Source organism: Mucilaginibacter arboris, assembly GCF_009754915.1.
Lineage (GTDB): Bacteria > Bacteroidota > Bacteroidia > Sphingobacteriales > Sphingobacteriaceae > Mucilaginibacter_A > Mucilaginibacter_A arboris.
The window spans coordinates 1-56399 of sequence record NZ_WPIK01000007.1 but is presented as its reverse complement, the minus strand read 5'-3'; the positions used below and the strand labels follow the sequence as shown (position 1 = coordinate 56399).

Annotated in this window: 68 protein-coding genes and 1 tRNA gene (1 of these 69 running past the window's edge); 17 read left to right on the top strand and 52 right to left on the bottom strand. The window is 37.9% G+C overall.

All coding sequences use genetic code 11. The annotated features are described in order from the left end of the window. Positions 1–1941, bottom strand: the 5' portion of a protein-coding gene (locus GO621_RS09045; protein WP_198170193.1) for a S8 family serine peptidase. The gene continues 1749 nt to the left of window position 1, outside the view; only the first 1941 of its 3690 coding nucleotides appear in the window; it begins with the start codon at positions 1939–1941; its stop codon lies off the left edge, out of view. A 124-nt stretch (positions 1942–2065) separates the two neighbouring features. Between GO621_RS09045 and GO621_RS09040 the strand changes: the two genes are divergently transcribed. The 5 genes from GO621_RS09040 (at position 2066) to GO621_RS09020 (ending at position 6436) form a co-directional block, all read left to right on the top strand. After that, on the top strand, positions 2066–2509 hold the full coding sequence (locus tag GO621_RS09040) for a hypothetical protein (RefSeq protein WP_157566226.1): 444 nt from the start codon (positions 2066–2068) through the stop codon (positions 2507–2509). 112 nt (positions 2510–2621) lie between these two features. Further along, positions 2622–3563 carry a DUF5996 family protein gene (locus tag GO621_RS09035; protein ID WP_157566224.1) on the top strand — a complete coding sequence of 314 codons (942 nt, stop codon included), beginning with the start codon at positions 2622–2624 and terminating at the stop codon, positions 3561–3563. A gap of 60 nt (positions 3564–3623) precedes the next feature. Then, positions 3624–4085, top strand: coding sequence for a DinB family protein (locus GO621_RS09030; protein WP_157566222.1), 462 nt, complete (start codon positions 3624–3626; stop codon positions 4083–4085). 444 nt (positions 4086–4529) lie between these two features. Continuing rightward, positions 4530–5081 carry an RNA polymerase sigma factor gene (locus GO621_RS09025; protein ID WP_157566220.1) on the top strand — a complete coding sequence of 184 codons (552 nt, stop codon included), beginning with the start codon at positions 4530–4532 and terminating at the stop codon, positions 5079–5081. After that, positions 5078–6436 (top strand): outer membrane beta-barrel protein, encoded by a 1359-nt coding sequence (locus GO621_RS09020; protein ID WP_157566218.1) that lies wholly within the window; start codon positions 5078–5080, stop codon positions 6434–6436. The genes GO621_RS09025 and GO621_RS09020 overlap by 4 nt, the downstream gene beginning before the upstream one ends. A 60-nt stretch (positions 6437–6496) precedes the next feature. Here the strand turns inward: GO621_RS09020 and GO621_RS09015 are convergent, their stop codons facing one another. The 11 genes from GO621_RS09015 to GO621_RS08965 form a co-directional block, all read right to left on the bottom strand. Beyond that, positions 6497–7858 (bottom strand): pyridoxal-phosphate dependent enzyme, encoded by a 1362-nt coding sequence (locus GO621_RS09015; RefSeq protein WP_157566216.1) that lies wholly within the window; start codon positions 7856–7858, stop codon positions 6497–6499. A gap of 120 nt (positions 7859–7978) precedes the next feature. Further along, positions 7979–8842 (bottom strand): AMP nucleosidase, encoded by an 864-nt coding sequence (locus tag GO621_RS09010; protein ID WP_157566215.1) that lies wholly within the window; start codon positions 8840–8842, stop codon positions 7979–7981. 73 nt (positions 8843–8915) lie between these two features. Further along, on the bottom strand, positions 8916–10160 hold the full coding sequence (gene clpX, locus GO621_RS09005) for an ATP-dependent Clp protease ATP-binding subunit ClpX (protein ID WP_157566214.1): 1245 nt from the start codon (positions 10158–10160) through the stop codon (positions 8916–8918). Between the two features lie 12 nt (positions 10161–10172). Beyond that, positions 10173–10874: an ATP-dependent Clp endopeptidase proteolytic subunit ClpP gene (gene clpP / locus GO621_RS09000; RefSeq protein ID WP_157566213.1), complete on the bottom strand. Its 702-nt coding sequence runs from the start codon at positions 10872–10874 to the stop codon at positions 10173–10175. An 80-nt stretch (positions 10875–10954) separates the two neighbouring features. Further along, positions 10955–12301 carry a trigger factor gene (tig, locus tag GO621_RS08995; protein ID WP_157566212.1) on the bottom strand — a complete coding sequence of 449 codons (1347 nt, stop codon included), beginning with the start codon at positions 12299–12301 and terminating at the stop codon, positions 10955–10957. Positions 12302–12368: 67 nt separating this feature from the next. After that, a tRNA-Leu gene (locus GO621_RS08990) sits at positions 12369–12450 on the bottom strand. Positions 12451–12646: 196 nt separating this feature from the next. Beyond that, positions 12647–13786 (bottom strand): N-acetyl-alpha-D-glucosaminyl L-malate synthase BshA, encoded by a 1140-nt coding sequence (gene bshA, locus GO621_RS08985; protein ID WP_157566211.1) that lies wholly within the window; start codon positions 13784–13786, stop codon positions 12647–12649. 61 nt (positions 13787–13847) lie between these two features. After that, positions 13848–14402 (bottom strand): hypothetical protein, encoded by a 555-nt coding sequence (locus tag GO621_RS08980; RefSeq protein WP_157566210.1) that lies wholly within the window; start codon positions 14400–14402, stop codon positions 13848–13850. Positions 14403–14452: 50 nt separating this feature from the next. Next, positions 14453–14836, bottom strand: coding sequence for a VOC family protein (locus GO621_RS08975; RefSeq protein ID WP_157566209.1), 384 nt, complete (start codon positions 14834–14836; stop codon positions 14453–14455). 88 nt (positions 14837–14924) lie between these two features. Further along, positions 14925–16757 (bottom strand): serine hydrolase domain-containing protein, encoded by a 1833-nt coding sequence (locus GO621_RS08970; protein ID WP_157566207.1) that lies wholly within the window; start codon positions 16755–16757, stop codon positions 14925–14927. Next, on the bottom strand, positions 16738–18414 hold the full coding sequence (locus GO621_RS08965; RefSeq protein WP_232335617.1) for an amidohydrolase: 1677 nt from the start codon (positions 18412–18414) through the stop codon (positions 16738–16740). The genes GO621_RS08970 and GO621_RS08965 overlap by 20 nt, the downstream gene beginning before the upstream one ends. Positions 18415–18596: 182 nt before the next feature. Here GO621_RS08965 and mutL point away from each other — a divergent pair, with 182 nt between their 5' ends. The 6 genes from mutL (at position 18597) to GO621_RS08935 (ending at position 25737) form a co-directional block, all read left to right on the top strand. Next, the gene (gene mutL / locus GO621_RS08960) at positions 18597–20456 is read left to right on the top strand and encodes a DNA mismatch repair endonuclease MutL (RefSeq protein WP_157566205.1); all 1860 of its coding nucleotides are present in this window, start codon (positions 18597–18599) and stop codon (positions 20454–20456) included. Between the two features lie 30 nt (positions 20457–20486). Then, positions 20487–21200, top strand: coding sequence for a rhomboid family intramembrane serine protease (locus GO621_RS08955; RefSeq protein ID WP_157566203.1), 714 nt, complete (start codon positions 20487–20489; stop codon positions 21198–21200). Between the two features lie 43 nt (positions 21201–21243). After that, positions 21244–22089, top strand: coding sequence for a rhomboid family protein (locus GO621_RS08950; protein WP_157566202.1), 846 nt, complete (start codon positions 21244–21246; stop codon positions 22087–22089). Beyond that, on the top strand, positions 22073–23194 hold the full coding sequence (locus GO621_RS08945) for an endonuclease/exonuclease/phosphatase family protein (protein ID WP_157566201.1): 1122 nt from the start codon (positions 22073–22075) through the stop codon (positions 23192–23194). Before GO621_RS08950 ends, GO621_RS08945 begins: the two co-directional genes overlap by 17 nt. A gap of 32 nt (positions 23195–23226) precedes the next feature. Beyond that, entirely contained in the window at positions 23227–24687 is a 1461-nt protein-coding gene (gene cysS, locus GO621_RS08940) for a cysteine--tRNA ligase (RefSeq protein ID WP_157566200.1), read from the top strand. Between the two features lie 192 nt (positions 24688–24879). Continuing rightward, positions 24880–25737 carry a Cif family virulence factor gene (locus tag GO621_RS08935; protein WP_157566199.1) on the top strand — a complete coding sequence of 286 codons (858 nt, stop codon included), beginning with the start codon at positions 24880–24882 and terminating at the stop codon, positions 25735–25737. A gap of 77 nt (positions 25738–25814) precedes the next feature. On the opposite strand, the gene GO621_RS08930 is transcribed toward GO621_RS08935, so the two are convergent. Then, the gene (locus GO621_RS08930) at positions 25815–26777 is read right to left on the bottom strand and encodes an AAA family ATPase (RefSeq protein WP_157566198.1); all 963 of its coding nucleotides are present in this window, start codon (positions 26775–26777) and stop codon (positions 25815–25817) included. A gap of 3 nt (positions 26778–26780) precedes the next feature. Then, positions 26781–28148 (bottom strand): peptidylprolyl isomerase, encoded by a 1368-nt coding sequence (locus GO621_RS08925; RefSeq protein ID WP_157566197.1) that lies wholly within the window; start codon positions 28146–28148, stop codon positions 26781–26783. 180 nt (positions 28149–28328) lie between these two features. On the opposite strand from GO621_RS08925, the gene GO621_RS08920 reads away from it, so the two are divergent. Next, a complete protein-coding gene (locus GO621_RS08920; RefSeq protein ID WP_157566196.1) occupies positions 28329–28841 on the top strand; it encodes a hypothetical protein in 513 nt (170 codons plus the stop codon). Between the two features lie 2 nt (positions 28842–28843). After that, positions 28844–29422 carry an RdgB/HAM1 family non-canonical purine NTP pyrophosphatase gene (gene rdgB, locus GO621_RS08915; protein WP_157566194.1) on the top strand — a complete coding sequence of 193 codons (579 nt, stop codon included), beginning with the start codon at positions 28844–28846 and terminating at the stop codon, positions 29420–29422. Positions 29423–29506: 84 nt separating this feature from the next. Here the strand turns inward: rdgB and dnaK are convergent, their stop codons facing one another. The 31 genes from dnaK to GO621_RS08760 form a co-directional block, all read right to left on the bottom strand. After that, positions 29507–31417, bottom strand: coding sequence for a molecular chaperone DnaK (gene dnaK, locus GO621_RS08910; RefSeq protein WP_157566192.1), 1911 nt, complete (start codon positions 31415–31417; stop codon positions 29507–29509). 295 nt (positions 31418–31712) lie between these two features. After that, on the bottom strand, positions 31713–32270 hold the full coding sequence (gene rplQ / locus GO621_RS08905; RefSeq protein WP_157566191.1) for a 50S ribosomal protein L17: 558 nt from the start codon (positions 32268–32270) through the stop codon (positions 31713–31715). A 105-nt stretch (positions 32271–32375) separates the two neighbouring features. Then, complete coding sequence (locus GO621_RS08900) at positions 32376–33368, bottom strand: DNA-directed RNA polymerase subunit alpha (protein ID WP_157566190.1); 993 nt, start codon at positions 33366–33368, stop codon at positions 32376–32378. A gap of 86 nt (positions 33369–33454) precedes the next feature. Continuing rightward, entirely contained in the window at positions 33455–34063 is a 609-nt protein-coding gene (rpsD, locus tag GO621_RS08895; RefSeq protein ID WP_157566189.1) for a 30S ribosomal protein S4, read from the bottom strand. 62 nt (positions 34064–34125) lie between these two features. Further along, entirely contained in the window at positions 34126–34515 is a 390-nt protein-coding gene (rpsK, locus tag GO621_RS08890; RefSeq protein ID WP_157566188.1) for a 30S ribosomal protein S11, read from the bottom strand. Between the two features lie 67 nt (positions 34516–34582). Then, positions 34583–34960 (bottom strand): 30S ribosomal protein S13, encoded by a 378-nt coding sequence (gene rpsM / locus GO621_RS08885; protein ID WP_157566187.1) that lies wholly within the window; start codon positions 34958–34960, stop codon positions 34583–34585. A 67-nt stretch (positions 34961–35027) separates the two neighbouring features. Then, complete coding sequence (rpmJ, locus tag GO621_RS08880; protein WP_096350152.1) at positions 35028–35144, bottom strand: 50S ribosomal protein L36; 117 nt, start codon at positions 35142–35144, stop codon at positions 35028–35030. 6 nt (positions 35145–35150) lie between these two features. Beyond that, on the bottom strand, positions 35151–35369 hold the full coding sequence (gene infA / locus GO621_RS08875) for a translation initiation factor IF-1 (protein ID WP_013665023.1): 219 nt from the start codon (positions 35367–35369) through the stop codon (positions 35151–35153). A gap of 62 nt (positions 35370–35431) precedes the next feature. Then, positions 35432–36223: a type I methionyl aminopeptidase gene (gene map, locus GO621_RS08870; protein ID WP_157566186.1), complete on the bottom strand. Its 792-nt coding sequence runs from the start codon at positions 36221–36223 to the stop codon at positions 35432–35434. A 19-nt stretch (positions 36224–36242) separates the two neighbouring features. Further along, on the bottom strand, positions 36243–37586 hold the full coding sequence (secY, locus tag GO621_RS08865) for a preprotein translocase subunit SecY (RefSeq protein WP_157566185.1): 1344 nt from the start codon (positions 37584–37586) through the stop codon (positions 36243–36245). A 6-nt stretch (positions 37587–37592) separates the two neighbouring features. Then, a complete protein-coding gene (gene rplO, locus GO621_RS08860; RefSeq protein WP_157566184.1) occupies positions 37593–38039 on the bottom strand; it encodes a 50S ribosomal protein L15 in 447 nt (148 codons plus the stop codon). Positions 38040–38043: 4 nt separating this feature from the next. Further along, positions 38044–38223 (bottom strand): 50S ribosomal protein L30, encoded by a 180-nt coding sequence (rpmD, locus tag GO621_RS08855; protein ID WP_157566183.1) that lies wholly within the window; start codon positions 38221–38223, stop codon positions 38044–38046. A gap of 4 nt (positions 38224–38227) precedes the next feature. After that, the gene (gene rpsE / locus GO621_RS08850) at positions 38228–38746 is read right to left on the bottom strand and encodes a 30S ribosomal protein S5 (RefSeq protein ID WP_157566182.1); all 519 of its coding nucleotides are present in this window, start codon (positions 38744–38746) and stop codon (positions 38228–38230) included. Between the two features lie 12 nt (positions 38747–38758). After that, the gene (rplR, locus tag GO621_RS08845) at positions 38759–39109 is read right to left on the bottom strand and encodes a 50S ribosomal protein L18 (RefSeq protein WP_157566181.1); all 351 of its coding nucleotides are present in this window, start codon (positions 39107–39109) and stop codon (positions 38759–38761) included. A 5-nt stretch (positions 39110–39114) separates the two neighbouring features. Then, positions 39115–39672, bottom strand: a complete 558-nt coding sequence (gene rplF, locus GO621_RS08840) for a 50S ribosomal protein L6 (RefSeq protein ID WP_157566179.1) — start codon at positions 39670–39672, stop codon at positions 39115–39117. 15 nt (positions 39673–39687) lie between these two features. Continuing rightward, complete coding sequence (gene rpsH / locus GO621_RS08835) at positions 39688–40086, bottom strand: 30S ribosomal protein S8 (protein WP_157566177.1); 399 nt, start codon at positions 40084–40086, stop codon at positions 39688–39690. Between the two features lie 127 nt (positions 40087–40213). Then, on the bottom strand, positions 40214–40483 hold the full coding sequence (gene rpsN / locus GO621_RS08830) for a 30S ribosomal protein S14 (RefSeq protein ID WP_157566175.1): 270 nt from the start codon (positions 40481–40483) through the stop codon (positions 40214–40216). After that, complete coding sequence (rplE, locus tag GO621_RS08825) at positions 40483–41046, bottom strand: 50S ribosomal protein L5 (RefSeq protein WP_157566173.1); 564 nt, start codon at positions 41044–41046, stop codon at positions 40483–40485. The genes rpsN and rplE overlap by 1 nt, the downstream gene beginning before the upstream one ends. After that, positions 41046–41387 carry a 50S ribosomal protein L24 gene (gene rplX / locus GO621_RS08820; protein ID WP_157566171.1) on the bottom strand — a complete coding sequence of 114 codons (342 nt, stop codon included), beginning with the start codon at positions 41385–41387 and terminating at the stop codon, positions 41046–41048. The genes rplE and rplX overlap by 1 nt, the downstream gene beginning before the upstream one ends. 1 nt (position 41388) lies before the next feature. Beyond that, positions 41389–41757: a 50S ribosomal protein L14 gene (rplN, locus tag GO621_RS08815; protein ID WP_157566169.1), complete on the bottom strand. Its 369-nt coding sequence runs from the start codon at positions 41755–41757 to the stop codon at positions 41389–41391. Further along, entirely contained in the window at positions 41757–42011 is a 255-nt protein-coding gene (gene rpsQ / locus GO621_RS08810; RefSeq protein ID WP_157566166.1) for a 30S ribosomal protein S17, read from the bottom strand. Before rpsQ ends, rplN begins: the two co-directional genes overlap by 1 nt. 14 nt (positions 42012–42025) lie before the next feature. Then, positions 42026–42235: a 50S ribosomal protein L29 gene (rpmC, locus tag GO621_RS08805; RefSeq protein ID WP_157566144.1), complete on the bottom strand. Its 210-nt coding sequence runs from the start codon at positions 42233–42235 to the stop codon at positions 42026–42028. Between the two features lie 56 nt (positions 42236–42291). Then, positions 42292–42717 (bottom strand): 50S ribosomal protein L16, encoded by a 426-nt coding sequence (gene rplP, locus GO621_RS08800; protein WP_157566142.1) that lies wholly within the window; start codon positions 42715–42717, stop codon positions 42292–42294. A gap of 51 nt (positions 42718–42768) precedes the next feature. Further along, complete coding sequence (rpsC, locus tag GO621_RS08795; RefSeq protein WP_157566140.1) at positions 42769–43632, bottom strand: 30S ribosomal protein S3; 864 nt, start codon at positions 43630–43632, stop codon at positions 42769–42771. Positions 43633–43638: 6 nt separating this feature from the next. After that, positions 43639–44067 carry a 50S ribosomal protein L22 gene (gene rplV, locus GO621_RS08790; protein ID WP_157566138.1) on the bottom strand — a complete coding sequence of 143 codons (429 nt, stop codon included), beginning with the start codon at positions 44065–44067 and terminating at the stop codon, positions 43639–43641. Positions 44068–44073: 6 nt separating this feature from the next. After that, positions 44074–44340 (bottom strand): 30S ribosomal protein S19, encoded by a 267-nt coding sequence (rpsS, locus tag GO621_RS08785; RefSeq protein WP_157566136.1) that lies wholly within the window; start codon positions 44338–44340, stop codon positions 44074–44076. Next, on the bottom strand, positions 44340–45164 hold the full coding sequence (gene rplB / locus GO621_RS08780; RefSeq protein ID WP_157566134.1) for a 50S ribosomal protein L2: 825 nt from the start codon (positions 45162–45164) through the stop codon (positions 44340–44342). The genes rpsS and rplB overlap by 1 nt, the downstream gene beginning before the upstream one ends. Positions 45165–45172: 8 nt before the next feature. Further along, the gene (gene rplW / locus GO621_RS08775; protein WP_157566132.1) at positions 45173–45466 is read right to left on the bottom strand and encodes a 50S ribosomal protein L23; all 294 of its coding nucleotides are present in this window, start codon (positions 45464–45466) and stop codon (positions 45173–45175) included. 1 nt (position 45467) lies between these two features. Beyond that, on the bottom strand, positions 45468–46097 hold the full coding sequence (rplD, locus tag GO621_RS08770; protein WP_157566130.1) for a 50S ribosomal protein L4: 630 nt from the start codon (positions 46095–46097) through the stop codon (positions 45468–45470). Next, the gene (gene rplC / locus GO621_RS08765; protein WP_157566128.1) at positions 46097–46714 is read right to left on the bottom strand and encodes a 50S ribosomal protein L3; all 618 of its coding nucleotides are present in this window, start codon (positions 46712–46714) and stop codon (positions 46097–46099) included. Before rplC ends, rplD begins: the two co-directional genes overlap by 1 nt. Positions 46715–46886: 172 nt before the next feature. Then, the gene (locus GO621_RS08760) at positions 46887–48146 is read right to left on the bottom strand and encodes a prephenate dehydrogenase (RefSeq protein ID WP_157566126.1); all 1260 of its coding nucleotides are present in this window, start codon (positions 48144–48146) and stop codon (positions 46887–46889) included. Between the two features lie 128 nt (positions 48147–48274). Here GO621_RS08760 and GO621_RS08755 point away from each other — a divergent pair, with 128 nt between their 5' ends. Next, positions 48275–49000: a hypothetical protein gene (locus tag GO621_RS08755; protein WP_157566124.1), complete on the top strand. Its 726-nt coding sequence runs from the start codon at positions 48275–48277 to the stop codon at positions 48998–49000. A 48-nt stretch (positions 49001–49048) separates the two neighbouring features. Here the strand turns inward: GO621_RS08755 and GO621_RS08750 are convergent, their stop codons facing one another. The 6 genes from GO621_RS08750 to rpsL all read right to left on the bottom strand — a co-directional run bounded on the left by GO621_RS08750 (position 49049) and on the right by rpsL (position 53149). Beyond that, positions 49049–49339: a type II toxin-antitoxin system RelE/ParE family toxin gene (locus GO621_RS08750; RefSeq protein WP_157566122.1), complete on the bottom strand. Its 291-nt coding sequence runs from the start codon at positions 49337–49339 to the stop codon at positions 49049–49051. After that, positions 49336–49545, bottom strand: coding sequence for a hypothetical protein (locus GO621_RS08745; RefSeq protein ID WP_157566120.1), 210 nt, complete (start codon positions 49543–49545; stop codon positions 49336–49338). Before GO621_RS08745 ends, GO621_RS08750 begins: the two co-directional genes overlap by 4 nt. Before the next feature lie 89 nt (positions 49546–49634). Next, the gene (gene rpsJ / locus GO621_RS08740) at positions 49635–49940 is read right to left on the bottom strand and encodes a 30S ribosomal protein S10 (RefSeq protein WP_157566118.1); all 306 of its coding nucleotides are present in this window, start codon (positions 49938–49940) and stop codon (positions 49635–49637) included. Between the two features lie 90 nt (positions 49941–50030). Further along, positions 50031–52133, bottom strand: coding sequence for an elongation factor G (gene fusA, locus GO621_RS08735; RefSeq protein WP_157566116.1), 2103 nt, complete (start codon positions 52131–52133; stop codon positions 50031–50033). A gap of 99 nt (positions 52134–52232) precedes the next feature. Next, positions 52233–52700: a 30S ribosomal protein S7 gene (gene rpsG / locus GO621_RS08730; RefSeq protein WP_157566114.1), complete on the bottom strand. Its 468-nt coding sequence runs from the start codon at positions 52698–52700 to the stop codon at positions 52233–52235. Positions 52701–52720: 20 nt separating this feature from the next. Continuing rightward, complete coding sequence (gene rpsL / locus GO621_RS08725) at positions 52721–53149, bottom strand: 30S ribosomal protein S12 (RefSeq protein ID WP_157566112.1); 429 nt, start codon at positions 53147–53149, stop codon at positions 52721–52723. Positions 53150–53404: 255 nt separating this feature from the next. On the opposite strand from rpsL, the gene GO621_RS18790 reads away from it, so the two are divergent. The 3 genes from GO621_RS18790 (at position 53405) to GO621_RS08715 (ending at position 56019) form a co-directional block, all read left to right on the top strand. Continuing rightward, entirely contained in the window at positions 53405–53707 is a 303-nt protein-coding gene (locus tag GO621_RS18790; RefSeq protein ID WP_198170192.1) for a hypothetical protein, read from the top strand. A 71-nt stretch (positions 53708–53778) separates the two neighbouring features. Further along, positions 53779–54447, top strand: a complete 669-nt coding sequence (locus GO621_RS18785) for a hypothetical protein (protein ID WP_198170191.1) — start codon at positions 53779–53781, stop codon at positions 54445–54447. A 711-nt stretch (positions 54448–55158) separates the two neighbouring features. Next, entirely contained in the window at positions 55159–56019 is an 861-nt protein-coding gene (locus GO621_RS08715) for an OmpA/MotB family protein (protein WP_157566110.1), read from the top strand. A 132-nt stretch (positions 56020–56151) separates the two neighbouring features. Here the strand turns inward: GO621_RS08715 and GO621_RS08710 are convergent. After that, a partial coding sequence (locus GO621_RS08710) for an aldo/keto reductase (RefSeq protein WP_198170190.1) occupies positions 56152–56399 on the bottom strand: 248 nt, incomplete at its 5' end.

Genomic DNA, 56399 nt, shown 5'->3' with positions numbered 1-56399 from the left:
ATTCCAGTCAATAAAAACTTTGGCAATCTTATTAAAATTTCCACCACAGGTACCTAAATTTACCGAAAACGGGTAAGTTGCGCCCTGCTCTAATGTAGCGGTTAAATTGGTATTATCAGTATAAGAGGTACAACCTGTAGCAGCCGTATAATTAATATTTGATAACTGAACCTGGTTAATTTTAGAATCGGCAGTGGAAGTTGCTGCCGAAGCACAATAAGCAGTACCACCTATACCGGTTACAATAAGCGAATAAGCTTGCGGCCCGGAAGTTAATGTACCTTTATGGCCCACCGTAATGGTATAACTTTTACCGGGAACGGCATTGGCAATATAAACCTGCTCCAAATTATCGCGGATGTTATCACCGGTGGTGGCAGCAGTTGCCGGATTTGCCGGATCGAGTATCCAGGGTTTAAAAACAGTTGTTCCCTGGGTTACCCTTACATCCAGATCATTAACCAGTTTTATGGTTGGATCGTCCACCACGCCAACAGGGCCTGGTGTTCCTGCCGGGTCAGTCCATGAAATAGTAGCAACAAGCGGCCCGTTACCAGAAGCAACAACGTTAAAAGTTTGAGTTTGCCCTTGTGAAAGGCTATTCTCGTTGATCATGCTTTTTACACCTTTATCTGTAATAGCCTGTGCTGCCTTAGCTGTATTTAGCAAGCCCCAGCCGTAAATATAATCCGGGCCAATATTTCCAGCATCAAAAGCAGTATGGCAAACCAAGCCTTTTAAGGTAGCGGCACGCATAAAATTACCACTGTTTTTTTGCGAATAATATTCCTGCAATAAAAAAACAGATCCGCTAACGTTAGGCGTAGCCATAGAGGTACCAGACATGGCTACATAAGCATCCGGGGCATCAATTCCGGTAGAAATTACATTAACACCATCACCACAAATATCCGGTTTAATGCGGCCGTCATCCGTTGGGCCCCAACTGCTAAAACTGGCAATAGCAACATCCGAAGAAACCGCTGGGCCATAAGGCAGCGGGTTAACGGCACCAACAGCCAGTACATTTTTTGCCAATGCCGGCGACTGCATAATATCATAACCATCATTACTGCTGATGTTGGCTGGCCTGGCACCTTTGTTTACAATGGTTTGATCGGTACGGCTTTGGTAACCATAATACGTTTCGCCAACAGCAGGGCCGGTTTCCCCACGATTATTTCCTGCTGCAACAGCAATCAGGTAATAAGGCGCATTGTACGCAATCTTATCAAAGCTTTGTGCATAAGCACTGTAATAACCAAATTTATAATCCTCGTTATCGCCGGGCAAACCGTACCATTCCCAACGGTTCGGGGTTACAGTTGTATTATAACTCCAACCGGTAACAATGCCATAAGAATGATTGGAAACCAACAGCGAAGCAGCATTGGAAGCCATTTCGGAAGCATCATTGTTAAAATCATAAGCAATTAGTCCGCTTGCGCCAAATGCCATCCCTCGGGCAGGCGCATAAACGCCTTTTGCTATTAAAGTTCCGGCAACATGAGTGGTATGGTCGCTGATAGTTGCCGACCCATCCAGCATCGTAACTGTTTTTCCTGTAAATTCCTGGTGATTGGGATAGATCTTTCCGCCGTCCCAAATACCCAGTTTACCAGCCATGTTTGCACTCGAGCCGGAAAGCGTTAAACCAAGCGGACCGCCACTGTAAAGCGCTGTTGTTTGCGTAGTTGCTGCTGCAACAATATTATTACTGGTTTGCAGGTAGATGGGAAAGCCCAAAACATCCGTTCCTTGTAAAGATGTTGTTTTCCCGTTTTTTTCCTGGCGAAAAACCGGCCATCCTTTTTGTTTGGCTAAGGCAAAAGCTTTGTCCCGGTTGGTTTCAAAATCGGTTTTTAAGCGGGATGAAAAGCTAACCAGTTCTCGCCTTTTATCTTCTGTAACCAGTTGACTAAAGCCTGGAATTGCTTTCATCAACAGAAAAAACAGTAATATTCGGGTAGAATTTTTAATCATATCAAAACAAAATATAAAAGCAATAAACCAATAGACTTATACCAACTTTAAGCGTTTAAGATACAGACATTACTTATATATTATGAGAAATCTTTTATCGCTATTTGTATTTTTACTGATGGCCTGCTTCACCTTAAAACCTAACCAAAAAGTAAAACAGGGAATTTGCGGAACCGTACTGCTGAAACAGGGAAACCAAATGCCCGGGCCAGGACGTGCAATAGCAAACGGACAACCTGTTATACGCGAAATCGTTATTTATAAATTAACCAATATCAGCGAAGTAAAAAATAGCAATGGCATTTTTTCTGCCATAAAAACAGCATGGGTTGCTAAAACAACCAGTAATGCAAAAGGCTGGTTTGAAGTAGCTTTGCCAGCAGGACAGTACAGTGTTTTTATAATAGAAAAAGAAGGACTGTATGCCAATTATTTTAATGGTAAAGGAAGCATTAACCCGGTTGAAGTTTTGCCAGACAGTTTAACGCACAAAGATATTTACATCAGCAATAAAGCTGTTTTCTAAGGACGAAAACTAAATTTTTTTTCCGGATAGTTTCTAATACATTTACAATAGCCTATACTTTCCCTATTCATAGCGCAAAAACTTTATATGCTAATAGTTAAAGCCATAAAAAATGAAGAAAGAACAGCAGATCTGGCCCGAATTAAAATTTGAGGAGCTAAAGGAAACCGTTGCCACCGTACAACTTTGGACACAAATTGTGGGTAAAATACGATTAAGCAAAACGCCGTGGATAAACCATTCCTGGCATGTTACTTTGTATGTATCTGCAAAAGGCTTGACCACAGGCAGCATCCCTTACGAGGGCGGAATTTTTCAGATTGATTTTGATTTTATCTACCATAAACTCATCATCAATTCCAGTTGGAATGAAAGTGTAAGTTTTGATTTGAAGCCGAGATCGGTTGCTAACTTTTATCAGGAATTATTAGAGAAGTTAGAGCTGATTGGCATCCATATCAATATTTATGCTGTGCCAAACGAAGTAGAACCTGCAATTCCTTTTCAGGAGGATGAAATACATCATGCTTACAACAAAGAGCAGATGAACAAATTATGGCAGGCTTTAATAAAAACCTATAACGTTTTTACCAGATTCAGGACAGGGTTTGTGGGGAAATGCAGCCCTGTTCATTTATTTTGGGGCGCTTTTGATCTGGCCGTTACCCGTTTTTCAGGCAGAAAAGCGCCGCTGCACCCAGGAGGATCGCCAAATATACCGCTTAAAGTAATGCAGGAAGCTTATTCGCACGAAGTAAGCAGTTGCGGTTTTTGGCCGGGAAACGAAAGTTTTCCGCAACCTGTATTTTATGCTTATTGCTATCCAACCAATGCTTCTTTTAGCACACAAAAAGTAGGACCGCCAGAAGCCTTTTATAGTGAAGAAATGGGCGAATTCTTTTTGCCTTATGAAGTTGTAAGATCAGCGCCAGACCCGGAAAGTGTGTTACTCCGCTTTTTACAAACTACTTATGAAGCTGCAGCAATTACCGGAAACTGGGACCGCGAAGCTTTAGAATGCGATTTATCTTCTTTCAATAAATCATCAACCTAAAAAAACAGGTCATAAAAACAGCATGGGTTTAAAACATGTTAGTAGCATAAAGCAAAACCCATGCACCTGCAGATCCAAAAAATAAAAGCAACCAGAACTTTTTTGCTAAACCTGGTTGAAGGTTTAACCATAGAACAATTAAACCAAATTCCAGAAGGTTTCAACAACAACATCATCTGGAACCTGGCACATTTAACTGCTGCACAACAAAGCATTTGCTACAAGCGTTCCGGCTTGAAACCTGTTGTGCAGGATAAGTATTTTTCGCCTTACTTGCCTGGCACGAAACCAGACAGCTTTATTGATCAGGCTGAAGCAGGAACGATTAAAACTTTGCTCCTCTCCTCTTTAGATGAATTTGAAAGCGATTATAAAAAGGGCTTTTTTAAAACTTATACCCCTTTTGTTACGCGTTACGGCGTTGCTATAGATACTATTGATGATGCTATTAACTTTTTGCCTTACCATGAAGGATATCATACGGGTGCTATTATGGCGCTGAAAAGATTAGTGAAAGTGTGAGGAATTGTACTAAACATACCTTTGATAACCTTGAGCTTAATTCAGAAGTTGTTTAAACTTTTTTTCTGGCCCTCTTTTTTTTAGGCCGATGTTTCTTTTATCACCTAAAAATGTTGACCCTTCGCTAAAGACCTATAAGGTTTTGAAAACCTTATAGGTCTTTAGGGATTAAATGTAAACACCAATTTTACCCGGTAAAAGAAGCATCGGCACCAAACCTGGGCATGCCGGAGGACCAAATTTTAATTGGTACCAAAAAGTTTAAACAACCTCTCAATCAAAATAAATTCTTTAAAGGCTACTCCAAAATTATTTCCTGCTTCCTGTAGCGTTTCTCCAACCACAACCGTAATATTTATAATTGCAAAACAGATTATAGAAATAGCCTGATCGCAATTGTTTGAATTAATAAATATAATTTCAGCAGGGATGCACAATTAATACATGCCAAAATATCCGGCCATTGCAGAACAGGAACTCGTTCGGCAATGCAAACATGGCGATTTAAAACACCAGGAATTACTGTATAAACAGTTTTATGGCTACGCTATGGGTATTGGTTTGCGCTATTTAGCTAACCGCGATGATGCTTTGGAAGTGGTGAACGATGCTTTTATTAAAGTATTTAATACGATAAAAAGCGTTGACGAAAAACTGCCGTTTAAACCCTGGCTTCGTAAAGTGATTGTAAATACAGCTATAGACCGGCGCAGAAAAAACCTCAGGAATTTGGCAGAAGCAGACCTGGACGAAGCAGCTTTTATAGCTACGCCGGCTTTGGCAGTATCCAAATTAAACGCAAACGATATTGTAACGATGATGCAATTGCTGCCGGAATTGAACCGGCTGGTTTTTAATTTATACGAGGTTGATGGCTATAACCATGAAGAAATTGGCGTGATGTTAAACATCGCAGCAAGTTCGTCCAGGGTGTATTTGGGCAGGGCAAAAGAACGGTTACGAAAAATGATCCTTCAGCAAGAAGAAAAAGGATGATGGAAAATGAAAATTTTGACGAGGAATTAAAAAACCGGATCAAACAGGTTTTTGAGGAATACGATGACGGAACAGCCGAAGAAGGCTGGAACTTGCTGCGTGAAAAATATCCAGAAAAAAACCGCCGGAAATATTTTTTCCGGTGGTTTGGTTCTGCTGCTGCTTTAATTTTTATTGCCTTTGTTTTTTGGTTGTATCAGCCTGATATTCTTCAAAACAAGGTTTCAAAAGTAAAAAAGCAACAAGCAAAAAATTCGGTTGCTGCTTTGCCTCATCAGTATTTCTCTCCTAAAAAAGCTGTATCAGGTAAAATTCTTCCAGAAACTAACACACAAAAAACACCGGTAAAAACAGCATTGGGTTTTACAGAAAACCATTTGCGTGGCATTAACAAAATCGTAAAGCAAAGAATTGCTGCCGATACTGTAAATACGGAAAAAACACCTGTAAAAACAGTACCAGGTTTTATCCCGAAGCAAGTTTTGGCCCAAAAAGAACAGGCAGACTTATCGGTTAACAAACAGGAAGTAAGCAATCAAAACAATACTTCTTTTACCGGTATAAAAAATGTATCGGACAGTACAGCTAAACAAGCTAAAATTCAAGTTCCTGTTCCAGCAGATTCTTCCGGCAGGAAACAGTTAGTTATTGCAAAAAAAACAAATACGCCGGTTGTAAAACCTGCTGTCCTAAATAAAGCAGCAAAGGCAGAAACGGTTAAAAATCCTGTTAAAAAATCTTCGATATTTAGTTTGGAATTGTATGCAGGGCCGCATTTAAATTACGCCAGCGGCAGCAATAATCAGTTAGGTTTAGGAGCAGGTGTTTCTACAGATTTCCGCCTGGCGAAAAATTTTAAAATATCTACAGGCTTAGGACTGATGCAAAACAACCTGACTTATAACCAAAATATACCAAATGGAAGTTTACTGGCTGCCAGTAATTACGCTACCATGCCTTCTTCCAGCATTACCGTTACAAATTCAAGTTTAAGCAGTATTAATGCCAGTTTAGTTGCACTCGACATACCGGTTAATTTAACTTATACTTTTTTACCCGGTAAAAACAGTATGGCTGTTTCTGCCGGTTTCAGTTCCAATACTTTTGTAAAAGAAGCTTACGATTATCATTACAACACTTCCACCTCTACAACGCAAAACATCAAAAGCTTTAACAATTTTAATTTTGCTAAAACGCTGAATATTGCTGTTGGCTTTGCTTATCCTTTAGGTAAAAACAAATTGCAAATTGAACCTTTTTTAAAATATCCTTTAGGCGGATTGGGTTCGCAGCAATTGTTGTTTGGTTCGGCTGGTATTAATTTAAAGTTGGATTTACAACAGGTAAAAAAATAATTGCCTTAGTGTTTTAACAGTTTAAAAGGGCAATGCTTCTTTTACCGGTATAAAATTAAGTTAAGCCGAAATCGCATTGATAATATCGTATTGAGTGATTATTTTAAACCGGCCTTTTTCATCTTCTACCAAAACGGCTGTGTTTTCTTTATTGATGAGGGAAGATATTTTATCGATAGAAGTATTGAGATCAACAAACGGAAAAGGTGATGTGATAATATCTTTTACGGGATGAGATTTTAAAGCAGGATTTTCGAGCAAAGCATCCAGGATATCGCTTTCTGTAATTTTCCCTATAATCATCTCATGTTGTGTAACAGGAATCTGAGAAATATTTAATGATTTGATGATGTTGATTGCTTTTAAAATCGTTTCCTCAGCATCTATCGTAACAATTTCCTGATCAGATTCCTTACTGATAATGGTTCTTGCTGTCAGTTTCTCATCTTTTAAAAATCCACGCTCGCGCAGCCAGTCTTCGTTATACATTTTGCCTACATAACGCGAACCATGGTCCGGGAAAATGATTACTACAACATCTCCTTCTTTAAAACGATCTTTCATCTGCATTAAACCTGCAACAGCAGAACCGGATGAATTTCCTGCAAAAATGCCTTCTTTACGGGCAATTTCCCTGGTCATTAAAGCGGCATCTTTATCGCTTACTTTTTCAAAGTAATCAATAACCTCAAAGTTTACATTCTGCGGTAAAAAGTCTTCCCCAATACCTTCTGTAATATAAGGATAGATTTCATTTTTATCGAAAATACCCGTTTCCTTATATTTCTTAAAAACGGACCCATAAGTATCAATCCCTAAAACCTGTATCGCAGGATTTTTTTCCTTGAGATACTTTCCTGCACCCGAAATTGTACCGCCAGTACCCGCGCCAACAATCAGATGGGTAATTTTTCCTTCTGTTTGTTCCCAGATTTCTGGCCCGGTCTGCTCATAATTCGCTTGGGTATTTGAAGGATTATCATACTGGTTCGGCTTCCACGAATTAGGGACTTCACGCTCCAAACGCGTAGAAACCGAGTAGTAAGAACGCTGATCTTCAGGATCGACATTGGTAGGGCAAACAATTACTTCGGCACCAAAAGCACGTAATGCATCTACTTTTTCTTTTGATTGTTTATCCGTTGTGGTAAAAATACATTTGTAACCTTTAATTACTGCTGCAATGGCCAGTCCCATCCCTGTATTGCCCGAAGTACCTTCAATAATCGTTCCGCCTGGTTTTAGTTTACCGCTTTTTTCGGCATCTTCAATCATTTTTAAAGCCATACGGTCTTTAATAGAATTGCCCGGATTGGTTGTTTCTATCTTGGCCAGCACGGTTGCTTTAATATCTTTCGGAATAACGTTTAGCTTTACTAAAGGCGTATTACCAATGGTTTCGAGAATATTATTATACCACATTTTCTATCGCTGTTAAGGCTGTTTATTGCTGATGAGATGCTTCTTTTATGCACTAAAAATCAGCAGACAAATTTAGGATACTTGCCGCATGATAACTGAACAATTAAAAACAATTGCAGATTAAAAATGCAGGTGTTTAACCGTTAGGCCGTGGTTAATTAACTGCTTTAAAGAATCAATACCAACACGTAAATGCGTTTCAACAAATTTTTCGGTTACGCTTGAATCACTTTCGGCAGTTTTTACACCTTCCGGGATCATTGGTTGATCAGAAACCAGTAATAAAGCACCGGTTGGGATTTTATTGGCAAAGCCTGTGATAAAAATGGTAGCCGTTTCCATATCTACAGCCATAGAACGGAGGCTTTTGAGATACTTTTTAAACTTTTTGTCGTGTTCCCAAACCCGCCGATTGGTGGTATAAACTGTTCCTGTCCAGTAATCACGGGAATGTTCGCGAATAGTTGTTGAAATAGCTTTCTGCAAAGCAAACGCAGGCAGGGCAGGAACTTCTGAGGGCAGATAATCGTTAGATGTACCTTCGCCACGGATAGCGGCAATTGGCAGGATCAGATCACCAACGTTGTTTTTTCTTTTTAAACCACCGCATTTTCCCAAAAAAATCACCGCTTTTGGATGAATAGCACTAAGCAGGTCCATTACGGTTGCAGCCAATGCACTTCCCATACCAAAATTAATAATGGTAATGCCATCAGCAGTTACACTTTGCATGGGCTTATCCAAACCCATAATCTGTGCATCGTTATGCCATTCTGAAAATAACTGAAGATATTTAGAAAAATTAGTGAGGATAACATACTCTTTAAAATCATCCAGCGGCCTGCCGGTATAACGGGGCAGCCAGTTCGCAACAATTGCTTCTTTTGTTTTCAGGCCTGATTTAACCGGGCTTTGAACTTCTTTTACCTTGTGTGCTTGTTTAACAATTTCCGAATCCTTTTTAATGTCTTTTTCTTCATTCATAGTAATGCTTCTTTTAATGCAGAAAAATAAATATACAAAAAACCCCGGCTTTTTTTGCCGGGGCTTAATTTATTTATGCTGCTTTTAGTTTCTTGAGGTCCGATTTCTCAAATTTTTCCCTGGCATAATCAAGCGTAATATCCAGATGCTTGTGGTGTTCCTGGTTAGATGGTATCTCAAACATGGCATCGATCATAATGGCTTCGCAAATAGACCGAAGCCCTCTTGCACCAAGCTTAAATTCCATTGCTTTATCTACCACGTAATCCAGCACTTCCCTGTCAAAGTTCAGTTTTACATCCTCATACTCAAACAACTTGTTATATTGTTTGATAAGTGAATTTTTAGGTTCTGTCAGGATCATCAACATGGCATTTCGATCCAGTGGTGTAAGATATGTTAACACCGGTAAACGGCCAATCAACTCCGGAATTAAACCGAAAGCTTTTAAATCCTGCGGAGAAATGTACTTGTACAGATTTTTAAGGTCGATATCCTGATCTTCTGACTTCATTTTATAACCTACCGTTTGCGTGCGCATCCTGTTGGCTATTTTTTTCTCAATTCCATCAAAAGCACCGCCACAGATAAACAAAATATTGCTAGTGTTTACTGTAATCATTTTTTGGTCAGGATGTTTACGACCACCTTGCGGCGGTACGTTTACCATCGTTCCTTCCAGGATTTTTAACAAAGCTTGTTGCACACCTTCGCCAGATACATCACGTGTAATTGAAGGATTATCACTTTTACGTGCAATTTTATCTACTTCATCAATGTAAACAATACCTCGTTCGGCTAAAGTAACATCGTAATCCGCAGCCTGTAGCAGCCGTGTTAATATACTTTCTACGTCTTCTCCTACATAACCGGCTTCTGTTAAAACTGTCGCATCACAAATGCAGAAAGGCACGTTGAGCACTTTTGCAATTGTTTTGGCTAATAACGTTTTACCTGTCCCCGTTTCGCCAACCAAAATGATATTCGATTTCTCTATATCTACCTCATCTTTCCCAATTTTCTGGTTCAAACGTTTATAGTGATTATAAACAGCAACAGACAAAACTTTCTTGGCATCATCCTGACCGATTACGTACTGATCGAGGTGCGCTTTAATTTCTGCGGGTTTTAAAATCGTTGACGATGACTGCAGCGGCGATTTTACCTTGCGTAATTTTAATTCTTCAGCAAGAATATCATTAGCCTGGTTAACGCATTTATCACATATATGAGCGTCTAAACCTGCAATCAGCATCAATGAATCCTGTTTACCGGCGCCACAAAATGAACATTTGATATCTTTAGTGGTTTTGCTCATAATTTTATTGAACTATTTATCGGCTTTATTGCTTCTTAATATTTCATCAACCATGCCAAATTCTTTGGCTTCTTCTGATGACATCCAGTAATCGCGGTCTGATGATTTTTCTACCCAGTCATACGATTGTTCGGAGTGTTTGGATATGATTTCGTATAATTCTTTTTTCAACTTTAACATTTCTCGCAGGTTGATCTCCATATCCGAAGCCACTCCTTGCGCTCCACCAGATGGCTGATGGATCATTACCCTTGAATGTGGTAAAACAGCACGTTTGCCTTTGGTACCTGCACAAAGCAATACAGCAGCCATAGAAGCAGCCATGCCTGTACAAATGGTAGCCACATCGTTAGAGATAAACTGCATGGTATCATAAATACCTAAACCTGCATAAACAGAACCTCCGGGAGAATTGATATAAATCTGAATATCCCTTTTAGCATCTGTTGATTGCAGGAAAAGCAATTGTGCCTGGATAATGTTCGCATTCTGGTCCATTACCGCATCACCTAAAAAGATGATACGGTCCATCATCAAACGTGAAAACACGTCCATTTGGGCAACATTTAACTGGCGTTCCTCAATAATATAGGGCGTCATTCCCGTTGGCAGTTGCGTATTTTCTACACCTGCTATAAATTTATCTACATAAATACCATTAATGCGATGGTGCTTAACGGCATATTTTCTGAATTCATTTTTATCTATTTGCATATCTCTATAAAAAAACAATGGTTATCCAATTCATTGTTTATAGAACCGGATAACCATCAACTTTAACAATTGTTAGCTAATTATTCCAGTTTTTTAAACTCGCTATTCTCAATTTCCTTTTTGTCTAAAGTAATAACAGTTTTAAGGTAATCAAAAACCCTTAATGCTTTTACTTCTTCAAAAATCCGGTTTGCATTTTCTTTGTCCTGTAAAAACTGTACAGTATATTGGCCTAACTGCTCTTCAGTTAAAGCTTGCGGGCTGTACATTCTGAATTGTGCATCCAACCGTTGTTTTGCTGCCTGAAACACTTCTTCATATTTAATTTCGATGTTGTTGTCTTTAATAATTTTGTTTTCAACCAATGTCCATTTCAGGTTTTTAGCAAAATCGTTGTAGCCATCTTCAAGTTCTTGCTCGCTTAACTTTTCGTTAGTAGCTTTTAACCATCTTTTTAAAAATTCATCCGGCAGTTCGAAGTTCACTTTACTAAGAACAAACTGATACAATTCGTCCTGAAGCTTTCGTTCAGCATCTTGTGCCATCATTGCTTCCTGCTCTTCTTTTATTTTCGCTGTAAACTCTTCTTCGTTATGTACAACATCCGGCCCGAAAACTTTATCATAAAACTCCTGATTTAAATCTGATTCTTCCAAACGGTTTACATTTTTTACCGTTAAATTAAAATCCGATTTTAAATCGGATGCTGTTTCTTCATCAATTTTTAATAATGCTGCAATTTTAGCTACATCATTGTTAAATGCTTTATTAATATCGAAATTAACAACATCGCCTTTTTTAAGGCCAATCAAAGAACTTTTAACTTCTTCATCCGTAACCTGATCGATACGAACTGAAGTTGTATTGGTAATACCACCTTCAAAAACAGAACCATCGGGAGAAAGCTGCACTAATTCGGAATACAAAACATCCTCTGCTGACGATACGTCAGGGTTTGTCATCTTTCCATAGCTTTTACGGATGTTTTTAATACGTTCTTGCAGCGTTTCGTCATCAATTTTAATCACATATTGCGGGATGACATCTGCAGCAGAAAAATCTAAAGTAAAATCAGGCGCTAAGCCCAGTTCGTAATTAAACTCATAATCTTCTGTAAAATCCCAGTTAAACTGTTTTTCATCATCCGTTTTTGGCAACGGCTGACCTAAAACTTCCAGTTTGTTCTCGGTAATATAGTTATTTAAAGAATCGGAAAGCAAATGGTTAATTTCATCAACCAGAATACTTTTACCGTACATTTTTTTAATATGGGCCGGAGGGACCATTCCGGGACGAAAACCTGGCAGCTTTGCTTTTTTTGCCTGCTCTTTTATGGCTTTTTCAACTTTAGCCTGATAATCCTGCTGATTAATTTTGATGGTTAAAACAGAGTTTAAATCATCTATTTTTTCCTGTGTAATATCCATTTTTTGAACTGTTTTTATAAGATAAAAAAATTCCTCCGTCAGATGTTAAATGACGGAGGAAACCAAGTGCGGAAGAAGGGACTCGAACCCCCACGCCGTGAAGCGCCAGATCCTAAGTCTGGTGCGGCTACCAATTACGCCACTTCCGCCTGTTCAGAATTATTTTTTGCAAAACTAAAGTAAAATTGCGAATAACAAAATGTTAAAAAGGTATTTAATGTAAATTTTAAGTTTTGAACTGGAACTGTGCCAATTTTTATCCGGTAAAAGAAGCATCAGGCATTCTAAAGAAAAATGATTTTACAGTTTCATAAACAACTCATGCTTCTTTTACCGGTATAAAATTTAAACGGATACTTTAGAACGCTCAATTACTTCCTGATAATAGGATTCGTAAATAGGCAATATCAAACTTAAATCAAATTCTTTGGCACGTGCCAAAGCGTTTTCTTTAAATAGTTTTAACCGTTCTTCATCTTCTAAAATATAAACTGCTTTTTCTGCCATGGTTTCTACATCGCCAACGGCTGTTAAAAATCCGGTTACGCCGTCAACATTTAATTCCGGGATCCCGCCGGTGTTAGAACTTATTACAGGTACTTTACAAGCCATTGCTTCCAGCGCAGCCAAGCCAAAACTTTCTGATTCTGATGGCATCAGGAAAAGATCTGCCACAGACAGAATTTCTTCCACAGCTTCCTGTTTGCCTAAAAAACGTACATTTTCGCATACGCCTAAATCACGGCATAATTGCTCGCACATAGAACGTTCCGGGCCATCGCCAACCATTAATAGTTTAGACGGAATTTTTTTGTTGACGATTGCAAACAGCTTAATCACATCTTCCGTCCGTTTTACTTTGCGAAAGTTTGAAGTATGTACCAATATTTTCTCGCTAAAAGGAGCAATAGCTCTTTTAAAATGATCTTTGGCTTTTTTACTGAAACGCTTTAAATCGATAAAATTTGGAATTACCCGGATTTCGTTTTCAATATCAAAAAAGCTGAGCGTGTCTTTTTTTAAATGATGGGAAACAGCCGTTACACCATCAGACATGTTGATAGAGAAAGTAACAACAGGCTTAAACGTGCGGTCTTTACCAACCAAAGTAATATCTGTTCCATGCAGTGTTGTTACAAACGGGATATGGATACCATAAGTTTTTAAGATCTGTTTAGCCATATAAGCTGCAGAAGCATGCGGAATAGCATAATGTACATGCAACAAATCCAGGTTTTCAAAACGTACTACATCAACCATTTTACTTGCTAATGCAATTTCATAAGGTGCATAATCAAATAATGGATATTTAGATACAGCAACTTCATGATAAAAGAGGTTTTCGGAAAAAAAATCCAGCCTGGCGGGCTGATTATATGTAATAAAATGTACCTGATGGCCTATATCAGCCAAAGCTTTGCCTAATTCGGTAGCAACAACGCCGCTGCCACCGAAAGTAGGATAACAAACAATACCTATTTTCATAAACTTATTTGTATGCAAATCTATCAGTTTATAAATTGCATAACCTGTAAATTATGTAATATTATGGCTGTGCAGCAGTAGTGGGTGTTGCATTTGCAGCAGCGAGTTTGGTTTGAAGTTCTTGTTGTTGCTTCTGCTTCCTGGCAATTTCTTTATTTAAATCTTTAATCCTATTATTTAAATCTTTCACATCGCTATTAGCATCTTTTGCATCAGAAGATTTTTCTGCTGCACGTTTAGCTTTTTTCCTGGCTTTTTGTGTTTGATCATAATCACCAGAACTTGCCTTCTGCGCTTGCTCGCTACTCTGTTGCGCAGTTTGTTGCGACTCTTGGCTTAAATTCTGCGCTTTGGATTGTTCGGTTGGCAATTTGCTCTGCGCTTCCTGTAGTTTAACCTGCAAATCTGCAATATCTTTAGTTACATCTGCATATTGCTTATTTAATTTTACAGTGTCAACGTTTTTTTGCGAGAAGGCTTGTGTGGTTAAACCTAATAAAGCAACTAATAACATTAAAATAATTTTTTTCATACCAAACCTACTTTTTTGCTTTAAAATACAAAAACCATGCCTTTTAGTTATTTTACATACTTTCCCTTTGGCTTGTATCAACATTACAAAGCCTTTTAAAGGATACAATCAGCCAGGTGCGGTTTCTAAAAATTTTAAATACCAGTGGTTATCCACCAAGTGTTGCCGAAAGAATCTTTTACACCCGCACTTCTGCCATAACTTTGATCGGATGGTTCCATAATGGATGACGCTTCGTTTACCAATGCTTTTTTGTAAACTTCATCACAATCATCGACATAAATAAACATACCGGCATTTTGAGCCGGATGCCCTTCTGTGGCGTCAGCAAACATGATATAATTTCCTCCAATGTTTACTTCGCCATGCATCAAAACTTTTTCATCACGCATTTGCCGGTATTTTTCTTCCGCATCAAAAACGTTCTTAGTGAAATTAAAAAAATCAAGCGCATTATGGATGATGAGATATGGGATAATGCGTTGATAACCTTCGGGAATTCTACTTTTGTCTTTCATAATACTTATATTTATTATTATTGATTTTATTATAGTAAATATAAGTTAAAGTATTGAAAGTCAATAATGATTTGTAAATCCGATTAACTCAAATACCTTTTTCTATCGCTTCATAAACGGCATCCTGTATTCTTCTGCGGATACCCAAATCAGATAATTTGTCTGTAACTTTTGGGTTTACGCGGTTAGAAAGAAAGATATAAACAAGGTTATATTTCGGATCGACCCAAAAACAAGTTCCGGTATAACCAGTATGTCCATAAGTTTGATCTGAGGCCAGAACAGAAGGATAGCGGGTTGCACGGTTTGGATCCCAGCGGTCAAAACCTAAGCCACGGCGACTTACATCAGATTGTTTTGAAGTAAAAAGATCAACCGTTTCCGGCTTTAAATATTGAACGCCGCCATAAGTTCCCCGGTTTAAAATCATCTGATATAAAATAGCAAGATCATTGGCGCTGGCAAACAAACCAGCGTGACCAGAAACACCTCCAAGCAATCCTGCGCCCTGGTCATGCACATAACCAATCAGCAATTGATGGCGGAAACCAGAATCATTTTCTGTTGGGACAATCTGATCTTTCGGAAAGCGGTTAAGCGGCAAAAAACCTGCGGTTTGCATACCCAATGGTGAATAAAAGTTTTGCTGGACATAAACATTGAGTGGTGTAGAAGAAATAGTTTCTACAATTTCTTTCATAAAATACATGCTCAAATCGCTGTAAACATATTTTCCTCTTGTTTTAAGTGGAGATTTAAGCATATCTGGCCAGATTACATCTTTAAAATAATCTTTTTTCAGATAAAAATGATCTGCCACTTTGGTAGGAAACGCAGCAGATGAATCTGTACTACGATCAACGGCTTTTAACTTTTCCCAAGTGATAATATCCGGAACCATACCAGATTGATGCGTTAAGAACTCACGTATTTTAATATCATTTTTGTTGGTATTACGGGCAGAAGCTAAGTAAGAACCGGCTGTAGAATCGAGGTTTAACTTTCCCTGGTCGTAAAGCCGCATTACATCCATGGTGGTAGCCGATACTTTTGTAACCGATGCCAGATCAAAAATATCTGTTATCTTATCTTTTAAAGTATCGTTGTAAGTGTGGCTGCCATAAGCTTTGTTAAAAATAACTTTACCGTTTCTGGCTACCAGAACTACGGCTCCCGGCGTTGCCCTTTGGTTAATCGCTTCTGCAACAATTTTATCAATAGCCGGATTTAAATTATCAGCATTGATCCCGGCTTCCTCCGGAACAGAATAAGCTAAACGCGTTTGCGTTGTAGCAGAACCATCGCCGTTTCGATATTTTGGAGAAATACTAGCGCTTAACTTTTGGGTTGCTGCTGCGCCGCCAAAAATCATTTGTGCTGCATAATTTGCTGCAACTGCTGAATTAACAGGCGACCATAAGAGTACTCCTTTTAGCAGGTCAAATTCCGGGCGTAGTTGCAATGCACCGAAACAAGCAACAATTAAGTTTTTATGCTGATCTAACATCGATAAAAAGGGCAGCAGCGCCGGGTTCTCTAAATCCTGTTTATTCAACTGAACAATTACGGTTGTATAAAATTTTAGGTCGAATAATAATCCATCCAAAGTTCTGCTTCCGGCATAAGCCGAGGCATTAAAAGATTGGATTTTTGTGTATTTATTAAGAAGGCTATCAAAAACCGAGGCGTTTTCAAAACCGAAACGAACACTGGCAATTTTTTGCTGATCGAGGTTTTTTACCGGAACCAACTGGTCCTGGTTATTTAGCAAAACTGTAGAACTTTCGATGCTTCTTTTAGCAGCTAAAAAACCTTGGTTTTGTTGATGCGGACCTGGAACTTGTGCACAGGCAGAATTTAAAATTACAACAAGCCATAATAATGCGGCAATACAACTGCGGTTAACGCTTTTGATATACATTTTCTCCGTTGATATAAGTTTTTAACACTTTCACTTTTGGCAGTTCGCTGCCTTTTATACGCATTAAATCCTGATCGAGAATAACAAAATCAGCAAATTTTCCAGGCTCAATGCTTCCTTTTTCGTTTTCCTGAAAATTTGCTTTTGCGCCCCAGATCGTCATTCCCCTGATTGCCTGTTCACGCGTTAACGCATTTTCTTTCTGGAAACCACCTTCGGGCAACCCTTTCAGGTCTTTTCGTTCAACTGCTGCATAAAATGTATATAACGGACTAACATTTTCTACCGGAAAATCTGTTCCCAAAGGCAGCCAGCCATTTTGCTGCAATAATTGCTGATAAGCATAAGCTGTTTTTATGCGTGTTTTTCCTAAGCGCTGTATAGCCCAGTTCATATCAGAAGTAGCGTGTGTAGGTTGTACAGATGGAATAATATTATTTTCTCCGAAGTATTTAAAATCTGCCGGATCAATAATCTGGGCATGTTCTATCCGCCAGCGGCGATCATTCTTCCCTTTTAAAACACTTGCATAAATTTTAAGCATCACCCTGTTTGCTGAATCGCCAATTGCATGTGTGCACATCTGGAAACCTTTTGCGGCTAATAAATTTGCTATATCCTGAAAATGTTGCTTCGGGCTTCGTAAAAAGCCATTCCATTTTGGTTGATCGGCATAAGGTTTTAACAAACACGCACCTCTCGAACCTAAAGCGCCATCGGCATAAACCTTAACAGAGCTTACATTTAAACGAGGTGTTTTGATAGCTCCGTTTCGAAATAAAAGGTCCAGGTTTTGCTGGTTATCCGAAAGCATAACAAACAGGCGCATTTTTAAATCGCCACGGTTTTGCAACTGGCGAATGGTGTTCACCAAGCTGTAATCCAGCCCGCAATCTGCAACGGTAGTTAAACCAACGGCAAAACAATTATGCTGCGCCTGTAAAAAAGCATTATTGGTTTGATCGTCTGTTAAAACCGGAATTTTATGTGTTACTAAACTTACGGCGTTATCAACCAAAATTCCGGTTAATTTACCATTTAGCGTTTCAATTTCTCCGCCTGCAATTTTTTGGTTTGGTTTGATTCCGGCAATATTTAAAGCTGCCTGGTTAGCAATTGCTGCATGTCCGTCAACACGTGTCAGCAAAACCGGCCGAACCGGAAACAAAGCATCTAACTGCTGTTTGTTCGGAAACTGTTTGTTTTTCCAGCGGTTTTGGTCCCAGCCGTTGCCAATGATCCAGCCATCCGTATTATTTTCTGCGTAATGTTTTACAGAATCTACAATCTCCTGCCAACTGCTAATATCTTTTAAGTTAACGGCTTGTAAACTCATTCCATATTCGTAAAAGTGTGCATGAGAATCAATAAAACCCGGGAAAACTGCTTTTCCTGCGGCATCAACTACTTCTTTTGGCTGGTATTTTTTCTCCAGATCAGAAGTTTTGCCAACCGCTAAAATTTTTCCGTCCCTCACCACAAAAGCTTCTGCAACGGTAAAGCGGTTATCTACCGTATAAACACGCGCGTTTTTAACCAGCAAATCTGCATTGTATTCTTTTTTTTGCTGACAAGAAATTGCCAGTAAAAGAAGCATGAGGCAACATGCTTCTTTTACCACTATAAATTTGTTTTTTACTAACGATAGTTTATTCATGTTCAATTTATTCATTGACCTTTCTTAAGTGTAGCAGAAAGAATTTGTTTCATCAGAATTAGTAAAAATATTTGTCATTCCAGCCTAATTAAAATTTGCCAAAGCTACATCTGCCCGTCAAACCTGCGAAGTTATGCGATCATTTTTTTAATTTAGCATCGAAATAGAATTGAGAAAGATTAATGTCTGATATTATCTACCTTTTACCTGATGCTGTTGCCAATCAAATTGCTGCAGGTGAAGTGGTACAACGCCCGGCATCGGCAGTAAAAGAACTGCTTGAAAACGCCATTGATTCTGGTGCCGATAAAATCCAACTGATTATAAAAGAAGCTGGCAAAGCGCTGATCCAGGTAATTGATAATGGCTGCGGCATGAGTTTTACCGATGCGAGGATGTGTTTTGAAAGACACGCAACTTCAAAAATAAGGAAAGCCGAGGATTTGTTTGCGATAAGGACCATGGGTTTTCGCGGAGAAGCGATGGCTTCTATTGCAGCAATTGCACAAGTTGAACTGAAAACACGCAGGCAGGAAGATGAACTGGGCACACAAATTTGTATTGAAGGTTCTGTCATCACCAGTCAGGAACCTTGCGCTACTGCCGCCGGAACTTCTATCTGCATTAAAAACTTGTTTTACAATACGCCTGCACGCCGTAATTTTTTAAAAGGAAACTCGATAGAAACACGTCATATTATTGATGAGTTTCAACGGGTTGCTTTGGCTTATCCGCAGGTATTTTTCACCATGCACCATGATGGGCAGGAAGTTTTTCATCTGCCTGCTGCTACTTTAAAACAACGGATTGTGCATTTGTTCGGCAATAATTACAACCAGAAATTAGTGCCGGTGCAGGAAGATACTTCCATTATTAAACTGGAAGGATTTGTAGGGAAACCAGAGTTTGCGCGTAAAACCCGGGGCGAACAATTCTTTTTTGTCAATAACCGTTTTATACGTGATAATTACCTGAACCACGCCGTTTCTTCCGCTTTTGAGGAATTATTGCAGGACGATAGTTTTCCGCTTTACGTCCTTTTTATCAGCATTGATCCAAGTAAAATCGACATCAACGTTCATCCAACCAAAACAGAAATTAAATATCAGGACGAAAAAGCCATTTATGCCATTATCCGTTCGGCGGTAAAACGCTCGTTAGGACAATATAACATTACGCCTTCGTTGGATTTTAACCAGGAAACCGGTTTCGACCAGATGATCAGCCATAAACCATTTGATCAGATTATTCCGCCGGCCATTAGCTTCAATCCTGATTTTAACCCTTTTTCTGCCGAGGTAAAAACAGCAACAGATAAATCTTTTATCAGAAATTCTGTCGAAAGGCGAAAACCTGATTTTGTGCAAAACTGGGATACTTTATATGCCATAACGCAAGGTAAAATTGCAGAACAGCAGGAAATTGATACGCAGCAAAGAGAGATTTCGGTAGATAACCGGCAGCTAAGCAAATCGAGCGAACGGCAATTATTTCAAATTCATAACCGCTTTATTTTATCACAAATAAAATCGGGTTTTATGCTGATTGACCAACAGGCCGCACACGAACGGATTTTATATGAACGCTTTTTAATCCAATTGGAAAATCATACCGGCGTTAGCCAGCAAACGTTGTTTCCGCAAAGTATTACCTTAAGCACTTCAGATTTTGAACTGTTACAAAGTTTGTTGAACGATGTTCGTGCACTTGGTTTTGACATCCGCGAGTTTGGAAAAAATACGGTAGTTGTAGAAGGTATCCCGGCAGAATTAACCAAAGCAAGCGAAAACGAAATGCTGGAAAAATTGCTGGAAGGTTTTAAAAACAACCAGTCGGCTTTAAAGTTAAGCAAGCACGATAACCTGGCCAGAACGCTGGCAAAAAATGCTGCCGTAAATTCTGGAACGCGTTTTTCTTTGGAAGAAATGAACCAGTTGATCGACCAGTTGTTTGCCTGCCAGATGCCAAATGTTTCGCTTAGCGGCAAACCTGTAATTATTACTTATACTTTAGAAGAGCTTTTTCAAAAATTTGATCGATAAAAGAAGCATCGTACCGCTTCTTACCAAAACATGAATTTATTCGGACAATCGCCTTTAGCCAATATTCCGCCTGTTGTAAAAAACCTGCTGATAATCAATATTATTTTCTTTATAGCCACTTTGGTTTTTGAAAATTCCGGTATCCAATTAGCTTATCATTTAGGTGCATTTTATTTTAATTCTCCTTATTTTAGAGTCTGGCAACCCATTACCTACATGTTTATGCATGGCGGATGGGCACATATTTTTTTCAATATGTTTGCCTTGTACATGTTCGGCCCTGCAATTGAGTATTATATGGGGTCGAAGCGTTTTTTAAATTATTACTTTATAACAGGTTTAGGCGCACTTGCTTTACAAATGCTGGTACAGGCAATAGAAGTACACGGCATTTTAGGAAGTTTTATTTTTGACCCCAATGTAAGTTATAATATTACTTCGGAAAGCGGACAAAAACTAAGGGCTATTTATACTGACCCAATGGTTGGTGCTTCCGGTGCATTGTTTGGAATTTTGGTTGCTTTTGGTGTTTTATATTCAGAAACAAGTTTGTATATTATGCTGATCCCGATTCCTGTAAAAGCAAAATATGCCGTAATTGGTTATATTGTGGTTGAATTATATTTGGGCTTAAGTCAGCACCAGGGAGATTCTGTAGCTCATTTTGCTCACTTGGGCGGCGCTTTATTTGGATATATACTTTTAAAGGTTTGGGGCATGCACCGAACAAACGATTTTTATTAATCTAACGTTATTAAAACGAATTTGATTTAAACTGATAATTTTTATGTGGGAAGAAATTCGTACACAAGTTTTTCGTTCTGGAAACAGGTTAAATTTACTGATCGGGATTAACGTATTGGTTTTTTTATTTTTAAGCCTGCTGGGTGTAATCGAAATGCTAACTACCCGCAACGCAGCCATTACGCTTACCCTAAACGATTTTTTGGCAGTCCCCTCCTATCTGCCAAAATTATTGATCCGTTTCTGGACACCGCTTACCTATATGTTTTTGCATGATGGCTTTTTCCATATCCTGTTTAACATGTTGTGGTTTTACTGGCTTGGAAGCATTTTTCAGGAATATTTAGGCGGCAAAAAATTGGTTGACCTTTATATTATCGGCGGCTTGGCAGGCGCGTTTTTGTATGTTTCGTTCTATAATATTTTTCCGCTTTTTGCTGAGGCAAAATTTGGCTCTACAACCGTTGGCGCTTCTGCTGCAGTAATGGCAATTATTGTGGCAACAGCAACGCTGCTTCCGGATTATACCATACAACTGCTGTTTTTAGGTTCTGTAAAATTAAAGTGGATTGCTTTATTCTATGTTCTATTCGATCTGATCAGCATCACAGGCCCCAACGCAGGCGGAGAAATTTCGCACATCGGCGGTGCTATTGCAGGTTTCTTTTATATTAAACATATACAAGGCAGCTCCATGTTGGGGCAGGCTTTTCAACGGTTTTCTAAACCAAAAACGTTACATATCGTATCAAAAAACTATGCTAAAAACAGTACGGTACGATCAAAAGAAGAGGAAATAGATTCTATATTAGACAAAATATCGCAATCGGGCTATGCCAGCTTAACTAAAAAAGAAAAGGAAACCCTGTTTAATGCCAGCAAAGAATAAACCAGTTAAAAAGCTACCTTTTCTGGATAAAGTAGTTTTGTTTTTTACCGTTTTAGCTTCAATTTCTATTCTGCTTAGTTTACTGGCCAGTTTAATTGATCCGCGTACTTTCTGGCAGCTTGCTTTTTTTGGGCTTGCTTATCCGCCGCTCCTCATCGCAAACATCATACTGGTTTTATATTGGTTTATCCGTTTCAGCAAACTCATTTTTATTCCCTTAATCAGTATTTTGTTAGGCTGGAGTATTCTGGTAAAAAGCTTTAACATTAATACCGCTTCTTCTGATGGACTTAAAGCCTCTCCAGATTATTTGCGTTTAATGACCTACAATGTACACGGCTTTATGGGTGTAGGCGAAAATAATACAAAGCCTACACGAACAGAAATATTACAGCTGATAAATGATGAACAGCCTGATGTAATTTGCATACCTGAATTTTTCACCCGCAAAAAAGGAAAATTTGCCATGATCGATTCTTTAGAAAAAGTATTGCACACTAGTTACTTCGATACTTTTGCTGTTGATAATATCAATTTTGAAGGAAGCGGAGTAGCTGCTTTTTCTAAATATCCGATTGTAAATAAAGGGTTCATACAATTATCCGATAAAAACAGTACCAACCAGTGTATTTTTATCGATGTAAAAAAAGCAAACCAGATCATACGTGTGTATGCCGTACACTTACAATCCATCAATTTTCAGCCACAGGATTACCAGATTATCGATAGCGTAGCTAAAGCAAAAGAATCCAGCATGAACTCCTATAAACGCATTATGAGTAAACTTAAAAAAGCTTTTTTAAAGCGTAGCGAACAGGTTTACTTAGTAAAAGACCATGCAAATAAATCACCTTATCCTTTTGTAATTGCCGGCGATTTTAATGATACCCCCGCTTCTTTTGCCGTTAATAAAATGAGCGCTGGTTTAATAAATGCTTTTCAGGAAAAGGGAAATGGTTTCGGCGCTACTTATAATGGCGATTTTCCTAATTACCAAATTGATTATATTCTGGCCGCCCCTAAATTTAAAGTAATTAATTATAAAGTGTTTAAGAAAAAGCTTTCCGATCATTATGCAATTCGTGCCGATTTGCTGTTAAAGTAAGCAAAAGCCGTCTTTTTGTTTAAATTTGTCCGATGCAGCAAAAGCTTTTTATTTACAATACTTTAGCCCGTAAAAAAGAAGAATTTAAAGCCATAAACCCACCATTTGCCGGTATGTATGTTTGTGGCCCAACCGTTTATAGTGATGTGCACCTGGGCAATTGCCGCACCTTTATTTCTTTCGATCTTATTTTCCGTTACCTTACTCATTTAGGTTATAAAGTTCGTTACGTCCGTAATATTACAGATGCCGGCCATTTAGAAGGCGATACAGATGAAGGAGAAGACAAAATCTCCAAAAAAGCAAAGCTGGCACAACTGGAACCAATGGAAATTGTACAAAAATATACGGTAGATTTCCACCAGATCATGCAAATTTTTAATGTAAAACCGCCAAGTATTGAACCAACTGCAACCGGACATATTATTGAGCAGATTGAACTGGTAAAAACCATTTTAGAAAAAGGGCTGGCTTATGAAGTAAATGGTTCTGTTTATTTTGATGTAGAAAAATACAACCAAAGCCATAATTACGGCATTTTAAACAACCGGAACCTGGAGGACATGCTGAACAATACACGCAATTTAGGAGGCCAGGAAGAGAAACGCGGTAAACTTGATTTCGCTTTATGGATTAAAGCAAAACCAGAACATTTAATGAAGTGGCCTTCGCCTTGGAGTATTGGTTTTCCAGGCTGGCATCTCGAATGTTCTGCCATGAGCAACAAGTATCTGGGTGAGCAATTTGATATTCATGGCGGCGGAATGGATTTAGCGCCTACGCACCATACTAATGAAATTGCGCAAAACGAAGCCGCTTGCGGAAAAATGCCTGCAAATTATTGGATCCATACCAATATGCTTACGGTAAACGGACAAAAAATGTCTAAATCGTTAGGCAATAGTTTTTTGCCTGAAGAGCTTTTTACAGGCAATCATTCCTTGTTAAATAAAGGTTATAGTCCGATGACAGTCCGTTTTTTTATGTTACAGGCCCATTACCGCAGTACGCTCGATTTTTCTAATGACGCATTAGATGCTTCGGAAAAAGGCTTTAAAAGAATGATGAATGCTTTTGCACTGGCACCGGGACTACAAGCATCTGCAAACGGAGAAATAGAAATAGGACCTTTGCAGCAAAGATGCTACGAAGCCATGAACGATGATTTTAACAGTCCGGTATTAATTGCAGAATTGTTTGAAGTTTGCCGCTTGGTTAATTCTGTTCATGATCAAAAATTGAAGATCGACCGGAAAAATCTTGATCTGCTCCGGCAACTGCTACAACATTTTGTGATAGATGTTTTAGGCTTAAAAGATGAATCTGCAGCTTCTGATGAATTGCCGAAAGTATTGGATTTTGTGATTAATTTACGTAGTGAAGCAAAAACAAACCAGGATTATGCAACTTCAGATAAAATAAGGCAAGGCATGCAAAAAATAGGTTATCAGTTAAAAGACAGCAAAGAAGGCACAACCTGGACAAAAATTTAATCAGGCAATATTTTTCTGCATGATAACCGACAATAAAAAAGATGTGCTAAAAACAGCATCAGCAGAATACTAAAGCTATCTAAGATAAGTTTAAACTAAAATGCTTAGTTAACATTAACCTTTCTTTCAATTTAAACAAGCCGTAGCAGCAAAAAAAATTAATAACTTGCGGCACATTTCTTTATATCACATATGAAAAAAATATCAATTGCTTTTGTAGCTTTTTTATGCTTTAACCAAATTGCTTCCGCACAAAAAACTGCACAGGTAAAAGAAGTATTAGATGCAGAAAAAGATTTTAACAGGGTAGTTGCCCAAAAAGGCATTAAAGAGGGCACAATGGCAGTTGTAGATGCAGACGCTATTGTGTTTAAACCAGAACCTGTTACTGCCAAAACCTTTTATGCTAGCAGCCCAAAAATTGCAGGCAAATTAACAGCAATACCTAAAATCGCTCGTATTTCTGCCAATGGAGACTTGGCTTTTACCGCTGGCTCGTATGCTATAAAAGATAATGGGACAGAAGATTCGGAATTTGGCGAATATCTTTCTATATGGCGGAAAGATGCCGGCGGAAAATTGAAGCTCATCTTCAACATAAACATGCAGCACCCGGAGCCAAAAGAAGATCAGATCGTAGATTTTAAAGAACCAACTATTACGCCACGTATCAACAGTAAAGATCCTTTTAACGGCCGTAACATCATCATCACTACCGATAAATTATTTAATTCGTCGCTTTCTCTTTCTTCGCTTTCTGCTTATAAAGAGTTTATTACTTTAGACGGAAGGTATTATTTCCCTGGTTTTGAACCCATTATTGGGCAGGATAAAATATTGCAGTTTATTGGTAACCAAGCCATTAATATCGAAGCTTTAAATACAGGCGCCGGCCGTGCTACCAGCGGGGATTTAGCTTACAGTTACGGTAAAGCTAAAATTAAAAAAGGCGAGATCACCAATAATTACAATTATGTGCGTATTTGGGAACCTGATAAATCCTATAAATGGAATATGTTAGTAGAGATTTTTTCTCCTATTGAAAAATAGGTGGTAAAAGAAGCATCATCATAATAAGAAAGGCCGCTTTTTGATTGAGCGGCCTTTCTTATTATAATACCTATTATTTAATACAACTGCTCAATAATCTGATCAGCAGATAAACCTTCTGCCTCCGCCCTATAGTTTCGTACAATACGATGGCGTAAAATAGCTTTAGCTACAGCCTGCACATCTTCTATATCAGGAGAATATTTTCCGGAGATTACTGCATGGCATTTGGCTCCTAAAACTAAAAACTGCGATGCCCTTGGCCCTGCGCCCCAACTTAACAACTGGTTTACTTTTGGTGTTGCCAAAGCTGTATTTGGCCGCGTTTTAGCAGTAAGTTTTACAGCATATTCCAGTACGTGATCTGTTATGGGGATATTTCTAACCAACTGCTGAAAGTAACGTATCTGTTCTGCATTCAGCAGCTTGTTGATCTTGTTTACTGTATTACCCGTAGTATTTTTAACAATGTTCAGTTCCTCCTGAAAAGAAGGATAGCCTAAAGCAATATTAAACATAAACCGGTCTAACTGCGCTTCCGGCAAAGGGTAAGTTCCCTCCTGTTCTATAGGGTTTTGCGTAGCCAATACAAAAAAAGGTTTATCTAACTGGTGTGTTACCCCTGCTGCCGTAACCGCTTTTTCCTGCATAGCTTCCAGCAAAGCTGCTTGTGTTTTAGGTGGCGTACGGTTAATCTCGTCAGCCAGAATAATGTTAGAAAAAACCGGGCCTTTAATAAATTTAAAATTCCGGTCTTCACCTAAAATTTCAGAACCGATAATATCAGAAGGCATCAAGTCTGGCGTAAATTGGATACGGTTAAAGCTGAGGTCAAGCACTTGCGCTACCGTTTGCACCAATAAAGTTTTAGCCAGGCCAGGTACACCAACCAACAAACAATGTCCGTTACTAAAAATAGCGATCAGAACTGCTTTAACCACTTCGTCCTGACCGATAATGATCTTGCCAATTTCTGCCCTAACCTTGCTAAATGATGCATATAAAGCATCTGCAGCTTCTACTTCTGATGCGTATTGCATAATTTATTTTACCTCGGCTGTTGTGGTAACTACCCAGGATTTTAGCTGATCGCAGGTCTGGTATTCTGGGTCAATATTAATGTAAGTTTCTTTACGGCGTTTCTCAAACCATTCGCTCACAGTTCTGCTAATCTTACTTTCTGATGCTGCCTCTTTTAGCTTCGGAAAATCTTGTGCTAAATTTGCTTTATGTGCATCTGTTTTAGATTTTAAATACAAAATTTTATAACTCCTTTTATTATTTTGAGAGGTAAACAAAGCAGGTTTGGCAATGCTTCCAACTTTCATGGTATCAACTACTAAAGCAGTTTGCGGATCCAATTTATCAGTTGGGATATAAGTTGAACGGCTTTCTACATTTTCAGCATTCAGCATCATTCCGCCATTATATTTGGTTTCGTTATCATCAGAATAAAAAGAAGCTGCCGAAGAAAAATCAACCTTCATTGTTTTAATAATATTGTAAATACTATCTGCCCTTATTTTCGCCCGGTCTAAACTGGCTTGTGTTATTTCCGGGATAATCAGGATATGCCTTACATGCACTTGCTCGCCACGGCGTTCTATCACTTGTAAAAAATGGAAACCATGTTCGGTTTCAAAAACTGGTGAAATATCCCCTGCTTTTAATTTAAAAGCCATAGCCGTAAATTCTTTAACCATCGTGCTTCTGTCAAAAAAACCAAGATCACCGCCAGCAGGTGCAGAACCAGGATCCTGAGAATAAAGTGTAGCTAATGTGGCAAAATCTTCCCCTTTTTTTACCCTTTCGCGTAAACCTTCTGCTTTATCGCGTGCAATTTGCTTCTCTTCTTTTGTTAATTTCGGGTCAAAAACAATCTGTGCTATTTCTACCTCTTTATTAATAGAAGGCAAACTATCTTTTGGAATAGCATTAAAATAATTCTTAACATCCTGAGGTGTTACACTAATTTTCTCTGTTATTTTTTGCTGCATCCGCTGTGCAGTTAACTGCTCCCGGATATCCGGACGTATTTCATCTTTATATTGAATCACGGATTTCCCCAAAAAAGCTTCTAACTTATCTTGCCCGCCTGCACGTTGTATAAAATAACGCATCCGTTTATCTACTTCGTTATCCAACTCATCATCTTTCACAATTACACTATCAATAACTGCCTGTTGTGCTAACAACTTTTGGGTTAACAATTGCTGTAAAACCTGACATTTAACGGACTGGTTTGGCTGGTTGCCCTGCACTAAATAATTATCGTATTCCCTCTCGATATCAGAATTTAAAATAATACTGTTGCCAACTACGGCAGCAACTTTATCCAATGATTTTTTTTGACCCGAAGCAGCAAAAACACTCATCGTTAAACACAGGATCAAAATGGTAAACTTTCTCATATAATCAACTTATCTTCTTTTTAATACAAACACTGTTTTTACCAGTGTATAATTTGTTAAATTTCGTAAAAATATTCCACCTCTCCGCACAAAACTTTATAAGCCACAACTTATCTGCAATATTCCTTAAATTATAACGAAGCCAGAAACAGTTTAACTATTTTTAACCAAAATTACTTTATGTTAACTAAACATGCTACTGCGCTTAGAATTTTGATGAATGAGGACTTATATCTCACTCGTGAAGATTTTTTAGCAAAAAAGCACACAACATCTGAGGCTTTTCCAATAGAAACGGTAACCGAGGCAGAAATAATTCCTATTCCGGAATTTGCTTTTTCCGGAAAAAACCTGAAAAACTTTTTGATTTTAACTGATACAGCTTTGCAGGAAAATCATTTAAAAGCTTTAGAAAGCACGTTGTTACGCAAGCAAATGGGTTTGGACGATGTTTCCATTGTTGATTTTTCTGCTTACCCAAACGCTACTTTCGATCAGTTAAATGCTTCTTTTATGCCACAAAAATTAGTGTGCTTTGGATTGAAACCTGAAACGATAGGTTTGCCGGAAACAGAACTTAATCAGATTAGTACTTTTAACAATTGCCAGATTTTGTACACTTACAGCTTTAATAATATGTTGGGCGACAAGGAAAAAACGAAAGCATTCTGGGAACCAATGAAACTTTTATAGTGATGAAAGAACTTGTTTTTGCAACCAATAACGCACACAAAATTGAAGAAGTTGCAGATGCAGCAGGTAATCAATTTAAAATACTGCGCTTAAAAGATATTCATTGTAATGATGAAATTGAAGAAACCGGAACTACCTTTAGAGAAAATGCTTCTATCAAAACACATTATATTTTTAATAAATATGGTTTAGATTGTTTTGGCGATGACAGCGGATTAGAAATTGAAGCTTTATATGGAGAACCTGGCGTTTTTTCTGCCCGATACGCAGGAGAACACGGCAATCATGCAGCCAATATTGCGCGGGTATTAGACCAAATGGAAGGCGTTACCAACCGAAAAGCACAATTTAAAACCGTAATTTCTTTGCTTTGGAAAGGACAGGAATATTGGTTTGAAGGAATTGTGCACGGAACTATCCACACAGAAGTTTCTGGTAATTTAGGATTTGGTTATGATCCCATTTTTCAGCCTGAAGGTTATCCGGTTACTTTTGCAGAAATGTCTTTACAGGAAAAAAATAATATTAGTCATCGCGGAAAAGCAATGGCAAAGCTTATTGATTTTTTGAAGAAGTTGTAAATGTTGATGCTTCTTTTACCGCATAAAAAAAGGTGCTTCCAAAATTGGAATCACCTTTTAAATTATAATTTTAGCTTGAACTGATTATTTTACTTCTTCAAAATCAACATCAGTTACAGAATCAGCAGCTTCATTTGCAGTTGACTGGTTTGCACCGCCATCAGCAGTTGGGCCACCTTGTGTACCTGCATCTTGTGTAGCTTTATACATTTCTTCAGATGCAACGTTCCAGGCGTTTTGCAGCTCTGTTTGTGCAGTGTCCATATCAGCTATGTTTTTAGCAGCATAAGCTTCTTTCAATTTAGCTAAACCAGCTTCAATAGGAGCTTTTTTATCAGCAGAAATTTTATCGCCGTACTCTTTCAGTTGTTTTTCTGTTGAGAAGATCAGCGCATCGGCAGCATTCAGTTTTTCAACTTCTTCTTTAGCGCGTTTGTCAGATTCTGCATTTGCTTCAGCTTCATCTTTCATCTTCTTGATGTCAGCATCCGTTAAACCGGAAGATGCTTCGATACGGATTTTTTGTTCCTTGCCAGTTGCTTTATCTTTTGCAGATACATGTAAAATACCGTTTGCATCAATATCAAAAGTAACCTCAACCTGAGGGATACCACGAGGTGCAGCAGGAATTCCATCTAAGTGGAAACGGCCAATTGTACGGTTTTGGGCAGCCATCGGACGTTCACCTTGTAAAATATGGATTTCTACAGAAGGCTGGTTATCAGAAGCAGTAGAGAAAGTTTCTGATTTTTTAGACGGAATAGTTGTGTTTGCATCAATTAATTTCGTCATTACACCACCCATCGTTTCGATACCTAAAGAAAGCGGGGTAACGTCTAACAACAATACATCCTTAACTTCGCCGGTTAAAACACCACCTTGAATTGCAGCACCGATCGCAACAACTTCATCAGGGTTAACACCTTTTGAAGGAGATTTTCCGAAGAATTTCTCAACTGCATCCTGAATAGCAGGAATACGGGTTGAACCACCAACCAGGATAATTTCGTCAATATCAGAAGTGCTGTAACCAGCATTTTTTAACGCTGTACGGCAAGGCTCGATCGTACGTTTAATCAAACTATCAGCTAATTGCTCAAATTTTGCACGGGTTAAAGTTTTTACCAAATGTTTAGGCATGCCGTCAGCAGCGGTAATATAAGGTAAGTTGATTTCAGTTTGAGTGGTGCTTGATAATTCAACTTTAGCTTTTTCAGCAGCTTCTTTTAAACGTTGTAAAGCCATTGGATCTTTACGAAGATCTATTGCTTCATCACTTTTAAATTCATTTGCCAGCCAGTCGATAATTACCTGATCAAAGTCATCACCACCTAAGTGCGTATCTCCATCGGTTGATTTTACTTCAAATACACCATCACCTAATTCTAACACAGAAACGTCGTGCGTACCACCACCGCAGTCAAAAACTACGATTTTCATGTCTTTATGTGCTTTATCCAAGCCATAAGCCAAAGCAGCAGCAGTTGGTTCGTTAATAATACGGCGAACTTTCAAACCTGCAATTTCGCCAGCTTCTTTTGTAGCCTGACGTTGTGCATCGTTAAAATATGCAGGAACAGTAATAACTGCTTCTGTTACTTCAGTTCCTAAAAAGTCTTCAGCAGTTTTCTTCATTTTTTGAAGGATCATTGCTGAAATTTCCTGCGGCGTATAATTGCGGTCGCCAATAGCAATTCTTGGTGTGTTGCCATCGCCTTTAACTACTTTATATGGAACGCGTTCAATTTCTTTGGTAACCTCGTTAAACTGGTTTCCCATGAATCGTTTAATAGAAGATATAGTTTTTGTTGGATTGGTGATAGCCTGACGTTTTGCAGGATCTCCTACTTTGCGTTCGCCATTATCCACAAACGCTACAACAGATGGAGTTGTACGTTTACCTTCACTGTTTGCAATAACAACAGGTTCGTTACCTTCCATTACTGCCACGCAGGAGTTGGTTGTTCCTAAGTCGATTCCAATAATTTTAGCCATAATATGATTGAGTTTTCTTAAAATTCTTGTTTAATACTATAAATCTTATTGAACAAGCTATGTGCCAAGCAGTATAATTATAGATTTTAAGTGTTAGCTGACAGGTTTTATTTTCTTCTTAACTAATTAGAGGAATTTTTAAATGACATCCTGTCATAAATTTTATTCTGATATGTAATTATTACCTGCCTGCTTCAATTTTTATGTGGTAAAAGAAGCATGCTTCTTTTACCACATAAAAAAAGCCCTGATAAAAACCAGAGCTTCTTCTATCCTATAATCAGGACAATTTTATTTACAATTCTTCACCCGGTGCCAATTCTTCGCCTGCTGATGCAGAATCAGGAATTGGTGTTGCAGGTGTAGCCTGGTCTACAGGAGAATCAATACCACCTTCAGCAGCGTTAACATTACCATCGGCTTTGTTACCACGGCCAGAACCACGGCGACGGGTTGATTTTTTCTCGGCAGCAGGAGCGCCTTTAACATAAACTGTATTGTAATCTACCAGTTCAATAATTGCCATTTCAGCATTATCACCTAAACGGTTTTCTAATTTTACAATACGCGTGTAACCTCCCGGGCGTGTTGCAACTTTCTCAGCAACCTCACGAAAAAGGATAGTTAAAGTTTCTTTATCTTTTAAGTAGCTAAAAACAGTACGACGGGAATGCGTAGTATCGTTTTTAGATTTGGTGATTAAAGGCTCAACATACATGCGCAAAGCTTTTGCTTTTGCTAATGTTGTAGTAATGCGCTTGTGTAAAATAAGCGAAGAAGCCATGTTTGCAAGCATCGCTTTGCGATGGCTGTCTGTGCGGCCTAAATGGTTTACTTTTCTTCCGTGTCTCATTGTTTTATTTGTTTTGCACGTGCATACCGTTGAGCAATTTAAATTTTCAGCTCTCGGAATTATGCCAATGGATTAATCTAATCCGTTCCTTTTCAGGCTTCGGTTTTACTCTTCGTCTAATTTGTATTTGGAAAGGTTCATACCAAAAGACAAACCTTTTGATTTAACCAAATCCTGAATTTCTGTTAATGATTTCTTACCAAAGTTTCTGAATTTTAACATATCAGCAACATCATAAGAAACTAATTCTGCTAAAGTGCGAATGTCAGCAGCTTTTAAACAATTTAAAGCTCTTACAGAAAGGTCAAGGTCGACTAATTCTGTTTTCAAAATTTTGCGCATGTGCAAAATTTCTTCATCAACTTCTTTAGTTTCTTCTTTAGTTTGTGCTTCCAGCATCATGTTCTCGTCAGAGAACAACATAAAGTGCTGGATCAGGATTTTTGCAGCTTCTTTTAAGGCATCTTCCGGATGGATAGAACCGTCTGTTGCAATATCTAAAACTAATTTCTCGTAATCTGTTTTCTGCTCAACACGGTAATTTTCGATAACGTATTTTACATTTTTGATTGGGGTAAAAATAGAATCTACTGCAATAACGCCTACTACAGCATCCGCATTTTTATTTTCTTCGCTTGGTACATAGCCTCTTCCTTTGGCCACTGTAAATTCAATTTCCAGTGTTACAGATGAATCCATGTTACAGATAACCAGCTCAGGGTTCAGAACAGTAAAGTTATTAGAAAACTTGGAGATATCTCCTGCTTTAAAGCTATCCTGACCGTTTACAATAACAAAGATCTTTTCAGCATCACCAGAATCTCCGGTTTTTTTGAAACGTACTTGTTTAAGGTTCAGAATAATTTCGGTAACATCTTCAACTACTCCTTTCATCGTAGAAAATTCATGGGTAACTCCAGAAAAACGAACAGAAGTAATTGCATAACCTTCTAATGAAGAAAGCAAAATACGACGTAAAGCATTACCGATAGTGATGCCAAAACCTGGTTCTAAAGGACGAAATTCAAACGTACCGTCAGAATCATTTGATTTTTGCATGATCACCTTATCCGGTTTTTGAAATGCTAATATGGCCATTATATACTATTAGTTATGTTAATGTGATTAAAATTGAAAACGTAAAAACCGGCAGATTGCCGGTTATATACATTTTAATACTATTATTATTTAGAGTATAACTCGACGATCAAATTTTCCTTTATATTTTCAGGAATTTCATCACGGTTAGGGTAGTTCAGGAATTTACCTGAAAGATTATTTGGGTCCCATTCTAACCAGCTAAACTTGTTGATCCTTCTTCCGGCAACTGTATTGGTAATCGCTTCCAAAGATTTAGATTTTTCACGAACAGCTATAACATCGCCTGCCCTTAAAGAGTATGAAGGGATATTAACAACTTCATTGTTAACCGTAATGTGTTTATGGCTAACTAATTGACGTGCGGCAGAACGGGTTGGAGCGATGCCTAAACGAAAAACAGCGTTATCTAAACGTGCTTCTAATAATTTTAAAAGTGTTTCGCCTGTGATCCCTTGTTTAGCAGATGCTGTATGGAACAAGTTTTCAAACTGGCGTTCTAATACACCATAAGTGTATTTAACTTTTTGTTTTTCCATCAACTGAACTGCATACTCAGATTGCTTACCTCTTCTTTTAGAGGTTCCATGCATGCCAGGAGGATAATTCTTTTTTTCTAATGCTTTGTCAGGACCAAAAATAGGTTCTCTGAATCTTCTTGCAATTTTGGACTTTGGTCCGGTGTATCTTGCCATTTTTGTTTTTTTAAAGTATCAGTATTAAAATCCTACTGAATCTTAGCTTTAAAACCGATTAATTAAACTCTTCTTCTTTTGGACGGACGACATCCATTGTGAGGCATTGGTGTAATATCTTTAATAGTAGTTACCTCGATACCTGCTGTTTGTAAAGTACGGATAGCGGATTCACGGCCAGCGCCAGGTCCTTTAACGAACACTTCTACTTTACGCAAGCCTAAATCATGTGCTGTTTTAGCACAATCTGAAGCAGCCTGTCCTGCAGCATAAGGGGTATTTTTCTTAGAACCTTTAAATCCCATTTTTCCTGCGGATGACCAGGAAATTGCTTGTCCGTTATTGTTAGTTAGCGTAACAATAATGTTGTTAAAAGTAGCATTGATATGTGCCTGGCCGGTAGGCTCAACAACAACAATACGCTTTTTGGTAACTTTTTTAGCTTTAGCCATTTGGTTATTTGATGATTAACAGCTTATATAATTTCACAATAAAAAGCTGTTAGCAATGATTTATTACTTACTTGGTAACTTTTTTCTTGTTAGCAACAGTTTTGCGTTTTCCTTTACGGGTACGTGAATTGTTTTTAGTACGTTGTCCTCTTAAAGGCAACCCTTTACGGTGACGGGTCCCACGATAAGAACCAATATCCATTAAACGTTTAATATTTAATTGAACTTCAGAACGTAAAGAACCTTCAACCTTAATCTGATCATTAATGATTCCACGAATAGCAGTAAGCTGTTCATCAGACCAGTCCTGAACTTTAGTATTAAAGTCAATTCCTGCTTGAGTTAAAATATTCTGAGCGGTAGATCTTCCTATTCCGAAAATATAGGTTAAGCCAATTTCGCCCCTTTTGTTTCTTGGTAAATCAATACCTGCAATCCTTGCCATATTTTTCTATATAAGTAGCTTTTTAAAAGAGATAAATGTTAAACATTCATCCTTAATTTAGCATCATTTATCCCTGACGTTGTTTATACTTAGGGTTTTTCTTGTTAATAACGTAAAGTTTTCCTTTACGGCGGATGATTTTACAATCAACGCTACGCTTTTTAATAGATGCTCTAACTTTCATCTTATTTTATTTATATCTGTAAGTAATCCTACCTTTTGTTAAATCATAAGGGCTCATTTCTAATTTCACTCTGTCTCCAGGTAAAATTTTAATATAATGCATTCGCATTTTACCAGAAATATGAGCAATTATTTCGTGTCCATTCTCTAATTCAACACGAAACATAGCATTTGATAATGCTTCTTTTATTACACCGTCTTGTTCAATCGAGGCTTGTTTAGCCATATTTTGTTGATTTCTACTTCATTGTCTATTTTTGAAGCGGGATGCAAAATTAACAATTTTTTTTAATTATTAATTTTTTCTTTTAAAACTTTTTCAACGTAATCAAAGGTAGTTAAAATATCTGCCTTACCCTTTCTTATAGCAACTGTATGTTCATAATGAGCAGATGGTTTACCGTCGGAAGTTGAAACTGTCCATCCATCATCCCAAAACTTTACACCAGCACGTCCGGCATTAATCATAGGTTCGATAGCAATTACCATTCCTTCTTCTAACTTAATGCCCGATCCTTTTTTACCATAATTTGGTACTTCGGGCTTTTCATGAAGCTTAGTACCTACTCCATGGCCAACAAGCTCTTTAACAACTCCAAATCGAAACTTCTCTGCGTGTTCCTGTACGGCATATCCAACATCGCCAACCCTCATTCCTGATACCGCCTTTTCTACCCCTAATTGAAGGCATTCCTGTGTAACCTGCATTAGTAACTTTACATCTTCCTTTGGTTCTCCTACAGAAAAAGTATAAGCAGAATCACCATAAAATTTGTTCATTACTACTCCACAATCTATAGAAACAAGATCGCCAGGAACTAATTCATATTTTCCCGGAAAACCGTGCACAACTTGATTATTTAAAGAAATACACAAAGAATAAGGAAAACCGTTATAATTAAGAAATGCAGGAACACCGCCGTTATCTCGGATAAATGTTTCTGCAACATTATTCAGTTCAATTGTTTTTACTCCGGGTCCAATCCTTTTTGCAACCTCGGCCAGTGTTTTAGAAACTAATTGACAACTTAATCTGATTAGTTCAATCTCTTCTTGCGTCCTGTAATTAATCTTAGACATTCCCCAACCTCTTACATCATTAAATAGCCGGAGGCGTAGTACCTGCAGCAACCGGGATTGCAGTACGTCCTTTAATACGTCCTGTCTTCATTAATCCATCGTAATGGCGCATTAATAAATGGCTTTCTATTTGCTGCAAAGTATCTAAAACTACACCCACTAAAATAATTAATGACGTACCTCCAAAAAACCTCGAGAACTGGCTGTTAACACCAAGTTTTGATGCAATTGCAGGAATAATAGCTACGATTGCAAGAAAAATAGATCCTGGTAAAGTTATTCTTGAAATAACAGCATCAATATATTCGGAAGTAGTTGCACCGGGTTTAACGCCAGGGATAAAACCCTGGTTCTTTTTCATATCATCCGCCATTTGGTTTGGATTAACCGTAATAGCAGTATAAAAATAAGTAAACAAGATTATCAGAATGGCAAAAATTAAATTATGCGTAAAAGAAGTATAATCTGAAACAGCCATTAAAAATCCATTTGATGCAGCATTTGGAAAAAATGATGCTACGGTGGCGGGAATAAACATTAAAGCCTGGGCAAAAATGATAGGCATTACACCTGCAGCGGTAACTTTTAATGGGATATATTGCCTAACACCTCCGTATTGTTTGTTACCAACAATACGTTTTGCGTATTGAACAGCAATTTTCCTGGTTCCCTGAACAATTAAAATAGTAAACATCACTACAGCTACTAAGGCTACTATTTCTATTAAGAAAGCAATTGGCCCACCATTTCCACTTATTCTTGAGGTAAACTCAGAGAAGATGCCAAATGGAAGCTGCGCGATGATACCAACCATAATAATTAAAGAAATACCATTGCCAATCCCTTTATCCGTAATTTTTTCACCCAGCCACATTACAAATAACGTTCCTGCAGTTAATACAAAAATTGATGAAATTGTAAATAAAGGTTCTGCAAACAATTTAGCTTCAGCCGGAATTTGTGATTTAACATATCCAATTGCCTGCAAAGCAGTAATCAGAATGGTTAGATAACGTGTCCATTGATTAATCTTGTTTCTGCCACTTTCTCCCTCTTTTTGTAATTTTTGAAAGTAAGGAACAGCGATTCCTAACAATTGCATAACAATAGAGGCAGAAATGTAAGGCATTACGCCTAATGCAAAAATGGACGATCTTGAAAAAGACCCTCCTGCAAACATATTCAATAAGCCTAAAATACCTTCCCTTGTTTTTTGGGAATCAATTGCATTGGCATCAACCCCCGGAATAGCAATAAAAGATCCGATGCGGTATATTAAAAGAAATAAGAGTGTGTTTATAATACGCACTCTTAGATCATCAATTTTCCAAATATTGGATAAAGTATTAAAGAATTTCTTCATTGAAATTTATAACTTAACAGTCGATCCGCCTGCTGCTTCTATTGCTTTTTGTGCAGTTTCTGTAAAGGCATGTGCTTTTACTTCTAATTTAGCTTTAAGCTCTCCACGACCCATAATTTTAACAAGATCATTTCTTGAAACAAGGCCGTGCGTTTTTAATGCATCAAAATCAATAGCAGATAAATTAAATTTTTCTACCAGTTCCTGAAGAACATCAAGGTTTACACCTACATATTCTTTACGATTAGGGTTTTTAAACCCAACCTTAGGTACACGTCGTTGCAGTGGCATCTGTCCACCTTCAAAACCTACCTTTGATGAAGTACCAGAACGAGAGCCAGCACCTTTATGTCCGCGTGTTGAAGTTCCACCGCGACCAGAACCTGTACCTCTACCTATACGTTTTCTTGTTTTAGTAGAGCCTGTTGCAGGTTTTAAATTACTTAAATTCATGATATTAAATATTTTCTACGGCTACCAAATGATTTACGCTCCTAACCATACCAACTATAGCATCATTAGCTTCAACTTCTACACTCTGGCTGATTTTTCTTAAACCTAAAGCCTTCATTGTTAGTTTTTGGCGTTCACTTCTGTCGATAACGCTTTTTACTTGTGTAATTTTAATCTTAGCCATTGTATTAACCGTTAAAAACTTTTCCTAATTCGATTCCACGTTGCTGTGCTATAGTATAAGCATCACGTAACTGTGATAAAGCAGAAACAGTAGCTTTTACCACGTTATGCGGATTGGAAGAACCTTTTGATTTTGCCAATACATTATGCACACCTGCTGATTCCAATACAGCACGCATTGCACCACCGGCAATTACACCAGTACCAACTGCAGCCGGTTTAATAAATACAAAACCTCCGGAGAACTTTCCAATTTGTTCATGAGGAATTGAGCCGTTAATAATAGGAACTTTAACCAAGTTCTTTTTAGCATCGTCAATTCCTTTAGCAATTGCTTCTGTTACTTCTTTTGCTTTGCCTAAACCATATCCTACAACACCATTTTCATCTCCAACGACAACAATAGCCGAAAAACTGAATGTACGTCCGCCTTTGGTTACTTTGGCAACACGTTGGATACTAACCAGGCGATCTTTTAATTCAATCTCGCTTGATTTAACTCTTTTTATATTTATAGTTGACATTTGCTGATTGAATTAAAATATTAAACCACCTTCACGTGCACCTTCTGCTAAAGATTTGATCCTGCCATGGTATAAATAACCATTACGGTCAAAAACAACTTCTTTGATACCTGCAGCAATTGCTTTTTCTGCTACCAATTTTCCAACAGCAACTGATTGATCTGATTTAGATCCTTCGGCCGTAAACTCTTTTGATAAAGAGGAAGCAGAAACCAATGTTTTTCCAGACAAGTCATCAATAACTTGTGCGTATATACCCTTGTTGCTTCTAAAAACAGATAAGCGTGGGCGTTCTGAAGAACCAGATAAATGTTTTCTGATCCCTTTTTTTATTCTTTGTCTTCTTGATAATTTACCTAACATGACAGTTATTTTTTAGATGCAGATTTACCTGCTTTTCTTCTTAATTGTTCACCTACAAACTTGATACCTTTACCTTTGTATGGTTCTGGTGCCCTTAGTGAACGAATTTTTGCTGCAACCTGACCCAATAACTGCTTGTCGATAGATTCAAGGATGATCGTAGGGTTTTTACCTTTTTCAGCAGTAGTAGTAACTTTAATTTCTTTTGGTAACTCAAATACATAATGGTGAGAATAACCTAAAACTAAATCTAAAGTATTACCTGTATTTGTAGCCCTGTAACCAACGCCAACTAATTCTTGCTCTAATTTATAACCTTCGGTTACACCGATAACCATATTATTAACTAAAGAACGATATAAGCCGTGTAAAGCTTTATGACGTTTTTGTTCAGAAGGGCGTTTAACAATAATTTGTCCGCCTTCTTGCTCAATCGTAATATCGCTATCTACTTGCTGGGCTAATGATCCTTTAGGACCTTTAACAGTAACCAGATTATCTTCTGATACAGAAATTGTTACGTTAGCCGGTAACGCAACAGGTGCTTTTCCTATTCTAGACATGATTGATTCCTCCGATTAATAAACGTAACATAAAACCTCACCGCCAATATTGTTCACTTTGGCTTCTTTATCAGTCATTACACCTTTAGAAGTTGACAATATAGCAATGCCTAAACCATTTAATACCCTGGGCATATTTTCAACACCGGCATATCTTCTCAATCCGGGCCTGCTGATACGCGATAAATTACGGATAGCGGAAATTTTAGTAACCGGATTGTATTTTAAAGCTACTTTGATAATTCCTTGAGGCGCAGTATCCTCAAATTTATAATTAGCGATATAGCCTTTATCAAAAAGAACTTTTGTAATTTCTTTTTTCAGGTTAGAGGCAGGAATTTCGACAATACGATGGTTTGCCTTGATTGCATTTCTTACCCTGGTAAGATAATCTGCAATTGGATCTGTATTCATTTTATTTTATTAATTATGATAGTGGTATCTGGCAGGGCTTTCCTGCCGACCTGTTATCAATTCAATTTTTTATGCCGTAAAAGAAGCATGCAAAGATAACGATTCTGCTGTTATAATAGCAGGGATGTTACCAGCTTGCTTTTTTTACACCCGGAATTTTACCGGCTAATGCCATTTCACGGAAAGTTACCCTTGAAATACCAAACTGACGCATATAACCTCTTGGACGACCAGTTAATTTGCAACGGTTGTGCTGACGAACAGGAGAAGCATTTTTAGGTAATTTATCTAATGCAACATAATCACCGGCAGCTTTCAACTCAGCTCTTTTTTCAGCATATTTAGCAACAGCCTTTGCACGTTTAACGTCACGCGCCTTTACACCTTCTTTAGCCATTATTGTTGGTTATTTTGATTTTTAAACGGTAATCCAAATGATTTCAAAAGTTCTAATGCCTCTACATCATTTTTTGCAGAAGTAACGAAAGTTATATCCATACCCATGATCTTATTGATCTTATCAATATTGATTTCCGGAAAAATAATTTGCTCGGTAATACCTAAAGTATAATTACCTTTTCCATCAAAACCTTTATCATTGATACCTTTGAAATCGCGGATACGTGGCAAAGCTACGGAAATTAAACGATCCAAAAATTCATACATATAGTTATCACGTAATGTTACACGTACGCCAACCGGCATACCTTTACGTAATTTGAAATTGGAAATATCTTTTTTTGATTTGGACGATACTGCTTGTTGGCCAGTAATGGTACTCAGTTCTGCTATAGCTGTTTCAATTAATTTCTTATCAGTGGTAGCAGCACCAACACCCTGGTTGATGGCAATTTTTTCCAGTTTTGGAACCTGCATCACACTTTTGTACTGAAATTTATCCTTAAGTGCAGTGCGGATATCGTCTTTATATTGTGCTTTTAATCTTGGTACGTAAGCCATTATTTAATTTCCTCCCCAGATTTTTTAGCTACCCTGACCATTTTACCATTTTCATCCCTCTTTTTTCCTACACGCGTACTGTTACCTGTTTTAGGGTCGATCAAAGCAAGATTAGATATATGGATAGGTGCTTCTTTTTTAATTATTCCTCCGTTAGGGTTTGCAGCATTAGGTTTAGTATGTTTGGTAACCATATTGGCACCTTCTACCAAAGCCCTGCTCTCACTCAATAAAACCTCAGTAATTTTACCCTGAGATCCTTTTGAATCACCTGCTATTACTTTTACCAGATCACCTTTACGGAGTTTAAATTTGATCTGGGAATTACTTTTCTTTTCCATCTTATAATACTTCTGGTGCTAATGATACAATCTTCATGAATTGTTTTTCCCGAAGTTCTCTGGCAACAGGGCCAAAAATACGGGTTCCCCTCGGCTCATCCTGATTATTCAGAAGAACAGCAGCATTATCATCGAAACGAATATAAGAACCGTCTTTTCTTCTAACTTCTTTACTGGTCCTAACTACAACTGCTTTAGAAACTGTACCTTTTTTTACGTTACCTGATGGCAAAGCGCTTTTTACAGTTACAACAATTTTATCGCCTAAAGAAGCATATCTTTTACCAGTGCCACCTAATACCCGAATTACAAGTACTTCTTTGGCTCCGCTGTTATCAGCTACATTTAATCTTGATTCCTGCTGTACCATTACTTAGCTTTTTCTACAATTTGAACTAATCTCCAATTTTTGTTCTTGCTAAGAGGGCGGGTTTCCATAATGGTAACCGTGTCTCCTATACCGCAAGTATTTGCTTCGTCATGAGCCATGAACTTAGTCGTTTTCTTTACGAACTTACCATAAATAGGGTGTTTCACCTTACGCTCAACGGAAACAACGATAGATTTATCCATCTTGTTGGATACAACCAATCCTGTTCTTGTTTTTCTTAAATTTCTTTCCATTTTAATTCTACTAATTAAATTGTTTCAGAAGCCGGTACCGTCTTGCGTTTAGTAATTTCAGTATTTAAACGAGCTATATCTTTCTTGATTTTTGCAATACGGGAAGGATTTTCAATAGCAGAAACTGTGTGCGCAAATTTTAATTTAGTCAGGCTAGCTTTCTCTTCTGCTAATCTTGCAGAAAGTTCTTCTGTTGACAGTTCTAAAATTTCTGAATTCTTCATCTTGTTTTTATTTCGCTTGAAGAGCCTGTGCTTTCAGGATTCAATTTGTTAATTAATTATTCTGCTTCTACGTAGTCTCTTCTTACCACAAACTTTGTTTGTACTGGTAATTTCTGAGCTGCCAAGCGCATTGCCTCTTTTGCAGTTTCCAGGGATACACCTTCTGCTTCAAAAATGATCCTCCCCGGATTAACCACGGCTACCCAATATTCGGGAGCACCTTTACCTTTACCCATACGTACTTCTGCAGGTTTTTTGGTTACAGGTTTATCTGGAAAAATCCGGATCCATACTTGTCCTTCACGTTTCATAAAACGGGTGACAGCAATACGGGCAGATTCGATCTGGCGGCTTGTTATCCAGGCAGGCTCCAAAGACTTGATGCCGAATGAACCGAATGAAAGTTCTGCACCGCGTGTTGCGAGGCCTTTCATTCTGCCTTTTTGCATTTTTCTAAATTTCGTTCTTTTGGGCTGTAGCATTACTTTAAACTTTTACTGTGATACAAAACTTTTGTGTCGTTTTGAATTTGATTATCTTCTTTTTGCGCCAGGTGAACCGCCGCCTCTCTGGTTAGAGTTATTACCACCACCTCTTGGGTTGCTGTTATTTCCTCCGCCAGATCTTCTGTCATTGTTATTTCTGCGATCGCCACCGCCACCTGCATTTCTTCTGTCGCCACCACGGTCGCCATAAGCAGGAGCACCTTCCGGCCTTGCACCTTTATTATTAACACCGGTGTTAGCACCAATATTTGGAGAAAGGTCACGCTTTCCGTAAACTTCGCCCTTGCAAATCCATACTTTAACACCTATTTTTCCGTAAGTAGTTAAAGCTTCAGCCAAAGCATAATCAATGTCAGCACGGAAAGTATGCAAAGGAACTCTTCCTTCTTTATATTGCTCGGTACGCGCCATTTCAGCACCACCTAAACGGCCCGAACACATGATCTTGATACCTTCTGCTCCCATTCTCATGGTCGAAGCGATAGTAGTTTTCATTGCCCTACGGAAAGAGATACGTGCTTCTAACTGTTTGGCTACACCTTCTGCTACTAACTGGGCATCAAGTTCAGGACGCTTAATCTCAAAAATATTGATTTGAATATCCTTTTTAGTCAGTTTTTTAAGCTCTTCTTTGATCTTGTCAACTTCTTGTCCGCCTTTACCAATTACGATACCTGGACGAGCAGTGTGAATCGTTACCGTAATACGCTTTAAAGTACGCTCAATTACTACTTTGGCTACGCCGCCTTTAGCAATACGTACAGAAAGATATTTACGTATTTTTTCATCTTCCACTAATTTGTCGGAGTAATTATTGCCACCGAACCAGTTAGAATCCCATCCTCTGATGATCCCTAACCTGTTACCTATTGGATGTGCTTTTTGTCCCATTACAAATTATATGTTATCATTTTTAGAATCTACTATTAAAGTTACATGGTTAGAACGTTTTCTGATCCGGTAACCTCTGCCCTGAGGGGCAGGGCGCAATCTTTTTAATTGACGGCCACCACCCACAGATATTTCCTTTACAAAAAGAGCACTGTCTTCTACACGTTTACCTTCGTTTTTTAACTCCCAGTTTTTGATAGCAGATAACAATAGTTTCTCAACCCTGATCGCTGCTTCTTTATTGGTATATTTTAAAATGTACAAAGCTTTTTCTACATTTTCTCCTCTGATCAGATCAATTACCAAACGCATTTTACGTGGTGAGGTTGGACAATTTTGTAACTTAGCAGCAGAAGCTCCGCCTTGCTGAGCTTTATCTTGCTCTTTGCGCTGCCTGATTAATACAGACTTTTTAATTTTTATTGTTGCTTCCATTACCGGTTATTTTTTCTTTTCAGAGTGACCTCTGAATGTACGTGTCGGAGAAAATTCCCCTAACTTATGTCCAACCATGTTTTCTGTAACATAAACCGGAATAAATTTATTTCCGTTATGTACCGCAAATGTATGACCAACGAAATCCGGAGAAATCATGGAGCGGCGTGACCAGGTTTTTACTACTGATTTTTTGTTTGAATCATTCAGGGACAGAACTTTTCTTTCCAGGTTATGATCAATATATGGTCCTTTTTTAATTGAACGTGCCATTATTTTTTCTTTCTTTCGATGATGTAACGATCAGACGATTTCTTTTTATCACGGGTTTTAAAGCCTTTAGCTAATAAACCTTTTCTTGAACGGGGGTGGCCTCCGGAAGCCCTGCCTTCACCACCACCCATAGGGTGATCAACCGGGTTCATGGCTACACCACGAACTCTTGGGCGACGGCCTAACCAACGTTTACGGCCAGCTTTTCCTAAAACCTCATTTGCTTTCTCAGAGTTAGAAACTGTGCCAATAGTAGCTAAACAAGTAGCTAAGATCATTCTGGTTTCTCCTGAAGGCAATTTGATAATTGCATATTTGCCGTCGCGTGCAGATAGTTGTGCATATGTTCCTGCTGATCTTGCAATTATACCACCCTGACCAGGATTCATTTCAATATTATGAATGATAGAACCAAGAGGGATACTTTTTAAAGGTAAGGTATTGCCAACTTCTGGTGGAACTGCATCTCCTGAAAGAACTGTTTGTCCAACCTGAATGCCTTCCGGCGCAAGCATATATCTTTTTTCACCGTCAACATAATTCAGCAATATAATACGCGCTGATCTGTTTGGATCATATTCGATAGTAGCTACAGTAGCCGGAATATCAAATTTATTACGTTTGAAATCAATTAACCTATAAGACTTTTTGTGTCCGCCACCAACGTTTCTGATAGTCATTTTACCAGAATGGTTTCTACCACCTGATTTTTTATGAGAAACAACCAGTGATTTTTCAGGAACATTAGTAGTAATATCCGAATAATCGCCTCCAACTCTGAAACGGGTACCAGGTGTAACCGGTTTAAATCTTTTAACTGCCATTTTCTTAATTAGATATTATTACTGTAAAAATCAATCGTTTCACCATCTTTCAAAGTAATAATAGCTTTTTTGTATTTAGAAGGCCTGCCAGAAACAGAACCTGCTTTAGTATTACGACTTTTCAATTTACCTGCATACCGCATAGTATTTACAGATATAACATTAACGCCATACATAGCCTCAATTGCTCCTTTTATCTGTATTTTATTTGCTTTAGGGTCTACGATGAAACCATAACGGTTTAATTTTTCTGTTAACAGAGTTACTTTTTCTGTAAGTAAGGGTTTTTTTAGAATTTCCATATTACTTAGCTAATGCTTCCTCCAAAGTTTTAACAGAACTAGCAGTTAACAAAAGTCTTCCGGCATTAAGTATGTCATACGTACTCAATTGATCGGCAGTAATTACTTTTGCTTTTTTGATATTTCTGCTTGATAAATAAATGTTATTGTTTGCTGCAGGAAGAACCAATAAAGTTTTCTCATCAGCAAAATTTAAACCGGAAACTAAATTAATATAGTTTTTGGTTTTGATAGAATCAAAATTGAAATCCTCCAGCACCACAATATGGTTATCAATTGCCTTGTAAGACAAAGCAGACCTGCGCGCTAATGACTTTAATTTTTTATTCAGCTTAAAACTGTAATCGCGTGGTTGCGGGCCAAATACACGTCCACCACCATTAAACAAAGGAGATTTTACACTACCGGCACGGGCACCGCCTGTTCCTTTTTGTTTATGCAACTTGCGGGTAGAGCCAGCAATTTCGTTACGCTGTTTTGATTTATGTGTTCCCTGACGTTGGTTAGCCAGGTATTGTTTTACATCTAAATAGATGGCATGATCATTAGGTTCAACGCCAAATACCGAATCAGGAAGCTGCACCCGGGCACCAGTTTCTTGTCCTGAAACATTTAATACAACTACTTCCATTACTTGTCGATAATTACAAATGAACCTTTAGCACCAGGTATAGAACCTTTTACCACCAATAAATTTTGTTCATTATAAACCCTTAAAACTTCCAGGTTTTGAACTTTCACACGGCTGTTGCCAGTTTGCCCCGCCATACGCATACCCTTAAATACACGGGAAGGCCATGAAGAAGCGCCCAAAGAACCAGGAGCCCTTAACCGATTGTGCTGGCCGTGCGTTTGCATACCAACGCCACCAAAACCATGACGTTTTACAACCCCTTGAAAACCTTTACCTTTTGATGTTCCTACAACATCTACAAAGTCTCCGGCTGCAAAAAGCTCAACAGTAACCGTGTCACCCAATGATTTTTGATCTTCGAAAGTTGTGAATTCAACCAGCTTTTTCTTTGGGGTAGTCCCCGCTTTAGAAAAATGGCCTTTTAAAGGACCGGAAGTGTTTTTTTCTTTCTTTTCGTCGTATGCCAGCTGAACAGCAGCATATCCGTCTGTTTCTACAGACTTAACCTGTGTAACCACACAGGGGCCAGCTTCGATTACGGTACAAGGAATGTTTTTCCCTGTTTCATCGAAAATGCTGGTCATTCCTACTTTTTTACCAATAATTCCTGACATTTTCTTAATTAAGTTATTTTAGTCCATCGAAGCAGTAGGGCTTCGTTCAAGACATACTTTCCCTTTTCGGGACGGCAAAGATAGGAATGTTTGATTAATTATCAAACAGTTATAGAAATATTTTTACAAGATTTTGCAACTATTTTTCAGGCGATAAAAACAGCATGTAAATCTACTCTGCCGTTAACCGCCGGATTAATTCTGCACTTAGTTGCCGGCCACGTTCCAATCGATCTTTAAAAAAACTTTGGGTATGATTAAAATGCAGTTTATATCCATCAATGTCACCATAATTTATAATTGTACACCAGTCTCTTACAGCAGAATGAAATTCCAGGTCATCACCACGAATCGATTTATCGTATAGAGCGGTTTCGATAGATTCTTCCAGTAAATCTTCATTTTTAAATAAATATTCTGCTATTCCTAATCGTAACCGAAATGGTGGAGTCTGGCAAATTAAATTATCATAAGGGTTTACCTGCAATTTATTCCAGGCATCTACCATGCTTAAAATGCTGAGGTGCGAATTAGGTTTGCGTAATTTGGAATTTGCCGATAATGAAAACTCCCTCATAACTTCATCATCCAGCAAAATTGGTGTCTGGCTTTCGTGAAACACAAAATCCCTTGCTTCATACAAACGTTTTCGGAGCTCCTTTTCATCTTCCTGGATCATTAGCTTAAATAATTCCGATTCAGAAACGGCATATTGTTTTACCTGCTGCTTTGCATAAGGATTTAGGATAGCCATACCAGCATAAACATGTGCTTTATAACTGAAAATACGAAGCATAATCAAAATTTTCACATTATCAATCCCCCCGATATAAGCTGCACTTTCCCAGGGATAAAAGCCAGCTGTAGCACATGCTGTTCCCATACTTTCAAAACCAACATGTGTTACTGCCTGGGTATCTGCAACAATCTTATCATGCTGATGGTAATCCTCCATTTCTACCAGATCTGTTTCCAGCAATTGCAAAACCTCCAGCATTTGCTGATACGTTTTTTGATTACAACGATGAGGAATAACTGCTAATTTTTGTCCTTTAGGCACAAAACCTGGTCCGTGCAAAGCATGAATGGTAATGATATTTACATCAGCAGGTAAAAACTCTTCAAAAGCAGCAATTTCCGGATGTTTAACTGATGTTTGCCCGGCTACAATAGCACCAGGTTTTGCATAAGGGCCAAAACGGGCTACAACATCTTTGATTTTATCGGTTTCTACAGAAAATATAAGCAGGTCGCTGTTCTGGGCAGTTTCTCTCCCATCTAAAAAAACTTTAATCTGGTATGGGTTTAATTCTTCGCAAAGCCTTTCATAATTCTGGGGCAAATCGCTTCCGTAAACTTCTAAACCTTTCTGTGCAAAAGCTTTTGCATAAAGTTTACCCATGTCGCCTAAACCAATAATTCCGATAATCATGCGGCTAAGTTAATTATGATTGTACTATTTCAAACACGATATGCTATATTCGCTTGCAATCAACCAAATATTTTTATTATACTGGCAGCAGCAAATCTAAATTTGATTATCAAACTAAAGCTTCTTTTATGCAACTAAAAACAGCATTCCGTTTATTGCAGGTAGTTCTGTTATCTACTTTTTTTTCAATTGGTTACGGGCAAGATACTGTAAAAACAGGGGCAAGGGCGCGGCAAACTACTAAGCCTAAACAAGCTACCGTTAATCCGGCAAAGGTTAACCCTGCGCAAACTAATTTGGCTTATCCTTTAAAACCATCTGCCACTACGCCTATTGCTGTTAGTACCGATAAAAGTTTGAACGGCCAGTACCAGTTTATATTAAGCAAAGTTTATCATTACCAGCAGCCCATGATTACTGCATTTTACAGAAGCATGCAGGATACTTTACGCACCCAGCGAATCGCTTTAGCTGCTATCCATAGTAAATTAGCTGCACAAACTAAAAGCATGGCTGCTATGCAAAGTGATGTGAACAGCAAAGAAGAAAGTTTAAATGCTACTACTGCACAGGTTAACAGCATTAACTTTTTGGGAATGCCTGTAGCAAAAACTACTTATAATACCATTATGTGGGGATTGGTTATTGTGTTAGGTGCTTTAGCTGCTACAGTTATTTTTTTATCGACAAGTGCACGGCGCGAAGCACATTACCGTACCAAACTTTATAATGATTTGGAGGAAGAATACAAAGGTTACAAAACCAAAGCCAACGATAAAGAGAAAAAGCTGTCGCGCGATTTACAAACGGTTCGAAATAAACTGGAAGAAATTACAGGGAACCCGGAATATTGATGATGCTTCTTTTACCGGGTAAAAATTGGTGCAGCATTTTTTTAAGTATTATAGCATTGGTTTTTGCCTGTTGTCCCAAAAAAATAAGATCTCAATTTGTGAATTTTTGACCTGGTAGAACACAGAACAATTTTTATGTATAAAGCCTTTACGTACTTCAGAACTTTGATCTACCAATTCAAAACCTGCTGGAAATTTTGATATCTGATTTAGCGTTTTAAGCACTCTTCTTTCAAATTTTTCGGCTTCATTTTGTCCAAACCTAAACACAATCTGTGCTTGTATAGCTTGGAAGGTAACAATTGATTCTTCAGAAAAAACAATCATTAATTCTGTCATTCAGAAACAGACAAGTTTTTCTTAAATTCTTCTAATGATACTATGCGGCCAGCTTTTATATCTTCCTGTCCTTTCTTAATCCCTTCTAAAACATGCTTTGGCAATATCGTTTCTTCTTTTTTTTCAAATGGGATATCTAAAGACTTAAAAAAATCTATTACAACTTTTTCCTGTTCTTTAGTGGGATAAACGATATAAGTTTCCATTAAAACAAATATATTAAAATCCATATAAAAAGTAAAAGGCCGTCTTAATATTAAGATGGCCTTTTACTTTTAAGTTTCTTTTGTTATCACTAAACTTTGATTTCTACTTCAACACCACTTGGTAATTCCAGTTTCATCAAAGCATCAACTGTTTTAGAGTTTGAACTGTAAATATCAAGTAAACGTTTGTAAGAGCATAATTGGAATTGCTCGCGTGCTTTTTTGTTTACATGCGGTGAACGTAAAACTGTAAAAATTCTTTTTTCAGTTGGTAAAGGAAGTGGTCCGCTAACTACAGCACCAGTCGGCTTTACAGTTTTTACGATTTTCTCGGCAGATTTATCTACTAAGTTGTAATCGTAAGATTTTAGTTTGATTCTGATTCTTTGGCTCATGTGTTTTGTTTAAGTATCACCGTAAGAGCTATTAGTTACAGTGATACGATAAATAATTATTTATATCGATGCTTCTTTTAGCACCTAAAATTATGCGTGTACTTTACCTTTTGATTTGGCAATTACTTCATCCTGAACGTTACGAGGAGCTGGTTCGTAGTGATCAAACTCCATGGTAGAAGTTGCACGGCCTGAAGTGATAGTACGCAATTGCGTTACGTAACCAAACATTTCTGACAATGGAACAGTAGCTTTGATTACTTGTGCACCTGCACGTGAATCCATACCTAACAACTGGCCACGACGACGGTTCATATCACCAATAACATCACCCATGTTTTCCTCAGGAGTGAGGATTTCAATCTTCATGATTGGCTCCATCAATACCGGTTTACATTTTGGCAATGCTTCGCGATAAGCAGAACGTGCACAGATTTCAAAAGATAAAGCATCTGAATCGACTGCGTGGAAGGATCCGTCAATTAAACGAACTTTCATATCCTGCAAAGGATAACCGGCCAATACACCGTTTGCCATTGCAGCAGCAAATCCTTTTTCTACGGATGGAATAAATTCGCGTGGAATAGAACCACCGGAAATTTCATTTACAAACTGTAAACCTGTTTTACCTTCATCATTTGGAGAAATAATGATTTGAATATCAGCAAATTTACCACGGCCACCAGTTTGTTTCTTGTATGTTTCGCGATGTTGAGTTGTACCAGTAATGGCTTCTTTGTAAGCAACTTGCGGCGCTCCCTGATTAACCTCTACTTTAAACTCACGTTTTAAACGGTCCATGATAATGTCCAGGTGAAGCTCGCCCATACCTGAAATTACGGTCTGGCCGGTTTCTTCATCTGTATTTACACGAAAAGTTGGATCTTCTTCAGCTAATTTACCTAAAGCCATACCTAATTTATCTACGTCTGCCTGTGTTTTAGGCTCGATAGCTAAACCGATAACTGGTTCAGGGAAATTCATTGATTCCAGAATAATCGGATGTTTCTCATCACAAAGCGTATCACCAGTTTTAATATCCTTAAAACCGACTACCGCAGCAATATCACCCGCTCCAACGTTTGGAATAGGATTTTGCTTGTTTGCGTGCATTTGGAAAATACGGGAAATACGTTCTTTATTATCAGAACGCATGTTATGCACATAAGAACCCGCTTCCAGATTACCAGAGTAAACGCGGATAAAGCACAAACGGCCAACAAAAGGATCTGTTGCAATTTTAAAAGCTAATGCTGCGAACGGTTCTTTTACATCTGGTTTACGCAATACTTCTTCGCCAGTTTCCGGGTTTGTACCAATAATACCTTCTACGTCCATTGGTGAAGGCAATAATTCCATCACGTAATCCAACATCGTTTGTACACCTTTATTTTTGAAAGATGAACCGCAAACCATCGGAACGATTTTAGCATCTAAAACAGCCTGACGTAAAGCATCTAAAACTTCGCGTTCTGTAATGGTATCAGGAGCATCGAAAAATTTCTCCATCAGGCTTTCATCGTATTCCGCTACCGATTCGAGCAATTTCTCTCTCCACTCAGTTGCTTCTTCGATCATATCTTCCGGAATAGGAACTTCAGTAAAGGTCATCCCTTTATCATGCTCATTCCAAACAATACCACGAAAGTTGATTAAATCGATAACACCTTTAAAGTTTTCTTCAGCACCAATAGGCAATTGCAATGGTACAGCGTTGCTGCCTAACATTGTTTTTACCTGCTTAACCACTTTCAAAAAGTCGGCACCGGAACGGTCCATTTTATTAACGAAACCGATACGGGCTACGTTATAGTTATTAGCCAATCTCCAGTTAGTTTCAGATTGCGGTTCAACACCATCAACAGCAGAAAACAAGAAAACCAAACCATCTAACACACGTAAAGAGCGATTTACCTCAACGGTAAAATCTACGTGCCCAGGTGTATCAATAATATTGATGTGATAGGTTTGTCCTCTGTACTTCCAGTCAACCGTAGTAGCAGCCGAAGTAATGGTGATACCACGCTCCTGCTCTTGTGCCATCCAGTCCATCGTTGCAGCACCTTCGTGCACTTCACCGATTTTGTGGCTAACACCAGAATAATACAGAATACGCTCTGTAGTAGTGGTTTTACCAGCATCAATGTGAGCGGCAATACCAATGTTTCTTGTATATTTTAGATCTCTTGACATTTTCTTTTTTGTTTGATTTCTCTGATTTTATAAATGATTACACCGATTATTCTAAAGCAAACAATCGGTGTATTCTTCTATCAATCTATGTAATCTAAATTAGAAACGGAAATGGGAGAACGCTTTGTTAGCTTCAGCCATTTTATGCGTATCTTCTTTCTTTTTCACTGCGGAGCCTTCGCCTTTTGCAGCAGAAATAATTTCGCCTGCCAGCTTCTCCATCATGGTTTTTTCACCACGTTTACGGGAATAGCTGATCAGCCATTTCATGCCCAAAGCAATTTTACGTTCAGGACGGACTTCTGTAGGTACCTGGAAATTAGCGCCACCCACACGGCGGGATTTAACTTCAACTGCTGGCATTACATTGTTCAATGCTTTTTTCCAGGTATCCAAACCGCTTTCGCTTGTTCTTTTTTCTACCAGTTCAACCGCATCATAAAAAATAGTATAAGCGGTAGATTTTTTACCGTCATACATCATGTTATTTACAAACCTGGTAACCAAAGTATCATTGAACTTTGGATCAGGAAGGATGATTCTCTTTTTTGGTTTTGACTTTCTCATTGCTAACTATCCTCCTTCAATTATTTCTTTTTACCTTTTGCCGGAGCGCCTTTTCCTGCCGGAGCAGCTGCTTGACCTGGTTTAGGGCGTTTCGTTCCGTATTTAGAACGACGCTGGTTACGGCCTGCAACACCTGAAGTATCCAATGCACCACGGATAATGTGGTAACGAACGCCTGGTAAATCTTTTACACGGCCACCACGGATCAAAACGATGGAGTGTTCCTGTAAATTGTGGCCTTCGCCGGGGATATACGCATTTACCTCTTTGCCGTTGGTTAAACGGACACGGGCAACTTTACGCATGGCTGAGTTTGGTTTTTTAGGGGTAGTGGTGTACACACGGGTGCACACGCCTCTTCGCTGTGGACAACTGTCCAACGCCGGGGATTTACTCTTATCCTCCAGAGCTACTCTACCTTTTCTAACTAATTGCTGAATAGTAGGCATTTTTGCTTTTAAATGTTTACAGTATTTTCCTTATATTAAAAGGACTGCAAAAGTAGTAAGTTTAATTTTGATTATCAAGTGGTTGGCAGAAAAGAATTTTGGGTGGTAAAAGAAGTATTGTATATCTTATCCTACTTCCTTTTATTTATTATTATTTCAACAAAATAAAAATAATGAATCTTAACAAATTGCAGGACAACCTGTAACTAAATGATAAATTTGTAGATAAGCCCGTCCATAATGCTTATACTTTATATGAAAGATCTTTCCAACTCATCCCTTGATCGTAAAAATATTCTAAATAATAATGTAGCCTTACAAGAGCTATATGAAGTGTTAGATTTTAGTGGAGTTTTATTTGAACGTAAATATCGTTACACAAAACAGCAAATAGCTTATTTTTTCCAAGTAGATATTCGAACTATAAACCGATTGTTGGAAACATATCGAGATGAACTTGACCAGAGCGGGCACGAATTATTTACAGGAACAAAATTAAAACAATTTAAAGATCCTCTATCTCAACTGAAGGACATTAATGTCCTTCAGTTGAGATAGAGGATGAAATAGTAGGAGCCCGTGCAACAAGTCTAAACGTTTTTACATTTAAAGCATTTTTAAACGTTGCTATGCTATTACAAGGTTCAGACAAAGCTAAAGACGTTAGAAGTGCTATTTTGGATATTGTAATTGACGTTTTAAATACAAAACTTGGAGGAACAACAAAATACATTAATCAAAGAGAGGAATCATATGTTCCGTCAGCTTTAAGAGAATTTAATTATAGGCAGGAGTTTACCAATGCTTTAGATAACTATATAAGCGAAAACGGTTTCAAATATTCCCAATTGACAGATAAAATCTATTTAAGTATATTTAGAGAAAAGGCGAAAGAATACAGGCAAATACTTAAATTAAGCAGTAAGGAAAGTGTTCGATCTACTATGTATTCAGAAGTCCTAGATTTAATTTCTGCTTATGAAAATGGGTTTTCTGACTTTTTAAAAAAAGCTTTTAATAAAAAAGGCGAAAAATTAAAATTATCTGAAGCAAACCAGTTATTTAAGGAGTTTGAAAACTTAACCGAAATGGCATTTAAACCTTTAAAAGAAAAAGCCAGAAGTTTAATGGCCAGTCGTGACATGGCTTTTAGAGATGCATTGCATGAGCAACTTAAGGATTACATTTCTGAAGTAAGCCAAGAGGACTTTGATAAATTCTTGGGCGAAAAAAGCAAATCTTTGGAGGAAAGGCTAAAAGAAAATATGGATGTCTTTATCAGACTAAAGGATAAATAATGCAACTCAAATTCCTCTACTTTAATTTACGATATGCAATTAAAGAGCATGATTTCATTATTGAAAATAGCGGTGGTAGGCATGGTACTAACAATGTTGGTTTACTTGAAAGTGTATTAGAACATATCAAAAACGATTGGTATTATCCAAATATTGAAGATAAGGCTACGTACTTATGCTACTCAATAAATAAAACCATGCTTTTACGGATGGTAATAAACGTTCTTCCATCGTTTTAACAAGTTATTTTCTTGAGTTAAATGGATTGTTATATTGCACAACTCGATTCTTACTGGAAATGGAAAACTTTGCTGTTTATGTAGCAGCAGACTTCATCAATTAAAATTTACTACATGAAATAATTACTTCAATTATATATGAAAAAGACTATAGTGAAGAGCTTAAACTAAAAATTGCACAGGCATTATCCAACCAATTAGAAAACTTTGACTCGGATGAAACAAACGAGAATTATTTATAGAACTTAGCATAATTTAGTAACTGTAAATGCTAAAAATATTTATTATTTTGTTTACTTTCAACATAAATTTTCTTCCTAAAACCAGCCAGTTCTTGTTTTAGATTGATAAAGGAAGCTTGAAAAAGTTGTTGAACAAATAGCTAACACATTAACTTTAATAACGTATCAAACTTTATACAGCTTGATTAGTTAAAAATCAGTCTAATATTTAAACCTAAATTATTAAGCCTATGAAATTTCAAAAACTAATGCCGGTACTGCTTTTAACCGCAGTAATGGCACAAAGCTGTGTCAGCACCAAAAAATACCAGGACCTGCAAAGCAGGTACAATCAATTAGACAGTAACACACGGAACCTCAACGGAAAGTACCTGTTAAGCGAGCGAAACGTGGCAGTACTAACCAATCGTGTTGCAAGTTTGGAAGAGCAGTTAGCTTCTGAAAGATCAAATTCAAAATCGTTACAAGATGCATTAACAAAAGCTTTGAATTCAAGCAGCCAGGGCAATGTTAATATTTCTAAATTGGTGGATGAGATTAACAGTTCGAACAGATACATTCAGCAACTGGTAAATGCCAAAAACAAAAGCGATTCTTTAAATATGGTTTTAACCAACAATTTAACCCGTTCCTTAAGTCAGCAGGAAATGAAAGATGTTGACGTACAGGTGCTGAAAGGCGTTGTTTATATTTCGCTTTCGGATAATATGTTATACAAATCCGGCAGTTATGAAATTTCGGATAAAGCGGGAGAAACGTTAAGCAAAGTTGCCAAGATTATTACAGATTATAGCAATTATGATGTATTGATTGAAGGCAACACCGATAACGTGCCTATTTCTCAGAAAAACATCCGCAACAATTGGGATTTAAGTGCTTTGCGGGCATCGTCTGTAGTTCAGGCTTTACAAAATAATTACCACGTAGATCCTAAACGTTTAACAGTAGGAGGACGAGGCGAGTATAATCCAATTGCCGATAACAGTACCGAAGCTGGTAAAATTAAAAACAGGCGCACGCAAATTATCATCACACCTAAACTCGATCAGTTTATGGATTTAATTGGAAAAGCACCTGAAAAGAAATCATAAAAAAGACCCCTTAAAAACAGTACGTAAAAGCAAGAGGCTGCCTTAATTAAGGCAGCCTCTTGCTTTTATATAAATTTAATGCGGTTTTTAAATTAGTTGAAACTTCTAAAACAACAGCTTATCCAACTTCAGTTATTCCAAAAACTTCATGTCTTCTTCTGTCAGTTTGATATCAGCAGCTTTTAAATTTTCTTCAAAATGTTTTAAGGATGAAGTTCCGGGAATTGGTAAAATCCAGGGCGAACGGTGCAGCAGCCAGGCTAAATTAATTTGTGCTTCAGTTGCCTGATATTTTTGAGCAATTTCAGCAATGCGGTTATCTTTTTTAGACATCGAATTCAGTAAAGAAAAATAAGGAACGAGCGGAATTTCATTTTTTT

Coding starts and splice junctions, on each gene's coding strand:
- GO621_RS09040 (WP_157566226.1), top strand. CDS start 2,066: ATGAGAAATCTTTTATCGCTATTTGTATTTTTACTGATGGCCTGCTTC.
- GO621_RS09035 (WP_157566224.1), top strand. CDS start 2,622: ATGAAGAAAGAACAGCAGATCTGGCCCGAATTAAAATTTGAGGAGCTA.
- GO621_RS09030 (WP_157566222.1), top strand. CDS start 3,624: ATGCACCTGCAGATCCAAAAAATAAAAGCAACCAGAACTTTTTTGCTA.
- GO621_RS09025 (WP_157566220.1), top strand. CDS start 4,530: ATGCCAAAATATCCGGCCATTGCAGAACAGGAACTCGTTCGGCAATGC.
- GO621_RS09020 (WP_157566218.1), top strand. CDS start 5,078: ATGATGGAAAATGAAAATTTTGACGAGGAATTAAAAAACCGGATCAAA.
- GO621_RS09015 (WP_157566216.1), bottom strand. CDS start 7,858: ATGTGGTATAATAATATTCTCGAAACCATTGGTAATACGCCTTTAGTA.
- GO621_RS09010 (WP_157566215.1), bottom strand. CDS start 8,842: ATGAATGAAGAAAAAGACATTAAAAAGGATTCGGAAATTGTTAAACAA.
- clpX (WP_157566214.1), bottom strand. CDS start 10,160: ATGAGCAAAACCACTAAAGATATCAAATGTTCATTTTGTGGCGCCGGT.
- clpP (WP_157566213.1), bottom strand. CDS start 10,874: ATGCAAATAGATAAAAATGAATTCAGAAAATATGCCGTTAAGCACCAT.
- tig (WP_157566212.1), bottom strand. CDS start 12,301: ATGGATATTACACAGGAAAAAATAGATGATTTAAACTCTGTTTTAACC.
- bshA (WP_157566211.1), bottom strand. CDS start 13,786: ATGAAAATAGGTATTGTTTGTTATCCTACTTTCGGTGGCAGCGGCGTT.
- GO621_RS08980 (WP_157566210.1), bottom strand. CDS start 14,402: ATGTTGATACAAGCCAAAGGGAAAGTATGTAAAATAACTAAAAGGCAT.
- GO621_RS08975 (WP_157566209.1), bottom strand. CDS start 14,836: ATGAAAGACAAAAGTAGAATTCCCGAAGGTTATCAACGCATTATCCCA.
- GO621_RS08970 (WP_157566207.1), bottom strand. CDS start 16,757: ATGTATATCAAAAGCGTTAACCGCAGTTGTATTGCCGCATTATTATGG.
- GO621_RS08965 (WP_232335617.1), bottom strand. CDS start 18,414: ATGAATAAACTATCGTTAGTAAAAAACAAATTTATAGTGGTAAAAGAA.
- mutL (WP_157566205.1), top strand. CDS start 18,597: ATGTCTGATATTATCTACCTTTTACCTGATGCTGTTGCCAATCAAATT.
- GO621_RS08955 (WP_157566203.1), top strand. CDS start 20,487: ATGAATTTATTCGGACAATCGCCTTTAGCCAATATTCCGCCTGTTGTA.
- GO621_RS08950 (WP_157566202.1), top strand. CDS start 21,244: ATGTGGGAAGAAATTCGTACACAAGTTTTTCGTTCTGGAAACAGGTTA.
- GO621_RS08945 (WP_157566201.1), top strand. CDS start 22,073: ATGCCAGCAAAGAATAAACCAGTTAAAAAGCTACCTTTTCTGGATAAA.
- cysS (WP_157566200.1), top strand. CDS start 23,227: ATGCAGCAAAAGCTTTTTATTTACAATACTTTAGCCCGTAAAAAAGAA.
- GO621_RS08935 (WP_157566199.1), top strand. CDS start 24,880: ATGAAAAAAATATCAATTGCTTTTGTAGCTTTTTTATGCTTTAACCAA.
- GO621_RS08930 (WP_157566198.1), bottom strand. CDS start 26,777: ATGCAATACGCATCAGAAGTAGAAGCTGCAGATGCTTTATATGCATCA.
- GO621_RS08925 (WP_157566197.1), bottom strand. CDS start 28,148: ATGAGAAAGTTTACCATTTTGATCCTGTGTTTAACGATGAGTGTTTTT.
- GO621_RS08920 (WP_157566196.1), top strand. CDS start 28,329: ATGTTAACTAAACATGCTACTGCGCTTAGAATTTTGATGAATGAGGAC.
- rdgB (WP_157566194.1), top strand. CDS start 28,844: ATGAAAGAACTTGTTTTTGCAACCAATAACGCACACAAAATTGAAGAA.
- dnaK (WP_157566192.1), bottom strand. CDS start 31,417: ATGGCTAAAATTATTGGAATCGACTTAGGAACAACCAACTCCTGCGTG.
- rplQ (WP_157566191.1), bottom strand. CDS start 32,270: ATGAGACACGGAAGAAAAGTAAACCATTTAGGCCGCACAGACAGCCAT.
- GO621_RS08900 (WP_157566190.1), bottom strand. CDS start 33,368: ATGGCCATATTAGCATTTCAAAAACCGGATAAGGTGATCATGCAAAAA.
- rpsD (WP_157566189.1), bottom strand. CDS start 34,063: ATGGCAAGATACACCGGACCAAAGTCCAAAATTGCAAGAAGATTCAGA.
- rpsK (WP_157566188.1), bottom strand. CDS start 34,515: ATGGCTAAAGCTAAAAAAGTTACCAAAAAGCGTATTGTTGTTGTTGAG.
- rpsM (WP_157566187.1), bottom strand. CDS start 34,960: ATGGCAAGGATTGCAGGTATTGATTTACCAAGAAACAAAAGGGGCGAA.
- rpmJ (WP_096350152.1), bottom strand. CDS start 35,144: ATGAAAGTTAGAGCATCTATTAAAAAGCGTAGCGTTGATTGTAAAATC.
- infA (WP_013665023.1), bottom strand. CDS start 35,369: ATGGCTAAACAAGCCTCGATTGAACAAGACGGTGTAATAAAAGAAGCA.
- map (WP_157566186.1), bottom strand. CDS start 36,223: ATGTCTAAGATTAATTACAGGACGCAAGAAGAGATTGAACTAATCAGA.
- secY (WP_157566185.1), bottom strand. CDS start 37,586: ATGAAGAAATTCTTTAATACTTTATCCAATATTTGGAAAATTGATGAT.
- rplO (WP_157566184.1), bottom strand. CDS start 38,039: ATGAATTTAAGTAATTTAAAACCTGCAACAGGCTCTACTAAAACAAGA.
- rpmD (WP_157566183.1), bottom strand. CDS start 38,223: ATGGCTAAGATTAAAATTACACAAGTAAAAAGCGTTATCGACAGAAGT.
- rpsE (WP_157566182.1), bottom strand. CDS start 38,746: ATGTCAACTATAAATATAAAAAGAGTTAAATCAAGCGAGATTGAATTA.
- rplR (WP_157566181.1), bottom strand. CDS start 39,109: ATGTTAGGTAAATTATCAAGAAGACAAAGAATAAAAAAAGGGATCAGA.
- rplF (WP_157566179.1), bottom strand. CDS start 39,672: ATGTCTAGAATAGGAAAAGCACCTGTTGCGTTACCGGCTAACGTAACA.
- rpsH (WP_157566177.1), bottom strand. CDS start 40,086: ATGAATACAGATCCAATTGCAGATTATCTTACCAGGGTAAGAAATGCA.
- rpsN (WP_157566175.1), bottom strand. CDS start 40,483: ATGGCTAAAGAAGGTGTAAAGGCGCGTGACGTTAAACGTGCAAAGGCT.
- rplE (WP_157566173.1), bottom strand. CDS start 41,046: ATGGCTTACGTACCAAGATTAAAAGCACAATATAAAGACGATATCCGC.
- rplX (WP_157566171.1), bottom strand. CDS start 41,387: ATGGAAAAGAAAAGTAATTCCCAGATCAAATTTAAACTCCGTAAAGGT.
- rplN (WP_157566169.1), bottom strand. CDS start 41,757: ATGGTACAGCAGGAATCAAGATTAAATGTAGCTGATAACAGCGGAGCC.
- rpsQ (WP_157566166.1), bottom strand. CDS start 42,011: ATGGAAAGAAATTTAAGAAAAACAAGAACAGGATTGGTTGTATCCAAC.
- rpmC (WP_157566144.1), bottom strand. CDS start 42,235: ATGAAGAATTCAGAAATTTTAGAACTGTCAACAGAAGAACTTTCTGCA.
- rplP (WP_157566142.1), bottom strand. CDS start 42,717: ATGCTACAGCCCAAAAGAACGAAATTTAGAAAAATGCAAAAAGGCAGA.
- rpsC (WP_157566140.1), bottom strand. CDS start 43,632: ATGGGACAAAAAGCACATCCAATAGGTAACAGGTTAGGGATCATCAGA.
- rplV (WP_157566138.1), bottom strand. CDS start 44,067: ATGGAAGCAACAATAAAAATTAAAAAGTCTGTATTAATCAGGCAGCGC.
- rpsS (WP_157566136.1), bottom strand. CDS start 44,340: ATGGCACGTTCAATTAAAAAAGGACCATATATTGATCATAACCTGGAA.
- rplB (WP_157566134.1), bottom strand. CDS start 45,164: ATGGCAGTTAAAAGATTTAAACCGGTTACACCTGGTACCCGTTTCAGA.
- rplW (WP_157566132.1), bottom strand. CDS start 45,466: ATGGAAATTCTAAAAAAACCCTTACTTACAGAAAAAGTAACTCTGTTA.
- rplD (WP_157566130.1), bottom strand. CDS start 46,097: ATGGAAGTAGTTGTATTAAATGTTTCAGGACAAGAAACTGGTGCCCGG.
- rplC (WP_157566128.1), bottom strand. CDS start 46,714: ATGTCAGGAATTATTGGTAAAAAAGTAGGAATGACCAGCATTTTCGAT.
- GO621_RS08760 (WP_157566126.1), bottom strand. CDS start 48,146: ATGATTATCGGAATTATTGGTTTAGGCGACATGGGTAAACTTTATGCA.
- GO621_RS08755 (WP_157566124.1), top strand. CDS start 48,275: ATGCAACTAAAAACAGCATTCCGTTTATTGCAGGTAGTTCTGTTATCT.
- GO621_RS08750 (WP_157566122.1), bottom strand. CDS start 49,339: ATGACAGAATTAATGATTGTTTTTTCTGAAGAATCAATTGTTACCTTC.
- GO621_RS08745 (WP_157566120.1), bottom strand. CDS start 49,545: ATGGAAACTTATATCGTTTATCCCACTAAAGAACAGGAAAAAGTTGTA.
- rpsJ (WP_157566118.1), bottom strand. CDS start 49,940: ATGAGCCAAAGAATCAGAATCAAACTAAAATCTTACGATTACAACTTA.
- fusA (WP_157566116.1), bottom strand. CDS start 52,133: ATGTCAAGAGATCTAAAATATACAAGAAACATTGGTATTGCCGCTCAC.
- rpsG (WP_157566114.1), bottom strand. CDS start 52,700: ATGAGAAAGTCAAAACCAAAAAAGAGAATCATCCTTCCTGATCCAAAG.
- rpsL (WP_157566112.1), bottom strand. CDS start 53,149: ATGCCTACTATTCAGCAATTAGTTAGAAAAGGTAGAGTAGCTCTGGAG.
- GO621_RS18790 (WP_198170192.1), top strand. CDS start 53,405: ATGAAAGATCTTTCCAACTCATCCCTTGATCGTAAAAATATTCTAAAT.
- GO621_RS18785 (WP_198170191.1), top strand. CDS start 53,779: ATGCTATTACAAGGTTCAGACAAAGCTAAAGACGTTAGAAGTGCTATT.
- GO621_RS08715 (WP_157566110.1), top strand. CDS start 55,159: ATGAAATTTCAAAAACTAATGCCGGTACTGCTTTTAACCGCAGTAATG.